The 57671-nt window shown below is 35.4% G+C and carries 53 protein-coding genes, 3 tRNA genes and 2 pseudogenes (1 of these 58 only partly in view); 24 read left to right on the top strand and 34 right to left on the bottom strand.

The annotated features are described in order from the left end of the window. Window positions 1–13: 13 nt before the first annotated feature. Window positions 14–87: transfer RNA gene (locus tag HF196_RS04210), tRNA-Asp, on the bottom strand. A gap of 180 nt (window positions 88–267) precedes the next feature. Between HF196_RS04210 and rpsB the strand changes: the two genes are divergently transcribed. The 6 genes from rpsB (at window position 268) to HF196_RS04180 (ending at window position 4960) form a co-directional block, all read left to right on the top strand. Next, window positions 268–1116: a 30S ribosomal protein S2 gene (rpsB, locus tag HF196_RS04205; RefSeq protein ID WP_168456292.1), complete on the top strand. Its 849-nt coding sequence runs from the start codon at window positions 268–270 to the stop codon at window positions 1114–1116. Continuing rightward, window positions 1097–1960, top strand: a complete 864-nt coding sequence (tsf, locus tag HF196_RS04200; RefSeq protein ID WP_168455952.1) for a translation elongation factor Ts — start codon at window positions 1097–1099, stop codon at window positions 1958–1960. Before rpsB ends, tsf begins: the two co-directional genes overlap by 20 nt. 17 nt (window positions 1961–1977) lie before the next feature. Further along, on the top strand, window positions 1978–2718 hold the full coding sequence (gene pyrH / locus HF196_RS04195; RefSeq protein WP_168455951.1) for a UMP kinase: 741 nt from the start codon (window positions 1978–1980) through the stop codon (window positions 2716–2718). A gap of 10 nt (window positions 2719–2728) precedes the next feature. Next, window positions 2729–3286, top strand: coding sequence for a ribosome recycling factor (gene frr / locus HF196_RS04190; protein WP_168455950.1), 558 nt, complete (start codon window positions 2729–2731; stop codon window positions 3284–3286). A gap of 362 nt (window positions 3287–3648) precedes the next feature. After that, entirely contained in the window at window positions 3649–4344 is a 696-nt protein-coding gene (uppS, locus tag HF196_RS04185; protein ID WP_168455949.1) for a polyprenyl diphosphate synthase, read from the top strand. Next, complete coding sequence (locus HF196_RS04180) at window positions 4334–4960, top strand: phosphatidate cytidylyltransferase (protein ID WP_168455948.1); 627 nt, start codon at window positions 4334–4336, stop codon at window positions 4958–4960. The genes uppS and HF196_RS04180 overlap by 11 nt, the downstream gene beginning before the upstream one ends. A gap of 21 nt (window positions 4961–4981) precedes the next feature. Here HF196_RS04180 and HF196_RS04175 read toward each other — a convergent pair whose 3' ends face one another. Next, a complete protein-coding gene (locus tag HF196_RS04175) occupies window positions 4982–5179 on the bottom strand; it encodes a zinc-finger domain-containing protein (protein ID WP_168455947.1) in 198 nt (65 codons plus the stop codon). A 64-nt stretch (window positions 5180–5243) separates the two neighbouring features. Beyond that, complete coding sequence (coaD, locus tag HF196_RS04170) at window positions 5244–5756, bottom strand: pantetheine-phosphate adenylyltransferase (RefSeq protein ID WP_168455946.1); 513 nt, start codon at window positions 5754–5756, stop codon at window positions 5244–5246. An 81-nt stretch (window positions 5757–5837) separates the two neighbouring features. Here coaD and HF196_RS04165 point away from each other — a divergent pair. Continuing rightward, window positions 5838–5910: transfer RNA gene (locus HF196_RS04165), tRNA-Phe, on the top strand. 82 nt (window positions 5911–5992) lie between these two features. Further along, the gene (locus HF196_RS04160; RefSeq protein ID WP_168455945.1) at window positions 5993–6985 is read left to right on the top strand and encodes a gamma-glutamyl-gamma-aminobutyrate hydrolase family protein; all 993 of its coding nucleotides are present in this window, start codon (window positions 5993–5995) and stop codon (window positions 6983–6985) included. A 255-nt stretch (window positions 6986–7240) separates the two neighbouring features. On the opposite strand, the gene HF196_RS06025 is transcribed toward HF196_RS04160, so the two are convergent. From HF196_RS06025 to clpB, 7 genes are all read right to left on the bottom strand, one after another. Continuing rightward, entirely contained in the window at window positions 7241–7375 is a 135-nt protein-coding gene (locus HF196_RS06025; RefSeq protein ID WP_256359371.1) for a hypothetical protein, read from the bottom strand. A gap of 271 nt (window positions 7376–7646) precedes the next feature. Continuing rightward, window positions 7647–9779, bottom strand: a complete 2133-nt coding sequence (locus HF196_RS04155; RefSeq protein WP_168455944.1) for a hypothetical protein — start codon at window positions 9777–9779, stop codon at window positions 7647–7649. 456 nt (window positions 9780–10235) lie between these two features. Next, the gene (locus HF196_RS04150; protein ID WP_168455943.1) at window positions 10236–10877 is read right to left on the bottom strand and encodes a hypothetical protein; all 642 of its coding nucleotides are present in this window, start codon (window positions 10875–10877) and stop codon (window positions 10236–10238) included. 202 nt (window positions 10878–11079) lie between these two features. Continuing rightward, window positions 11080–12456, bottom strand: coding sequence for a PleD family two-component system response regulator (locus HF196_RS04145; protein WP_168455942.1), 1377 nt, complete (start codon window positions 12454–12456; stop codon window positions 11080–11082). Next, window positions 12428–12724, bottom strand: a complete 297-nt coding sequence (tatB, locus tag HF196_RS04140) for a Sec-independent protein translocase subunit TatB (RefSeq protein ID WP_168455941.1) — start codon at window positions 12722–12724, stop codon at window positions 12428–12430. Before tatB ends, HF196_RS04145 begins: the two co-directional genes overlap by 29 nt. 6 nt (window positions 12725–12730) lie before the next feature. Then, complete coding sequence (locus HF196_RS04135) at window positions 12731–17491, bottom strand: NAD-glutamate dehydrogenase (protein WP_168455940.1); 4761 nt, start codon at window positions 17489–17491, stop codon at window positions 12731–12733. Between the two features lie 26 nt (window positions 17492–17517). Next, window positions 17518–20079 (bottom strand): ATP-dependent chaperone ClpB, encoded by a 2562-nt coding sequence (gene clpB / locus HF196_RS04130; protein ID WP_168455939.1) that lies wholly within the window; start codon window positions 20077–20079, stop codon window positions 17518–17520. 237 nt (window positions 20080–20316) lie between these two features. On the opposite strand from clpB, the gene HF196_RS04125 reads away from it, so the two are divergent. After that, entirely contained in the window at window positions 20317–20763 is a 447-nt protein-coding gene (locus HF196_RS04125; RefSeq protein ID WP_246198528.1) for a hypothetical protein, read from the top strand. Between the two features lie 190 nt (window positions 20764–20953). Here HF196_RS04125 and lipA read toward each other — a convergent pair whose 3' ends face one another. From lipA to iscX, 5 genes are all read right to left on the bottom strand, one after another. After that, window positions 20954–21817 carry a lipoyl synthase gene (lipA, locus tag HF196_RS04120; RefSeq protein WP_168455938.1) on the bottom strand — a complete coding sequence of 288 codons (864 nt, stop codon included), beginning with the start codon at window positions 21815–21817 and terminating at the stop codon, window positions 20954–20956. Then, window positions 21810–22124 (bottom strand): 50S ribosomal protein L28, encoded by a 315-nt coding sequence (gene rpmB, locus HF196_RS04115; protein WP_168455937.1) that lies wholly within the window; start codon window positions 22122–22124, stop codon window positions 21810–21812. The genes lipA and rpmB overlap by 8 nt, the downstream gene beginning before the upstream one ends. Window positions 22125–22161: 37 nt before the next feature. Beyond that, window positions 22162–22503 (bottom strand): DciA family protein, encoded by a 342-nt coding sequence (locus HF196_RS04110; protein ID WP_168455936.1) that lies wholly within the window; start codon window positions 22501–22503, stop codon window positions 22162–22164. A 7-nt stretch (window positions 22504–22510) separates the two neighbouring features. After that, the gene (locus HF196_RS04105; protein ID WP_168455935.1) at window positions 22511–22939 is read right to left on the bottom strand and encodes a hypothetical protein; all 429 of its coding nucleotides are present in this window, start codon (window positions 22937–22939) and stop codon (window positions 22511–22513) included. A 218-nt stretch (window positions 22940–23157) separates the two neighbouring features. Then, window positions 23158–23349, bottom strand: a complete 192-nt coding sequence (gene iscX, locus HF196_RS04100; RefSeq protein ID WP_168455934.1) for a Fe-S cluster assembly protein IscX — start codon at window positions 23347–23349, stop codon at window positions 23158–23160. 592 nt (window positions 23350–23941) lie between these two features. Between iscX and HF196_RS04095 the strand changes: the two genes are divergently transcribed. The 4 genes and pseudogenes from HF196_RS04095 to HF196_RS04080 form a co-directional block, all read left to right on the top strand. Next, the gene (locus HF196_RS04095) at window positions 23942–24331 is read left to right on the top strand and encodes a hypothetical protein (protein ID WP_168455933.1); all 390 of its coding nucleotides are present in this window, start codon (window positions 23942–23944) and stop codon (window positions 24329–24331) included. Between the two features lie 311 nt (window positions 24332–24642). Beyond that, window positions 24643–25221 carry a hypothetical protein gene (locus HF196_RS04090; protein WP_168455932.1) on the top strand — a complete coding sequence of 193 codons (579 nt, stop codon included), beginning with the start codon at window positions 24643–24645 and terminating at the stop codon, window positions 25219–25221. Window positions 25222–25708: 487 nt separating this feature from the next. Then, the gene (locus HF196_RS05910; RefSeq protein WP_246198527.1) at window positions 25709–26743 is read left to right on the top strand and encodes an alpha/beta hydrolase; all 1035 of its coding nucleotides are present in this window, start codon (window positions 25709–25711) and stop codon (window positions 26741–26743) included. Window positions 26744–26797: 54 nt separating this feature from the next. Next, window positions 26798–27043 (top strand): annotated as a pseudogene (locus HF196_RS04080) (recombinase family protein); the annotation flags it as partial. A 114-nt stretch (window positions 27044–27157) separates the two neighbouring features. Here the strand turns inward: HF196_RS04080 and HF196_RS04075 are convergent. The 10 genes and pseudogenes from HF196_RS04075 to rpsD all read right to left on the bottom strand — a co-directional run bounded on the left by HF196_RS04075 (window position 27158) and on the right by rpsD (window position 38069). Continuing rightward, window positions 27158–28423 (bottom strand): ankyrin repeat domain-containing protein, encoded by a 1266-nt coding sequence (locus HF196_RS04075; protein WP_168455930.1) that lies wholly within the window; start codon window positions 28421–28423, stop codon window positions 27158–27160. Window positions 28424–28711: 288 nt separating this feature from the next. Next, window positions 28712–29302, bottom strand: coding sequence for an RDD family protein (locus tag HF196_RS04070; protein ID WP_246198526.1), 591 nt, complete (start codon window positions 29300–29302; stop codon window positions 28712–28714). A gap of 457 nt (window positions 29303–29759) precedes the next feature. Continuing rightward, window positions 29760–31382 (bottom strand): ankyrin repeat domain-containing protein, encoded by a 1623-nt coding sequence (locus HF196_RS04065; RefSeq protein WP_168455929.1) that lies wholly within the window; start codon window positions 31380–31382, stop codon window positions 29760–29762. 238 nt (window positions 31383–31620) lie between these two features. Continuing rightward, on the bottom strand, window positions 31621–33189 hold the full coding sequence (locus HF196_RS04060; protein ID WP_168455928.1) for an ankyrin repeat domain-containing protein: 1569 nt from the start codon (window positions 33187–33189) through the stop codon (window positions 31621–31623). A gap of 428 nt (window positions 33190–33617) precedes the next feature. Beyond that, the gene (locus HF196_RS04055) at window positions 33618–34649 is read right to left on the bottom strand and encodes an ankyrin repeat domain-containing protein (RefSeq protein WP_168455927.1); all 1032 of its coding nucleotides are present in this window, start codon (window positions 34647–34649) and stop codon (window positions 33618–33620) included. A gap of 336 nt (window positions 34650–34985) precedes the next feature. Beyond that, the gene (locus HF196_RS04050; protein WP_168455926.1) at window positions 34986–35360 is read right to left on the bottom strand and encodes an Hsp20/alpha crystallin family protein; all 375 of its coding nucleotides are present in this window, start codon (window positions 35358–35360) and stop codon (window positions 34986–34988) included. A gap of 102 nt (window positions 35361–35462) precedes the next feature. Further along, a complete protein-coding gene (locus tag HF196_RS04045) occupies window positions 35463–36467 on the bottom strand; it encodes an RDD family protein (protein WP_168455925.1) in 1005 nt (334 codons plus the stop codon). Between the two features lie 424 nt (window positions 36468–36891). Further along, window positions 36892–37017 (bottom strand): annotated as a pseudogene (locus HF196_RS04040) (PD-(D/E)XK nuclease family transposase); the annotation flags it as partial. 340 nt (window positions 37018–37357) lie between these two features. Further along, window positions 37358–37444 (bottom strand) — tRNA-Leu (locus tag HF196_RS04035). A gap of 10 nt (window positions 37445–37454) precedes the next feature. Continuing rightward, window positions 37455–38069, bottom strand: a complete 615-nt coding sequence (rpsD, locus tag HF196_RS04030) for a 30S ribosomal protein S4 (RefSeq protein ID WP_168455924.1) — start codon at window positions 38067–38069, stop codon at window positions 37455–37457. 113 nt (window positions 38070–38182) lie between these two features. On the opposite strand from rpsD, the gene HF196_RS04025 reads away from it, so the two are divergent. The 4 genes from HF196_RS04025 (at window position 38183) to HF196_RS04010 (ending at window position 42565) form a co-directional block, all read left to right on the top strand. Next, window positions 38183–40312 carry a transketolase family protein gene (locus HF196_RS04025; RefSeq protein ID WP_168455923.1) on the top strand — a complete coding sequence of 710 codons (2130 nt, stop codon included), beginning with the start codon at window positions 38183–38185 and terminating at the stop codon, window positions 40310–40312. Window positions 40313–40317: 5 nt separating this feature from the next. Next, complete coding sequence (locus HF196_RS04020) at window positions 40318–40464, top strand: hypothetical protein (protein WP_168455922.1); 147 nt, start codon at window positions 40318–40320, stop codon at window positions 40462–40464. Window positions 40465–40629: 165 nt separating this feature from the next. Then, on the top strand, window positions 40630–41952 hold the full coding sequence (miaB, locus tag HF196_RS04015) for a tRNA (N6-isopentenyl adenosine(37)-C2)-methylthiotransferase MiaB (RefSeq protein WP_168456290.1): 1323 nt from the start codon (window positions 40630–40632) through the stop codon (window positions 41950–41952). 214 nt (window positions 41953–42166) lie between these two features. Continuing rightward, window positions 42167–42565: a GFA family protein gene (locus tag HF196_RS04010; protein WP_168455921.1), complete on the top strand. Its 399-nt coding sequence runs from the start codon at window positions 42167–42169 to the stop codon at window positions 42563–42565. 67 nt (window positions 42566–42632) lie between these two features. Here the strand turns inward: HF196_RS04010 and HF196_RS04005 are convergent, their stop codons facing one another. The 6 genes from HF196_RS04005 to HF196_RS03985 all read right to left on the bottom strand — a co-directional run bounded on the left by HF196_RS04005 (window position 42633) and on the right by HF196_RS03985 (window position 48232). Further along, window positions 42633–43145: a pyrimidine dimer DNA glycosylase/endonuclease V gene (locus HF196_RS04005; RefSeq protein ID WP_168455920.1), complete on the bottom strand. Its 513-nt coding sequence runs from the start codon at window positions 43143–43145 to the stop codon at window positions 42633–42635. A gap of 54 nt (window positions 43146–43199) precedes the next feature. Then, window positions 43200–43385: a hypothetical protein gene (locus HF196_RS04000; RefSeq protein WP_168455919.1), complete on the bottom strand. Its 186-nt coding sequence runs from the start codon at window positions 43383–43385 to the stop codon at window positions 43200–43202. Continuing rightward, the gene (locus HF196_RS06020) at window positions 43382–43492 is read right to left on the bottom strand and encodes a WPE palindromic element domain-containing protein (RefSeq protein WP_256359370.1); all 111 of its coding nucleotides are present in this window, start codon (window positions 43490–43492) and stop codon (window positions 43382–43384) included. The genes HF196_RS04000 and HF196_RS06020 overlap by 4 nt, the downstream gene beginning before the upstream one ends. Before the next feature lie 357 nt (window positions 43493–43849). Then, window positions 43850–45682: a hypothetical protein gene (locus tag HF196_RS03995; protein ID WP_168455918.1), complete on the bottom strand. Its 1833-nt coding sequence runs from the start codon at window positions 45680–45682 to the stop codon at window positions 43850–43852. A gap of 756 nt (window positions 45683–46438) precedes the next feature. Next, window positions 46439–47044: an orotate phosphoribosyltransferase gene (gene pyrE, locus HF196_RS03990; protein WP_168455917.1), complete on the bottom strand. Its 606-nt coding sequence runs from the start codon at window positions 47042–47044 to the stop codon at window positions 46439–46441. A 3-nt stretch (window positions 47045–47047) separates the two neighbouring features. Beyond that, the gene (locus HF196_RS03985) at window positions 47048–48232 is read right to left on the bottom strand and encodes a dicarboxylate/amino acid:cation symporter (protein WP_168455916.1); all 1185 of its coding nucleotides are present in this window, start codon (window positions 48230–48232) and stop codon (window positions 47048–47050) included. Window positions 48233–48363: 131 nt separating this feature from the next. Between HF196_RS03985 and HF196_RS03980 the strand changes: the two genes are divergently transcribed. Further along, complete coding sequence (locus HF196_RS03980; protein WP_168455915.1) at window positions 48364–48918, top strand: hypothetical protein; 555 nt, start codon at window positions 48364–48366, stop codon at window positions 48916–48918. Here the strand turns inward: HF196_RS03980 and secD are convergent. The 3 genes from secD to surE all read right to left on the bottom strand — a co-directional run bounded on the left by secD (window position 48915) and on the right by surE (window position 51698). Continuing rightward, window positions 48915–50429: a protein translocase subunit SecD gene (gene secD, locus HF196_RS03975; protein ID WP_168455914.1), complete on the bottom strand. Its 1515-nt coding sequence runs from the start codon at window positions 50427–50429 to the stop codon at window positions 48915–48917. The two genes, HF196_RS03980 and secD, sit on opposite strands and share 4 nt — an antisense overlap. A 54-nt stretch (window positions 50430–50483) precedes the next feature. After that, entirely contained in the window at window positions 50484–50624 is a 141-nt protein-coding gene (locus HF196_RS03970; RefSeq protein ID WP_168456289.1) for a GH25 family lysozyme, read from the bottom strand. A gap of 327 nt (window positions 50625–50951) precedes the next feature. Beyond that, the gene (gene surE / locus HF196_RS03965; RefSeq protein ID WP_168455913.1) at window positions 50952–51698 is read right to left on the bottom strand and encodes a 5'/3'-nucleotidase SurE; all 747 of its coding nucleotides are present in this window, start codon (window positions 51696–51698) and stop codon (window positions 50952–50954) included. 206 nt (window positions 51699–51904) lie between these two features. On the opposite strand from surE, the gene ligA reads away from it, so the two are divergent. The 6 genes from ligA to HF196_RS03935 form a co-directional block, all read left to right on the top strand. Next, window positions 51905–53935, top strand: coding sequence for an NAD-dependent DNA ligase LigA (gene ligA, locus HF196_RS03960; protein ID WP_168455912.1), 2031 nt, complete (start codon window positions 51905–51907; stop codon window positions 53933–53935). A 119-nt stretch (window positions 53936–54054) separates the two neighbouring features. Then, on the top strand, window positions 54055–54714 hold the full coding sequence (locus HF196_RS03955) for a CADD family putative folate metabolism protein (protein WP_168456288.1): 660 nt from the start codon (window positions 54055–54057) through the stop codon (window positions 54712–54714). A 94-nt stretch (window positions 54715–54808) separates the two neighbouring features. Continuing rightward, on the top strand, window positions 54809–55222 hold the full coding sequence (locus HF196_RS03950) for a dihydroneopterin aldolase (RefSeq protein WP_168455911.1): 414 nt from the start codon (window positions 54809–54811) through the stop codon (window positions 55220–55222). Further along, window positions 55222–56520: a dihydropteroate synthase gene (folP, locus tag HF196_RS03945; protein ID WP_168455910.1), complete on the top strand. Its 1299-nt coding sequence runs from the start codon at window positions 55222–55224 to the stop codon at window positions 56518–56520. Before HF196_RS03950 ends, folP begins: the two co-directional genes overlap by 1 nt. Next, window positions 56517–57005, top strand: a complete 489-nt coding sequence (locus tag HF196_RS03940; RefSeq protein WP_168455909.1) for a dihydrofolate reductase — start codon at window positions 56517–56519, stop codon at window positions 57003–57005. The genes folP and HF196_RS03940 overlap by 4 nt, the downstream gene beginning before the upstream one ends. A 2-nt stretch (window positions 57006–57007) precedes the next feature. Continuing rightward, window positions 57008–57671, top strand: partial view of a putative folate metabolism gamma-glutamate ligase gene (locus HF196_RS03935; protein WP_168455908.1) — the 5' portion only. Its footprint extends 80 nt past the window's final position; only the first 664 of its 744 coding nucleotides appear in the window; the start codon lies at window positions 57008–57010; its stop codon lies off the right edge, out of view.

Below are 57671 nucleotides of genomic sequence, written 5' to 3'. Positions count from 1 at the left end.
GAAAAGTTATATGCGGGAGTGATGAGACTTGAACTCACGACCTCATGCGTGACAGGCATGCGCTCTAACCAACTGAGCTACACCCCCCATTGCTTTTATTATCTTAACTTTAAAACTAATGGATGTGCTCTCTTTTGTCAATATTTTTTGTTTGCATTTTGTTGCCTTTTATATTACTATGTAAATAATTTAATTTCACACATGGCTTATACAAGTAGTCCTATTTAAGGTAATGCCATGGAGGGTAAACTATTTGGAGGAATTAATATGGTAAACTTGCCTGAGGTCACTATACGTGATTTAGCTGGATCTGGTGTGCATTTTGGTCATAAGATTAGCCGATGGAATGCAAAAATGGCTCCATACATATATGGGGTACATCAAGAGAATCGCATACATATAATTGATTTGCGAAAGACATTACCGCTGCTGCAGGTAGCAATGAAAGCTTTATGTGACGTTGCATCTCAAGGTGGTCGTATTTTGTTTGTTGGCACGAAATTCCAGGCTATGGATATTGTTGCAAGTGAGGCAGTTCGTTGTGGTCAATATTACGTAAATTATCGATGGCTCGGTGGTATGCTCACTAACTGGGGAACTGTTTCTTCTTCGATAAAAACTCTAATCCAATATGAGAAAGTTCTGAGTGATGAAAATAGCGCTTTAACGAAGAAAGAATTAGGAAATATTGAAAAGAAAAGGCAAAACCTTGATAAGGTACTAGGTGGCATTAGAGAAATGGGAGCAGTTCCGGATATTTTATTCGTCATTGATACTAATAAAGAGCACATTGCAGTTAAAGAAGCTAAAAAGCTGGGAATTCCAATAGTTGCAGTACTTGATACTAACTCTGACCCAGATGATATTACTTACCCTATACCAGGGAATGATGACTCAAGAAAATCAATAGAGCTTTATTGCAGGTTAGCTGCTGACTTTATATTAGCTGGAGTAGAATCTAGTTTGGCAAAATCTGGAGTTAAGGTTGGTGATATAAAGGGCGATGAATTTATTCAAGAAAAAGGAGATGGCATTGTGCAAACCAAAAGGGGGCATAATAGGGTTCATAAAGAAGACGAAAAGGAGGTAGTAACGAATGAAGATGAATCTAGATAGTGTAAGAGAACTACGTGATAGGACAGGACTTGGTTTGAGTGATTGTAAGAAAGCGTTAGAAGAGTGTAATGGTGATATTAAAAAAGCCATTGACAAGTTACGCACGATAGGGCTTGCTAAAGCTGATAAAAAGGTTGACAGGGTAACTTCAGATGGGCTAATTGCTATGCATTTGAATGAAAATTGTGGTATATTGGTTGAGCTCAATTGTGAAACTGACTTTGTTGCAAGAAATGAAAGATTTATAGAATTAATCTCAAATTTAGTATCAGTTGCTTATCGAGAACGCTGTACTAGTATTGATGAATTAAAAAATGCTAAGTATGAAGATGTTGGTACAGTGCAGGAAGCTATTATGAATGGTACATCGGTCCTTGGTGAAAAATTAGAGCTAAGCAAGCTTTGTTGCCTAGAAGCTAAAGATGGAGTTGTTGCTGGCTATGTGCATGGTGATATGTGTAACTTAGGTAAAATTGGAGCTTTAGTTGCGTTGCAATCATCAGGTGATAAGTCAAAGTTACAGGAGATCGGTAAGCAAATAGCAATGCACATAGTTGCTATGAAGCCTGAAGCTCTCTCTATAGATGACTTAGATCAAGCAAAACTAAGCAATGAACGTTCTATAATTGAAGAACAGGTAAAAAGCTTAAATAAACCCGAAGAAGTCACAAGAAAAATAGTAGATGGCCGAATGACCAAGTATTATGAAGAAGTTGTTTTACTGGAGCAGAAATTTATCAGAGATGATAAGATGAAAGTTTCTGATTTCATAAAGTTAAGTGAGTCGAGTGTAAATTCTCCTATTAAATTGTCTGATTATAAGTTACTTATTTTGGGTAATTAAAAATTAAGTAGTTAGAAATGACTGCCGCAGCAGATGAAGAAAGTAAAGTAAAATACTCCAGAGTGTTGTTTAAAATCTCTGGTGAAGCCCTGATGGGGTCACGACCTTGTGGTCATGATATGGAAACTATAGATCAACTATGCAAAGGCATAGCAGATGTTCACAAGCTCGGGGTTCAGGTATGTATTGTTGTTGGTGGTGGTAACATCTTTCGTGGTGCATCTGCATCTTTAAGTGGCTGTGAAAGGGCGGGCAGTGATTATATTGGCATGCTTGCAACTATAATCAATGCTTTAATTTTGCAAAACTTTTTAGAAAAAAATTTAGTAGACTCTAGGGTGCTTTCCGCAATACCTATGGCCACTGTATGCGAGCCTTATATAAGGAGGAAAGCTATTCGTCATTTAGAAAAAGGTAGAGTGGTAATCTTTGCAGCGGGTACGGGTAATCCATTTTTTACTACAGATACAGCAGCAGCTCTACGTGCTGTTGAAACGAATTGTGATGTTATTCTGAAAGGTACACAAGTAAATGGTGTATATTCCGCTGATCCGGAAAAAAATGAAGATGCTGTAATGTATGATAGGCTCTCTTATATGGATCTGTTAACGCGTGATTTAAAAGTTATGGATGCGTCAGCCGTCTCTCTTGCACGTGAGAACTCTATTCCGATCATAGTTTTTTCTTTGAAAGGGGAAAAAATAGTCAATATTATTAAGGGTCTCGGTACTTATACTATAGTTTCAGATTGTAAATGATAGGTAATTTATGTTGAATGAAGTAAAAACTAAAACGAAAGAAAGGATGCTAAAAACTATTCAGTCCTTTCATAATGATATTAAAGGTATACGTACCGGTAGAGCCAGTGCGTCATTACTCGACGGCATAGTTGTAAACATCTATGGTGGACATCAAAAGTTAAATCAGGTTGCAGGTGTTTCAGTCACGGACAATAAAACCTTATCAATCAAGGTTTGGGACATTAGTGTTGTAGGTGAAGTAAAAAATGCTATACTGAATGCTAATCTAAATTTAAATCCTGCTGTCGAGGGTAACACTATACGTATCACTCTTCCAGATCTAACACAGGAAACCCGTGAAAGATTAGTGAAATTGTTGCACCAGTTCGCTGAAAATGCGCGGGTCGCTGTTAGAAATATACGCAGAGATATTATGGAAGAGATAGAGAAAATGCAGGAAAACAAAGAAATCTCAGAAGATGATTTTCATAGTGCTAAAAAGGAGATACAAAGCATTACTGATGATAATATCAAAAAGATTGATAGCGAGTTATCTATTAAAGAGAAAGATATACTGAATCACTAAGTTGATATGGAAGAAGCCTTCAATAGTAAAAAAGAACGAATTACATGCAAAGATATCATCCGAGTAGCTGACACGCAACTGTACGAACATTTACCCGTGGAGGCAGTGTGTTAGCCGTTTTTGCCTCAGAAACAAAGGTGTCATCCCAGCGCTTGACACTAGGATTCAGCTTTTCATACAATCTCGTCAAGGACGTTTGTTTTAGCATAAGACAGTTATTTTTATGCTTATCAGCTCAGCGTGCTTACTTGCAACCACATTTCTGGATTCCAGTGTCGGAGCACTGGAATGACACCTTCCTGGTAGTACAATGTTCGTATAGCTGTGTATCAGTTACTTTTATGGCATCGGGTGAACTCTAAATGTTAAATTTTGAGTCTCTTCCAAAACATTTAGCAATTATAATGGATGGTAATGGTAGGTGGGCAAGCAAGCAAGGAAAGATAAAGATCGATGGGTATAGAAAGGGTAGTGAAGTTGCATATGACATTGCTAGGTATTGCATAACTTTAACCATACCATATTTAACTTTGTATGCATTTTCCATGGAGAATTGGCTTAGACCTAGAGAAGAAACCGATCATCTATTTGATTTATTTTACTCTGTTCTCACTGATGAAGACAAAGTTAATTTTATTTGCAACTATAATATTAAATTGAACTTTATTGGAAATTTAAGTTTATTGCCCCAAAAAGTACTTGATCAAATAAAAAAAGCAGAAGAGATGACGCACAAGAATGATGGCTTATTGCTTACTGTAGCAGTCAGCTATGGAGCAAAACAAGAAATTGTACATGCTATAAGTAGCATTTTAAAAGAAAATATTGATTGTGTGTCGGAAGACGAATTTGAAAAATTTCTATATACTAAAGATTTGCCAAAATTGGATTTATTGATTCGTACTGGTGGTGAAAAAAGGTTGAGTAACTTTTTATTATGGCAGGCAGCTTATGCCGAATTGTATTTTTGTGATACTTTGTGGCCTGATTTCTCTTGCCAAGACTTGAGTAGAGCATTAGAAGATTATATAAAAAGAGAGAAAAAGTATGGTAGATAATAATTTTATAATTAGAGTACTGTCTTCAATAGTAATATTGCTTATATTCTCTCTTGCTACATATTTCAGTGATTTGTCATTTTACCTATTAATTTTTTCGATAGCAGTTCTATCTTCCTTTGAATGGTACAACCTAACTCAGGGGAACAGAATCTTATATGTTTTTGCGTTGTTATTGATTGCGCTACCGAATGCTTCATTGATATACCTATATAATCTACCACAGGGAAAGTACACATTAGTATGGCTCATCTTAACCATTTGGAGTATCGATATTACTGCTTACCTGTTCGGCAAGAGTTTTGGCGGAGCTAGAATTTGCCCAATTATTAGTCCTGGCAAAACCTGGTCAGGACTTTTTGGTGCAATTTTAGCTGGAACAGTATGTACGATTTTTGGATCGGTATTTTTAGGCCTATTTCCAATTTTTTATTCTCCGATAATTGGCTTTGCAATTGCTGTTCTAGCGCAACTTGGCGATTTTACTGAATCACTCATCAAGAGAGTTTATAATGTTAAAGATAGTGGAGGTATAATACCTGGCCATGGAGGAATACTCGACCGTATGGACAGCTTCATTTTTACTGCTCCCCTTATTGCTATTTATATAAGTTAACTAACTTATTATAAAGTATCATTAAAGCTCATCCTTAGACATTACTTCCTCTTTAACTGCTTCTACAGTACAGTCATGGATAAACGTCTTTTCACAATAGGGACAGGCTATTTCCTCTTCTTCCCCCATGTCTAAGTATATTAGTGGGTGACCAGAACCATCATTGCCTCCATCCCCATGACAACAAACTTTTCTTTTATTAACCCTCACTTCTTGCATGTTGCTCCTTTAGTTCATAAATTTTATGTATTAAATATACATGTTTAGGAATAGAAAATAAACATTATTCTTCATTTCTTACCATGTTCATATTTAGGCTAATCAATTCTTTCTGAACGCCCTCTGGCGCGAATTTGCTCACATCTTCTCCTAATCTTGCTATTTCTTTCACGAAGCTTGATGAGATAAATTGAGTGTCTTCAGAGGCAGGAAGAAATATGGTCTCAATTTCAGGAAGAAGTTTATAATTTACCCAACTCATTTGAAACTCATAATCAAAATCTGACACTGCTCTGAGTCCTCTAATAATAACAGAAGCATTTTGCTCTTTGGCAAATTTCATCAACAATCCATTAAAAGACACAACATCTGCACCGATTCCTAATCTTGTAATTTCGTTTTTGGCCATGCTTGTGCGTAGCTTTGCATCAAAAGTAGTACACTTATTAGTATTTTCTGCAACGCCAATTATTAGCTTATCAACTAGCTTACATGCTCTCTTTATTATGTCAATATGTCCAAAGGTTATAGGGTCAAATGTGCCAGGATAAATACCTATTCTATTATTAATGCTCACTATTTATTTTTATATAAATTACTTTAAAAACTTTTGATAGACATGATAACATTTTTTATCTAAAAATGGAAGCATATGGTTGGCCTGATAGCTCAGTTGGTAGAGCAAAGGACTGAAAATCCTTGTGTCGCTGGTTCGATTCCTGCTCAGGCCACTTCTATTTCTTAATAAATTTACTCTTCTATTGTAAAATATTCTACTATATGTTATGATATTAATATTTAGTGAGGTAAATTATGTTATATAAATGCTATAGTAAAATATTTAATATCTTATTAAGTGCAGTACTGTTGTTTAGTAGTATTACTTATGCAGGCACTAGTGAAAATTTGCGTTCAATAAATAGTGACGTAGTTGTTGGTTTATTGAAAACAGAAGAAGAAACATATCCACATGAGGTTGGCTTATCTCAAAATATCTATGAGATGTTTAATAATTGGGGAGTCAAAACTGTACTCATTGATTATAATAAGATAATTAGCCTTAAAAAAATTCAGGAAGAGTCACTTAATCTTGCAAAACAAGACGAAATATTGGCAAGAAAGTTGACATTAGACAGAATAAAAGTTGAAGTTGCAAGGTTTATCAAAGAGCACAAAATAAATAGAATATTCATTCCAGGGAATTACTATAATTTACACTCAGAACCTTTTCCTCCTACTCCTTGTCGTCAGCTTGTTACTGAAGCAATTGTGAAAATAGTGGATGATAATCCTGCAATTCATTTACTTGGCATATGCGGCGGTTTACAAGGCATCATGAATGCAAAAGGAATTGAAGTAGTGAGTGTAGCGAATCTCGTAAGCGATGAAGAGAAACAAAGATCCCATTTAAAATCAGCACCTAATCCACAGCAAGAGGGTATACCTCTCCAGCAGATAAAGATAGTTCCAAGCAGTCGTTTAGCAGAAGTGGTGGCTAAATTTTTACCACCTGATGAAAATGGGTGGTTTTCAACATGCTTTCCAGATGCTCATTCAGGAGCAGTAAGTAATATGCCAGAAAACAGAAAGAAATTGGAGTTGCTTGGATACAAAGTTGCAGCATTTTCCAATGATGGGGTAATAGAGGCCATTGAAGATAGGCACGGTAATATTTACTTTCAAAGTCATCCAGAAGCGCTTGCTGTAAAATCGGATAAAAATCTCTATTTATCCAATCACAAAGCACGTCAGATTTCAACGTTGGTTGCTATAGCTATTATAAATGATTTTCTCTATCGTACTTAGCGGATGTTTTTTGTATAACCAAAGAAAAAGGCAATCACGTCATACCGCTTCGGTACAGGGCTAACAAGGAAGCTGCAATCTGACACTAGGATCCGGCTTTCCTATAAATAGTACATTAAAAATTACTAGATTCCAGCGTCACGCACTGGAATGACACCGTCAGAAAGTGAACCAACGTCACGCGCTGGAATGACACCCTTCGATGAACATAAGAAATCTCTTATTTTCGATTCTATATAAAAATGAAAATAAGGCTTATCTATTTGCGTGGATGAACATATAGAGACCTCTTATTTTCGATTTTGCGTAAAAATGAAAATAAGGCTGGATTCCAGCGTCACGCGCTGGAATGACACCCTTCGATGAACATAAGAAATCTCTTATTTTCAATTCTGTATAAAAATGAAAATAAGGCTTACCTTATTTGCATGGATAAATATAAGAGACCCCTTATTTTCGATTTTGCGTAAAAGTGAAAAAAAGAATGGATCCCAGTGTCGAGCACTGGGATGACAAGAAGACATATGGGAATGACATTCACAACCCTGTCATTAAAGTAGCTGACACTGGAATCTAGGAAAGTTTGCTTGCTAAACTAATTTTGTAATAACAAAAGTTGGTATCAGTTGTACGAGCCTCTATAAATCATACAATTCATATGTTATAACTCCGGAATGGCGTGAACAGCTATGTTGCCGTATTCTGCCAGATAAAACTCACTATCTGCATCCGTTACCTGATATTTTTCATCAATTTTAGCAGGAGTAGGAGTATAAGAGCGACATTTCGTTTCTTCATGGTAATTGCAATGCATAAACTCACCATTTTGATTGAAATAGCCAAATTCATCGATTAATGTAGCCATTTTTTTGCCTTTTCCATTACGCGTTAATTCAAACACAGCAGCTTCATATTTATCTGAACCTTGTTCAGCAAGCTCTCCTGCAATCAAGAATAATGGCCGATGGCTAATTAACTCACTAAGATTTGGATTATATTCTTTTTTCGCATGACTTAAACTTATGAATTTATACTCATCTGGAACTCTTGAATACTCTGGGTCATATTTTTTATACTCAAAAAACTCATTACCCATTGTATTACAAAAGGTTAATTTATAGTTGTCATTACCAAAACCGCTGCCCAACCTCACAACTTTTAAGTAATGGAACTCTTCAGGAATAACCACTTTCTCTTGTGTGGCATAATTATGCATAACTAATTGATCATCAAGCATGTAGTAACCTATCTTTGGCAGAGTAGCTATAACCTTATCGTCCAAAATAACCTTTGCCTCATAGATACCTTGCGATAATTCTTTTCCTTCTTGCAAGGTAAACTTTGGCTTTAAGCTATCTACTATTTTTGATACATCAACACCTCCATCATTTTTCAAATTACCCGCTACAGACTTTTGTAGATTTTCATTATTTGCAAGATCCATTGCTAATGCAGGTTCACCATCTTTTTTTATATCCAAAATGGCTTGACTTAACTCATTTGCTTTTTTAGTTATTAATTCTTGAGCTATAGAATTAACATCTGGGCTAATCCCATCTTCACCTTTTGCCTTTCCTGGATTTGCTCTTAGCTCTTCTGCTACTCCTTCTTGTAAATTTCTATTACTAGCTATAGAAGCTTGAAATTCGCTGTTATTTGCAAGATCCGTTTCTAATGCAGGCTTTTCAGCACCACCAACTGTTTTTTTTACATTTAAAATTGCTTGACCCAATTGATCTGCTTTGGTAGTAACTAATTTTTCAATGATTTCATCACTAAGAAACCTGTTAACAATATCTTCGACTGCCATTCTTGCTTTATTTTCATCAACTATATAACTCCCATCTCTCTGTCTTGTTTGAAATTTAGCAAGCTCAAGTAAATACTCAGCCAGCTTTTCTCTATTGACTTTTTCTTCTACTAACTGATTAGCGTCGTCAGGTTGATTATAACGACTACGTAAAAGAAGGTACTTTGCTAATCCCCAGTCACTCGCTTTCTTGTGTACAAGTTCATCAGCATCATTTTGATTTATTTCACTTCTGTTAACAAGCAACTCAGCAAGTTTTCCTTCAAATACCGAGTATTTCTTAAAGGCTTCAGGGTCTGGATTATTTGCTTGCATAGCCTTGCTCGTTATCGTATCTATAGTCGATTGTAAAATGTCTTTTAAGTCACCTTTAGTAAGTTTGTTAGCTATCTCTGCAGCAAGATTTTCTACATTCACATCTACAAAGTTCTGAAGCCCCACTTTACTAGCAACCTGAGTAGCAAGATTTTGACCACTACTATCAGTTGCATCAAGTACCGTTTGCCCTAATTCTTCTTTTTTTTCAGTAATTAATTCGTTTGCAATTTTTTTTATAGTACTTTCTTTATTAACCCAACACTTTAGTTGCTTTGTATCTATTAAACTTACGTCGTAATCGTCAATCTCCAATTCAGGTAAAACTTCCTTTATGTTTGAATTTTTAAGCAGTGCCAGTTCTAAAGAGTCTTTAAGATAGTTGAGGGCTGGTACAACATTTCCTCGTTGATCAGATAAATAGATCGAAAGCTTATTGTCTTCATCTTTTTCAATAACTAATCTGTGATTGGAAGGATCAAATTCATATCTTCCTTGAATATCATCTTTGAGAGCAAATATATCAATTATATTAGTATTACTCTTATTCTTCAAACAAACTGGAAGACTTGCTTGCATTAATCGACAAACTGTTTGTTCATTATGCTTAATATAAATATTCCCACTTTCACCTGATAAATTAAGATTTTTACCGTAGTATCCCCTCAAATTATCGTTATTGGCACCATACAATGATGACCTAGGTAAAATAATCCACTCATTATTATTGAGAGACAGGGCAATTCTATATTCACATTGGTTATCAAGTATTACTTTTACTTTAACTTCTTCAGGATCGATAGAATCAGATAGGTAAGCTTCTTCATCTGAGCTATCTTTTATCCGGTGTACAAAAAGTCGAAACTTTACTGTATCTTCCCCATCCGGTTGAAAGATATTATAAGCCCCAAAGTAGCAACCATGAAATTTTATTTCTTTACCATTGTCTTCAGTTACGAGCTTTACCTTGTTTACTCCTTTATACTCATTACTTTGACCACTAAACTGTAATTCTTCGCCACATTCAAATTTGAAGATGTACTTACTATTTCCTATGACTAAGACACAAAGATACTTGGAGTTCTAGCACACAGTACTTAAAAAAGAGCTAAACTGCTTTGCTAATCAAGAAGCTTGCTCTCTCGACAAAGAAAGAATTTTTTTCACATCACCCTCTAAGTTTACCCCCATACCATAATGAATATTGATTTTGTAGTCGTCGTAATTAAAACTCCAAAGAGGTCCTTGAACATCCAAGTTTCCTATTATATTAGAGTTTTTGTCTAGTATTTCCCCTTTTACTTTATACCATATTGCTCCTTTTGTTTCCCATTCTCCTTGATCAACAGAATACTCTGTAATATTGAATCTATCGCTAAGGCTAAGCATTTTCTGCTTCCAATTAAAAGACTGGTTAACTTCTAAGTCTATCTCTATGTCATATGTGATATCGATCTTTCTATCATCGTAACTTAAATAACAAAGATGGCCTTGTATATCTAAATTTCCCACTACATTAAAATTTTCATCTAGTATTTCTCCCTTCATTTTATAACGATTACCATCATTTAGTGCTTCTCCAATCTTTTTATAATCAAAAGAACACTCTGTAACCTTGACATACCCGTCGCCAAAGTGAAATATTTCTTGCTCTAGAAAAGAACACCCTTTAATGCTGATACATCCATCACCAAAAGGGAAAACTGCTCCTTCCCATTCTGGATCAGACAAATATTGATCTATGCTGATAAAATCTATTTCATTCATAATACACCTCACTAAAAAATTAAATTATAGTTTACATGACATGTAAAGTCAAGTTATTTAACTATTTAATAATTTTTGTCTAAGAACTAAAGAACGCTAATTTCACCTTGTGAGAGCAGCACAATAGTTATCAGTTGATTCTTGTAGTTTGAAAAAAAGTATCTCTGGGGCTATACAAGTTTAAAAATTAATATCTCTAGAGCTAGTCAGTAACCACCCTATTTCTGCCACTATTTTTTGCTTGATATAAATATCTATCAGCACGCACTATGAATTTTTTGATATTCTCAAGATCTGATTTTTGCATTTCTGCAACTCCAATGCTCACAGTTACATTATGGGTTATGTTCCTATCCGAGAGTGTGAAAGGTTCTATAGCAATAATTTCGCGTATCCTCTCTGCAACAGTGTACGCATCTGATATATTTGTATCTGGCATTACAATAACGAATTCCTCACCACCAAACCTAGCCAATAAATCCGTCACTCTGATATTTTCAGAAATTCTCTTCTGTATTTGCTTTAAAAGTTCATCCCCAGCACTATGTCCAAAATCGTCATTTACTACCTTAAAATAGTCTATGTCAAGTATCATAAGGGATAGTCTTCTATCCTTTTCTACAGAGTCCTTAACAATGTTTCTTAAGTGTGCATCAAAATATCTTCTGTTATAACAGTTAGTTAGTGGATCTTTTATAGACATCTCCACATTATTAAATAAATTCATTCTCAAAGCATCTTGATACCTTTTGCGTTTCACTTGTAAATTAACCCTTGCTATTAACTCACTCTCATCCAAAGGCACTGTTAAGTAATCGTTAGCACCTACATCCAGTGCTTTTACTAAATTGTTTTTGTCATAATCTTCAGAAAGGATCAGAATTGGTGTATAACGTGTTTCTACTTTACTACGAAATTCAGAACACAAACGTAGGCCATCGGTTTTTGAGAATTGCATGTCAGAAATAATCAGATCGTAATTATTCTCAATACCAACCTTCAACGCCTCCATCGGATCATTCAGTATTTTAATTGACTTAAAGCGCTGCTTTAGTACATTATATATCTGCTCTGCTTGAAAGATGTCCTCATCAATAACAAGTATGTTAGCACCAAAAATCTGATTAGAATAATCCATGATACTGCTTCCTGCTACCCCACCAATCTCAGCATTAGTTTCTCCTCTCAAACGCAACTCATCTATTACCATTTTTAAGCGCGTAAGAGACTTAATTCTCGCAGACAAAGCAGTTTCATCTATTGGTTTAGTTAGGAAGTCATCTGCACCAGCATTGATGCCCTGTACTCTATCGTGGGTGTCATGCAATGCAGTTACCATAATTATTGGAATATGGGTTGTCAAGGGATCACTTTTTAGGTTCTTACAAACCTCAAAGCCATTTATTTTGGGCATCATAATATCAAGCAATATGATATCGGGCTGTTGCTTTGCCACTAAATCTATGGCTTCTTGACCATCATGAGCTACAACAACTGTATAGTACTCTGCTTTTAGTCGAGCTTCTAAAAGCTTAACATTCGATAGCACATCATCTACTACTAGAATCCTTGCTGTCATTGCTTTCAGATGTATTATTTATATTGTAACTAGGATAAAACTTACCATCTTTCCCAACTATATAATTTACCTTTTCAGTGTTATACTCCTTGTATAAATCTTCAATTCCAGCGTCTTTCAATAATTTCCTAGTTTTTAACTTTACAATCATTAAATACCTATATATATTTCGAATAAGATCAATAAATACAGGTACCTTATTTTTATCAAGCACAACGATACTCACTAGAACCACAACTAAAATCTCCGAAAGACCTATACTAAACATTTTTTCCTATGAAGAGAGCACTTTAATTCTTCTAATTATAAATATTAATTTGCTTAAATCAAGCTTAGAAGCAACCATGTCATCTAAGAAGCTATTATAACGTTCTACACAATCCTTATCATTAAAAGCCCAAGTTTGAACCTTATCTTCACGGTTATCAGTGGATTTTATGACTTTGACAGTTAGCTTATAATGATAACTGCTTAAATCATCCAATAAATCATTAATTAAGCTGCGATCCCAATAGGAAGAATGACCTTTCATTTTGATAGCAATTGTTCTGATTAGATCGAATCTTAGTAGAGATTTTAATTCGAAGTATATTTTACCAGCGTCAAGAATAGGCAAAGATGTTTGTTCAGCAATGGACACAACGTCCAGTGCATAGGCTAAAATACACAGGTTAGCAACTTCTTTTGCTAGATCTTTATTCACATTAAGCTCGACCAAAGAAGTGGATCGATGGTAGTAGACTTTTAATAGGTGTTCATCTAAGACATCAGTTAAGTTCTGGCCCAAAGTCTCAATTGCATCCTTAAACCTGGTCACATCATCCAAATCTACAAAGCTAAGTTTGCCCAGATTTTTTACTAGCCAAAATGATACCCTACCAATGAACTTTTGTACACTTCTCACTACCTGCAAGTACGCATTAACATCTATCTTTCCATCCAGTTCATCAATTTTCTGCCACAGGCTATTTAAATTATATAGGTGGTTAACAGCAATATACACATTGACTGCTTCGTATACTTTAATTCCGGTGTTTTCAACCAGATTATTAATAAATATACACCCCATCCTATTCACTACATCATTTGCAATACAAGTAGAGACAATTTCTCTGCGAAGTTGATGTTTCAATATGAAATTCTTGAACTCTGTTACCATCTTTTGCGGAAAGTAATTTAGTAAATAATCATGGCACAAGGAATCTTTTTCAGGTAAGTCAGAGTGTATAATTTCATTTTTTATTGCTGTCCTAGTATAGGACATTAGAACAGCAAGCTGAGGAGAACTAAAGCCTTCTACTCCAGTCAACATTCTCGCTATTTCCTCGTCAGTTGGAAGAAACTCTCCACTTCGATTTAGCAATCCAGATTTCTCTAAACTGAGTAATAATCTATGGTGCTGTTCCAACCTTTCTTTAGCTTGCAGACACTCAAGTAGTAATGCTTTTGTTTCAATCCTGTTATGGTCTTCAAGCACCTTAGATGCAACCTCATCTACCATGCTAGCCAGTATTACATTCCTTTTCTCTAAGGAAATTCCCCCCTCTTTCATGATTGAAACAAATGCAATTTTGATGTTAACTTCAAGGTCGGAACATATTACTCCTGCTGAATTATCAACAAAATCTGCATTAATATATCCGCCCTTCTCTGCATACTCTATTCTTCCGAGCTGCGTACAACCAAGATTGCCTCCCTCGACAAACACAGAAGCTCTAATATCTTCGCCATTTACTCTCAATTCATTGTTTGCTTTGTCACCGACCATACCATGACTTTCATTTTTCGCTTTAACGAATGTGCCAATTCCTCCGTTCCATATAAAATCTACTTTTGCTTTCAACAGACACCTGATCAAGTCATTAGGAGATAACACATCTTCGGTTATATCAAAGCATTTTTTCATTTCTTGAGAAATATTGATTTGCTTGCTGCTACGCTCAAACACCCCTCCACCTGGCGAAATTAAATCTTTATCATAATCCATCCAGGTTGAAAATGGTAATTCAAAAAGGCGCTTACGCTCTGTAAAACTCCTCTCTGCATCAGGATTTGGATCGATAAAAATATGTATATGGTTAAACGCCCCAATTAGACGTATATTTCTCGAAAGCAGCATACCGTTTCCAAACAGGTCACCTGCCATATCCCCAATCCCAACTACAGTTACATCTTGGTAAATATCCTTATTCATTCGCCAAAAATGCCTTTGTGCTGCAATCCATGCACCTCTTGCTGTAATACCTATCTTTTTGTGGTCATAACCTGCCGATCCACCAGATGCAAATGCATCGCCAAGCCAAAAATTATACTCAGAGGCTACTTGATTAGCATAATCAGAAAATGAAGCAGTACCTTTATCTGCTGCAACTACTAAATACGGATCGTCTTCGTCATATCTAATTACATTCTGCGGTGGAACTATTTTACCATCAACTACATTATCAGTAATATCAAGCATTCCTCTGATAAAGTCCTTATAGCACTCAACACCTTTTTCTCTTAAAATATTTTTATCTCTATAAACTTTCTTTATTACGAATCCACCCTTTGCGCCAACGGGAACAATAACTGCATTTTTCGTCATCTGAGCTTTCATGAGACCCAAAACTTCAGTGCGGTAGTCTTCCGTCCTATCTGACCATCTTAAACCACCACGCGCTAGTTTTCCTCCTCTTAAATGTATTCCTTCAAAAAGGTTTGAATAAACATATAATTCACGATATGGACGCGGATCAGGCAAACCATTTATCTTACTTGAATCAAATTTTGTAGATAAGTAAGGTTTATCATCTTGATAATAACTGGTCCTTAAAATGGCCATTATTAAATTAAACATTGAACGTAAAACGTAATCATGTGAAACATTGCTAACTTCCTTTAGGAGTTCCTCAATTTTTTCTCTAAAGATGTCAGTGGTCTCTCCTCTATCGATATCTATATGGGGATTAAACCTCACATGAAACAGCTTTATCAAATACTTTACTATTTTGGGATAATCTGAGGTTACTTTTTGTATATATTCTGGGTTGTAGTTAAATGACGTTTGCTTTAGATAAGCACTTAGCGCTCTAATCAAAAGCACTTCTCTCCACTCGAGCCCAGCAATAATGATTAAACTGTTGAAATAATCATTTTTAATTTCTCTACCGAATACTTTCGTAAGCGTTATCTCAAATTGTTCCTTAAGAGTAATATTGTTTATTAATTCATCTACTCTTGATAATACAAAATGGTGTATCCATATTCCGCCGTTAATTTCTATATAATAACCATTATGAGATAGGATCTTTGCTCCCAAATTTTTAATAATTTTCAATATTTTCGATAATTCAAGTCCCCCATTGCTTGGAGTGTAAACTTTTAATTGATAATTAAGATTGTCACGAGTAAGCCTTAAATCAACCTCGCTAACCCTTTTCTTCCTCACTATCTCCAATTTTTTCATATCATAATATGCATCGTAAGGGTCAAAACTCTCTTGATAGCTTATTGGAAATGCCTTGCAATAGCGGATAAATACATCTTCAACAGTACTGAAAGTGTTATATAGATTGTCTATAAAACGATCTTCCCACTTTTCTGTAATGTTCCTTAATTTGTTTTCGATACGCAAAACTTCATCATCGAAAACATCGGTACTTTTAGTCTTTAGCACCACATGTAACTTCATCAAATTATATTCATTAATAATGTGATTGTTATAAATATCTGAACTTTCTGCATCTGTTTCATCTTTCAGTATATCACGTATCTTGAACATTAGCCTAGCACTAGCGTAACGCATCGGTATCAGTACTATGCAACTAACAAAATCTCCTACTTTTCTTAAAAATAATTTGACTCTTGGCCTGATCGCAAGAGACATAATCGAAGTACAAATCTTAAACAACTCGTCTTCATTTGATTGGAATAATTCATCACAAGAAAATGCTTGTAGAATAGAAACTAAAGCTTTATTGTTGTGGCCACCAGGCACAAATCCTGCTCTTTTCTCTATTATTTTAACTTTATCCTTTATTAACGGAATAGTGCGAATATCCTGTACTTCTGCTACAGAAGTGAATAATCCAAAAAAACGTCTTTCTTTTATTAATTCTCCTTGATTATCAAACTCATTTATTCCTATACAATTCATATATGTACGGCGGTGAACTATTGAGACCAGATCTGACCTCAATATGTACAAATGATCAAGGTCCTCACAAGGAATCAATACGTTTTGATACTCTTCACTTGCTCTTATCAAACCAAGATTTTCCTCACCGCTTGGAACAAGCTTTCCATTTTTATCAGGAGTGCATTCTTGATAACCTAAAAATACGAAGTTATTATTCTTTAACCAAGCTAGAAAATCTTTTTGCTCTTGATTTCGGTCTGGTGTCGTTCCAGTACTTGACACTGGAATCCACGTGTCCTTTTCCTGGATTCCAGTGTCAAGTACTGGGATGACAGAAAGACTTGCTTCATCAAGCTTCTTGAGCATTAATGGCCAGTCTTTCACAACGCAATTAACCGCTTTTAGTGTTTTTCGTAAAGATTCTTCTAGTGTATCAACAAAATTATCACTTATGCCTTTAATAATTAAATATATTACTGACTCCTTGACACAACTATCCTCTTTTAAACAACCAATCTCATCAATCAGACCATTTTTTCTCTTAACATTAATTACACTATTGCTATAATAGCATACAGTTAAACCGTGTGATTTAATAGTTGCAATAACAGAGTCAACCAGAAAAGGCATGTCGTCATTCGTTATCTTAATTATAGTAAAACTGCCTTCTATCCCTGGTATGTTGTGCACATTGTTTATTTTTAATTTACTTTCTTTTTTTTCCTTTTTGAGAATGAAGTTGTATGCATCTTCTGCAATGTACAGAAGGAATTTATCATTGACCTTTAAATCACTGTTATAAATAAAATTATAAAAGTATTTTATAAACTCTTTAATTTTTTCCTTTTCTTTCTGATCTTCTCGATTAACTAACTTAAATAAAGACTCAGTGTCAACATTATAATCTACACACATTTTTTTTACGCAAACACACAGTGAATTTAAACCTTTTTAACTAAGATTTCATTATTAAGAGTGTACACTATTAGCTCATCGCCTTCTGTGACTTCTCCCGATAACACTAATTTAGCTAGATTATTTTGAATACATTCTTGTATTACCCTTTTCAGGGGTCTTGCTCCATATTCAGAATCATAGCCAGCTTGTGCTATCAGCTCTTTAGCCTCTTGTGATAAACTTATCCTTAGTTTACGCTTAGCAAGCGTTTTTTGTAAATAAGAAAATTGAACATCTACAATTTTATAGATATCGTCCTTGGTTAAATTGTGGAATATAATAATTTCATCCAGTCTATTTAAAAATTCTGGACGAAATGCTGATTTAACTATTTGCATCACTTCGCTTTTTACAGAGTCTATAGTTCCTTTAAGCATTATCTCAGCACCAAGGTTAGAAGTTAAAATTAATATGGTATTGCGGAAATCAATTAATTTACCGTGGCTATCAGTAAGTCTGCCTTCATCCAAAATCTGCAGTAACAGATTGAATATATCTGGATTTGCTTTTTCTATCTCATCAAATAAAATTACCTGATAGGGTCTTCTTCTTACTGCCTCAGTCAACCTGCCGCCTTGCTCATAGCCAACATACCCAGGAGGAGCACCAATTAGCTTTGAAACAGAGTGTTTTTCCATGTACTCTGACATATCAAAGCGCAGAAGTGCTGATTGATCGTCGAACAGGAATTCAGCAAGAGCTTTTACAAGTTCGGTTTTTCCAACTCCAGTTGGTCCCAAGAATAAAAATGAACCGAAAGGTCGATTAGCATCTTGCACACCAGAGCGAGAGCGCCTAACTGCATTACTTACTGCCTCTATTGCATTCTTCTGCCCTATTACTCTTTTTCCTATTTCATTTTCCATGTTAAGAAGTTTTTCTCTTTCGCTGTGCATCATACTATCAACTGGAATTCCCGTCCACTTTGAAACAATATTTGCAATGTCGTTCTCAGTAACTTCTTTCTTTAGAAAACTGTCAGTAACTTTCTCCTGGTTTTTCAACTCATTTTCAAGTTGAGGAATCACACCATACATCAATTCCCCTGCTTTTCCTAAATCTCCATTGCGTTGAGCAAGTTCCAGATCTTTTCTAGCACTATCTAATTTCTCAGCTGTCTCTTGTATTCTAGCTATTTTGTTTTTCTCCATCTGCCACTTGCTGTTTAAGTCAGCAAATTTACTATTGAGGCTTTCAATTTCCTCATTTATCTTTTGTAAACGTTGCTTGGAGTTTTCATCACGTTCTTTTTTTAGAGCCTCTGACTCAATTTTCAGCTGTATAATTTTTCTCTCAAGCTCGTCAATGACTTCAGGTTTGCTATCCATTTCAATCCTTACCCTGCTTGCCGCTTCATCAATCAAGTCAATTGCTTTATCAGGTAAAAACCTATCTGTTATATACCTATTCGATAACGTTGCAGCAGCAATTATTGCACCATCTGTAATTCTTATACCATGATGCACTTCATACCTCTCCTTTAAACCCCTGAGTATCGAAATAGTATCAGTTTCAGTTGGTTGAGAGATAAACACAGGCTGAAACCGTCTTGCGAGTGCAGGATCTTCTTCTATGTGTTCTCGATACTCATCTAACGTTGTCGCTCCTATACAGCGAATTTCTCCACGCGCAAGAGCAGGCTTTAGCAAATTTGAAGCATCCATTGCACCGCTTGTTGCTCCTGCTCCAACTAAAGTATGAAGTTCATCTATAAACAAGATAACTTTCCCCTCTGCCTTTGAAAGCTCGTTAATAACCGCTTTTAGCCTTTCTTCAAACTCCCCTCTAAATTTCGTTCCAGCAATTAAGCCACCTAAATCCAAAGCTAAAACTTTTGCATCGTGCAAACCAAGCGGCACATCATTTGCAACGATTCTGTTTGCTAGCCCTTCAACTATTGCAGTTTTTCCAACACCCGGCTCACCTATCAGTACTGGATTGTTCTTTGTTCGCCTTAGTGATACCTGCATAGTTCTCCTGATCTCTTCATCACGACCAATTACAGGATCAAGCTTCCCTTGCATAGCAAGCTCTGTAATATCTTTTGTATATTTCTTAGCAGCATTTAAATTTTCCTCGCTATTTGGTGAGTCTGCGTTTCTACCTTTTCTCATTTCTGCAATAACCGAGTTCAATTTTTGCGGTGTGACACCATTTTCCACCAGAATTTTGCCCACAGTCACATCTTTTTGTGCAGCCAGGCCCTGTAGTAAACGTTCAAAAGTGACAAATGTATCTTTATTTCTTTTGGCAATACCAATTGAATCCTCAAAGATTTTTGCTACTTCTCTTGAAAGCTGGAGGCCACCACTTCCTGGACCTTCAACTACTGGAAATTTCTTTATCTCACCATCCACAGCATCGGAAATATTTTGTACATCTCCTCCACAAGCACATATCAAATCCTGAACTAAACCTGATTCATCTTCGAGCATTACTTTGAGTAAATGCTCAGGCGTAAAAATCTGATGCCCAGCTCCCAATGCTCTCATTTGAGCACTCTGAACTAGGCTTTTCGCTTTTTCGGTAAATTTATTTAAGTCCATGATATAAGTTTAACTCGTATTTATTGGTATATATAGCAACTACTTTCTCAATTTAAAACCTAAAATTTATCGATTGACAAAGGTTATAAACGAAAATTTCCTGGACTCGCCAAAAATCAAGAGAAACTAGTTCTCAATAAAAAATAAAATTCATTAAAATATTAACAACATTACTTGCCTGCAAATTAAGTTTGTGTTAAGTTATTGATAATATAGTTTAACTTTTTAGGAATAATAATGACAATCTATCACCATACTATAGAGCACTTAGAAGTGCCTGATGTGCAGAACATAACACAATCAGTAATGTCTATAGTGCAAGAAGTAAGGAATAAAATGAGTCTTGTCTCAGACATAATAAAACCTGGAATACAGGGTATATTCTATACTACAGGAGGAGCATTATTTACATACGCTTATAGGTTTTTCACACAACAAAAAAGTTACGAAGATGGTTATATGAAGGGTCAAATAGATGGTTATAACAAAGGCTACAGAGAAGGCTTTAACCAAGGCTATAATGAGGGCTTTAATCAAGTTGCCTTAATTGCTGGAGCTGCCTGCGTTGGAGCCGCTGTTGGAACTGCAGCTACTATGTGTTATGCTCAGCATAAACAGCAGAATACCCAAATGACTGATGCTCAAGTATGTGAGATACGTAGTCTGCCATCTCGAGCAATGTAATAACTCATTGGCTTTAAATGAGGCTAGAGACTTATTTTTTCAGTAAACTTCTCTGAATCATAAATGTCACTGGTTCATACTCGATCCTATAGCTTAAGCATAAATTCAACACTCGGTGTCAACTATTTAGAATCTTCTGCCCCAAATGGTTTACGTTATTATGCCTTGGAATTTTGAAGACGATCTAATATCAACGACAAGCTCTGAGCCTGTTAAAATCTTCTTCAGCGTGGTATGATGATCTCGTTAGTGGACTTGATGCGACCACTAAAAATCCCTTAGAGTAAGCAACGTATTTATAATGCTCGAATTCTTCTGGGGTAACATACCTATCAATTTTTGCATGCTTTGGAGTCGGTTGCAGGTATTGACCGATTGTCATAAAATCAACTTCAGCACTTCGTAAATCGTCCATAACCTGAAGTACTTCTTCTTTTGTTTCTCCAAGGCCAACCATAAGCCCTGACTTAGTAAAAAGCTTAGGATTAATTTGTTTTACCATCTTCAGCAAATATAGTGAATGAAAATAACGAGCCCTTGGCCTTATTTTTGCGTATAGTCTTGGTACTGTTTCGATATTGTGATTATAGACATCAGGTGATGCAACAGCAATCGCTTCAAATGCTCCTTTCTTATTTAAAAAGTCAGGAGTTAAAATCTCTATTGTTGTTTCCGGAGCAATTTTTCTAATTTCTTCTATACACTTTATAAATTGACCTGCACCACCATCTGGTAAATCATCACGGTCAACAGAGGTAATAACAACATGTTTTAAGTTTAACTTTTTTATTGCCTTTGCTAAATTTTCCGGCTCGTGAGGATCCAATTTATCAGGAATACCAGTTGCAACGTTGCAAAATGCGCAAGCACGAGTGCAAACAGAACCGAGAATCATCACAGTAGCGTGACGTTTGTTCCAGCATTCGCCAATATTTGGACACGCAGCTTCTTCGCACACTGTATGCAGATTATGCAGCTTAACGGTATTTAAAGTTTCATTAAATATTTCACCAGTTGGAGCTTTTGCTCTGAGCCATGGAGGCTTACTATGCATCTGAAACGGCTAATTCTACCTTTTGCTTTGCCAAAACTTTTCTTAACCTTCTTTTTATCTTTTGTGCCTTCTCGCTTAGTTTGACTGTCCTAGTGTTGAGCAGAAAAGCATCGAGATCACCTTTATAGTCTATAGTCCTCAAGGTCCTAGCTGCCACGCGAAATTTAAATTTTTTGTTCAATATGTTACTCATCAACGTAACATTATGTAAATTTAAGAAAAAGGTACGTTTAGTTTTACGGTTTGAATGTGATACCTTATTACCAAAAGATTTCTTTCTATTTGTTAGCTCGCAAACTCTACTCACTTTAACATACCAAGTTATTCTATGTAATTAGATTATCCTATACAGCAAAATAGTCAATACTTTCCTGCTTAATTTTTATACCATATACTGCCTTATAACCAAAAAATATTGTGATCCTTTCTACTATAAGAGAGATCATATGCTGAATTTCCAGTGCTTTACTGCCATTTGTCACTATCAGATGCAAAACACCCGAATTTATATTTTGTGCATATGAGATCTTCCTTGGCTTTGTACACTTTGCTATTTCTTCCCCTACTATATTTCGCCAGTTTAAAACAAGACGTATTTCGTTTTTGCTCATCCTGCTCTTCATACACTTTAACGCATAATTTTCTACTATAGATTTTAATTTTTTTGGTCCGCTGTGTTTAAGCATTTTCCTCCTATGAATCAGATTTTTCCATGGTTACAACATAGTGTGATGGATACTGTTTATAAGCTCCGGTAGCTGTATCAATAACAAAACCAGGCCACCACAATAAGTTTAACAAAGCAACCTTATTAAAACTCTCACCTACCATCACATTTAATTGCCTGTAACCTGCTTTTGTACAATCAATAGATAATGGCCCTGACCCTCGTTGAATAAGCACTACTCTAGGATTAGATGTAAGAGAATGGCTCATTCCTGATGGATCATATATAGTACATTTAACTTTTTCTATCAAGTTACCTTCATCATCTACTACCTTAATTCGAATTGTCTGCGTAAGACCAGAAAATATTGTTGCAAAACAACCGGTTAGTAATACAGTCATAAACAATATTAAACAAGTATTTAGTAAATTAGAAAGTATATACCTCTTAAACATAATAATCCCAAATTTTATAATATAAATTTAGCATAAATGCGATTGTTTGTCAATCCCAGCATGGGGATCTGAGGGTTTCTTGTCGTTTAATCTGCACAGATGAAGGTAACCGAATACCTCCGGTACCGTGACAAGAGAACTTGCTAGGGTTGTCAAGTAACTTTTTTCGTTCAGCTTTTATGACTAAAAGAGCCTGTTTGATTTATTGTAGTTCCGAGCTATGTTAACTCAATCCAAGCTGTTTGTATGGCTTCAAGTATTTTTTCATTACAATGCTTTTCATCGTCATCAAACCCCTCTAAGCTCAGGACTTTTTTTTTAAGCTCAATAAACCTGATATTAATTACATCCTCATCTGGAAATTTTTCCTCTAAGGCTTCTGCGATGTCTTCTATATCAAGCCATTTCATATCTTGCACCTTCTCAATAAACTAAATTGGTGCCCCAGTAATATCAAAAACGAACTCCTCTCACAACCTTTATTTTAAATAGGTAAAATTAGCCATATTTCATACTTTTTTATTAACTTTTGGTTACTTAAAGGAACCCACCTAGTTGAGAACTAACAAAAAAATTAAGGTAAATTGATGCGACAAAATAGAATTGAAATTTTAACCGAGTCAATAAAAGATTTTTTGTCGTCATTAACTTCAACCAAGTTTCTACGGTCTGCTATTCTAACTAATACCAATACACAGGACAGTTAATGGCATCAACTTAAGAGCCTCCATCAGCAACTTTCCTAAAGGCACGATGGCGCTTGGACTTATCTACCTTATTGCAACTATAGAGAGAACACAGTCACTGACGTTTTTCCTTAAGTTGATATCATTGGCTGAACAGATACAGATAATTATGAAATGCAGATTATTGCTGGAGGGTTTTCTTGTACGCTGTAGTAACTATAGTTTAGTTTTTAGATATTAATAATTTAACTTATTTGACTTATAAATGGATATTAGTTATTATATTAATAGTTTATTAATATAATAGGTTAACATTATGACAGATTTTATCAATGATTATACAAATTTTTTTGAGGATGGCGCTTATTATGAGGTGTCTAAGTTTAACGCAGATAATTCAGAATCCTCAGAACTTGAACTTTTATCTTTAACCCGTAATGCATGTGGATATGGAGAGGTTCAATTTGCAAATTGGCATAACAAATTTGGAATGGTAGAAACATTTAAGCCACACTCTATATTATTATATCCAGAATTACTAGAAGAATGGGAATGCTCTAACGACTGGACAAGCTGTTCTATCAACAAATACACATTAGATAAAGGAGCTTTATCTTTAGATGGAAAAGAATTAAAATTTAATATAACTCTGAAAGAAGGCAGGCCTTCAAAAGAGTTCAATGTAATTAGCATTAGAAAGTTTTAATGTTAGAAGCTTTGAACCTGTTGGTAGGAGTAGCTTAATTACTTCTATTTCAACTATATCTGTTCAGGCAATGGTATCAACTTAAGAGGCTCAATCAGCAAACTCTCCTAAAGAGATGATGTACCTTATCGCAACTATAGAGAGAACACAATCACTGACACTTTTCCTTAAGTTGACGCCATTGACAGAACAGTAATGTGGCATATCCGATCTCTGTGTGGTGGAAATTTGTAATAACGAAGTTTGGCATTAGCTGCTTTGCTATTTCAACTGCCATAACTAAATCAACATATTTTTATATAAGGAGAACTATGAAAAATACCGAAGAAAAAACTTATGAGTTTAAAATAAACGGTTTACCTCTAGTAAAAGCTGTAGAGCTCACACCTAAACTTGTGGTTAAAAACAGAGTTCAAAACCCTTCAATAACAACTATTATAGAACCTATCTATATACCACAACCTTTAGCTGAAGACAAGGAAGAAAGCCAAAATGATTCAATAGAGACTATTATAGAGCCACCTTCCGTTGATAGTGAAACTAATGAGCAAGAGCAAAACATTCCTGATAGTTCTTCTGCTAATGAAATAGAAATATGTTTTGATAGTACAGACAGTTCTGAAGGTGAAACATCATCAAAAAAGTTATCTCAATCAATTATAGCCGGTATCGTCGGTATAGTGGTATTGGTCAATTGTATTGCATTATATATCATGAAGATGCCTGTAGCGGCAGCAACTCTAGGAATAGCTGGATTAGTAGCTAGTATAGGTTTTGTGTTGTATAACCTTTTAAAGCCTAGTACTGCACTTGCAGAAATTAAAAATGTGAACCAACCAATCCTTCTTGAATCCAGTAATACATACAATAATCATCAAAATCTTCAGTAAGCAATTAATAATCTGTATGGTCCCAGAGTGTGATGGTATGGGCTTAGCTGAATTTCATGCACAATTACCTTGAGAAGAGAGAACTTTTCGAGAAAAAGCTAGAAAACCCATTTTGAAGCTAGGTAGGATTTTTAGGAAACCGTACCTCTAAGGTCAAAGAGTACTTGTAATGTTCCTTGGAATGCTAAGAAAGATATCTTTAATGATCTTGCTGTCACGGGGTAAAACTACACTTAAGTTTAATAGCTTTTTGATCTCTTCAAAAGAAAGGTTTACACCACAATTAGCAAGCCAGCTAGTTCCAATAAACCTTAAGATAAGTGCGTAAATAATTGATTTCTTAATAAAAATTGATTTTTTTAAAATTTTGTGTATTATTAAATTAATACAGTGAGGACTATAGCATGAAGTAACAGAAGAAAATACTATAAAAACTAGGGAAGAGTTCATAAACACTCAAAATGGAATGCGAATTCAAAAGATAGTGATGTCAAGCTCAAAGATTAATATAGATAATAAAGAAAAGAAGCATATAGTTTACTTCCCGGGGCTTACATATACTTTTGAAAAGGAACCAGATGAAGACAAAGGAGAATGGAACTGGGCTGCTGAAGCAGGTATGGATGTTCACTTTATTAATTTTCCTGGCTCTGGAAAAAGCAAAGGTAATTCTTTAAATGGTCAGAATCGAGTAAATGCAGGTATTGAAGTCATTTCAGATCTTTTAAAGCAAGGTATTCGCCCTAACAACATAGTGTTATATGGTAGTTGCGCTGGAGGGCTAATAGCTGCCGAAACTTACAAGAGATTTAAGGATGACAATGTCCATTTAAGGTGTATCATCAATAAGTCTTTCAGCTCGTTCAAAAAACTTATAGTCAAATTACTACACGTATCAAAACCAAAATGGCTATTTCCTCCTATAATAAAATTTATACTCAAATGCTTTGGATGGCATTTTAAACCACACACAATAATTAACGATATTACTCCATATACAATCTGTTTCAATTTAGAGAATGATGGTTTTATTAATAAAAAGGCAACTATAGGTGCTAAAATTGCTGATATAGAAACAAGCGATAGGAAAAAAGACTATCAAAAAAAAGAAATCTTTGAAGGTTTTGAGGAATACAAAGAATTTTTTATAGAGCATACTAATTTAACTAAAATACCAAAAACAAAAAATCCTGAACCCAAGGTTGGAGTAATAAAAAAATGTTGGAATAAGTTTTTATCGTTGCTACCTATCAAAGCAGATGATATTCATTTTTCTCCGATTACAGAGTTATGCTCATCAAATGAACATAATTATACTCTTCCTGAATTGATTTCACTCTTTTTAGAACTCACAGATAATTATTTTGAAAAGAAAGTATCTCTTAAGCAAGAACATGAAGAAAAACCATCTGCACAAGAACAAGGACATAAAGTTTGTTCTGAACAGGAAACCTTAATCTCAGAAGTAGGTATTACAAAAGCAAATCCACCTACAATAAATAGTATGATTTGCAAAACCTGAATAATGGAGACGTAAAACAAGAAATATAAATCTTTGTCTCTGAATGCACTACCCAAAGCCTATTTATGGAGACGTAAGCTAGAAGAAGGGAAATACGCCAGTGTAAAGGAAATGAGCGTAAAATTTAAGATGAGTATGAGAAGAATACATCAAATTTTAAGGTTAAATTATTTAGCTCAAAAGATCAAAGAAGATATAATAAACAGGAGACAACCAAATAACTTAAGACTAGCTGATTTAATAGAGATTCCAACGTTGTGGAGTGAGCAGCTAGAAAAGTTTTATGGACTCGCTGCTTAATTTATACAGGAGAAAAACATTATGAAAACACCAAAAAAAGCATGGAAAGATATTGCCAAAAAGTTAAAAAATAGGAAAAGTACTTCTTCTGCAAAAGGGACTGCTATAGAGAAATCAAGAGCTATGCCAACAGATGTTGAAATTGCCTGTGCTGTGTTTATTAAACAGGCCAGCAGCTAGAATGCCTAGCATTATTGTGTTGTTTACTACAGTAGTGTTTATTTCTGGTAAAGCTGTAGCAGTAGTATTACCATGTCCTCTAAAAGTAAGTAGAGCTGGAGATTCTGTGGGTGATATTAAACCCTTGACCCAATTAACAATACTATTGTTTGTCCATGAATTGCTTGATACTACATCACGGCGATTACGATTTCCATGCTGATAAGACGACAGAAATTCAACAATTTGTGAATAGCCTTTACTTTTTGCAACATCTAATGGCGTCTGACCAACCCTATCTCTAGCTTTGACATTGACTCCTAGCTCTATAAGATATTTTACTGTATCTAACTGATCATCATTAGCAGCAATGTGAAGAGGAGTATACCCATCATTGGTCTTAGCATTAATATCAGCGCCTTTCTCTACAAGGTATTCTGCTACATCTAATGTACTATCATGAGCAGCAATATGAAGAGGAGTAAGCCCACCACTGGTCTTAGCATTAACATCAACACCTTTCTCTACAAGGTATTTTACTACATCTAATTTACCATTAAAAGCAGCATAATGTAAAGGAGTAGACCTATCATCGATCTCAGCGCCTTTCTCCACAAGGTATTTTACTATATCCAAATTGCCTTGCTTAGCAGCCAAATGCAGAGGTGTGTAGCCCATTTCATCTTGAGCACTAATATCACCACTTTTTTCCACAAGATATTTCACTGCATTTAGGTCACCTTGTTCAGTAGCTAAGTGTAAAGATGTATCGCTATATTCCTCTGTAACCTGTTCTTCACCTGTTTCAGTAGACAAAATTTGTTTGAGATCATCTATAAAATTTTTTAAATTTTCTATATCTTCTACATCGCCTAAAAGTTCCCTAACTGTTTCTAGAGCTTGCTCCTGTCCACGTTTTGTACCTAAGTACCGATTGGCTACCTGTAAACCATGCTCCCAACCCAGTTTATCTACCAGCTGATATACATGATACATAAAGATTACTGAGTAATATATACCTTTTCCTGCACTTCGCTTTGAACGACGAAGCTCACCCGTATTATCTTCGCTTGAGCTTATAATATCGTTTATTAATCTGCTTACTTCTGCCTGACTAATTTTGCCACTAAAATTACTTTGCTTTAAAATGCCAGACTGTAGTAGCTGAATAACAATATCTTTTTTAATTGTATTACTTGATTGTTGCTGATTCACATGCATTTTAGCCCCCTAAGTATAACTAAAAATTACCTACACTAAAACTAAATGGCTATAAACAATTTATGTAAATCTCAAATATAGCCTTACTTGTAACACGAATATTTTTAGTGTCAATAACTTTTTTAGTAAAGTTCATATAGATTAAAAATCAAAGAAGTTGTGCCAAAGCAAGCAATGTCATCGTAAGCAGTTACGCAGTTTATTTGAAAATATAGTCTAGAGCTGGAGTGAGAGGAACTATGTTAATTACAATCAGCATAATCAACTTGCAGCAGAGAAAAATTAGCTTCAAGGTTTATAATCTATTGCCACTGTATTTACAATTTTATCATGAAGAAACTGCTTTCGTCGGTCAAATATTGCACATATGAAAATTAGTATTATGCCCACAAAGATTAAGCCTGATGAAGGGTCAAGCCACCATTCGGAGGTATAATTATTAAAAATTTCCCTTCTCGTGATGAGTATAGGGAAGTGAATAACTTCAAAAGGGGCATGCCTAATTATCGCTTGCATTAGAGTAATATTGTTAAGTGTATCTGCACCTTTTATATGAATGCCGCATAACAATTGTCCTGGAGTGCCACCAAATCTTCTTATCATGAATACTTCAAATATTATTGATAGCAAGCAAAATAAACAAATATAACTATACACAATTAATGGTTTAAATTCAGCAAGACCCAAAGTCATTTTTGCAAAAGAAAGAAAGGCTAAGAGAGTTCCCATAATAATAAAATGGTCAATAACATATGCTATAGTACGCCTAGTTATTCCTACATAATTTAGATTCAAGTAGCATTTTTCAGACCTGTAACTAATTACTACTGTTTTTGCAATTTTATCATAAAAAGTCTGCTTGTGTTGATCAAATATCAATAGCTAAGCACTGATAAAAGTCCCTTAACAGTACTTCTTATCATTACTTGCTTTAAAGCACCATTTTCAAGTGTATTTGCATCTTTTTGGATGTAAAAGTCTTCTAGGAATTGTTCTCTTAAACTCCAAGATATTTTGTTCAACATTGAAACAGGATTCAGTATACTCAATCTAAAACTAGCATGTAATTATTCATAATTCAACCGCTTTATTTTCAATGCTTTAGTAAAAATGCTATATCAATTAGCGCCACAAGCATTTTAAATATTGACTTTTACCAAAACCGCAATAAAGCATGTATCTTTGAGAGAGCTTGTTTGGTAAAAATAAGGTTGCGAAAATAGAGGCTTGAAATTGTGGTAGCGAAGTTGGACAAATCAGTTCATATCTAGATCTGGCAGAAGTAAGGTAATCAAGATAATTGACGTATCCTTTTGCGTGTAGACTTCTTAAATTGCTAATAATGCCTACCTTGTTTTTTCGCTGCAGACTCTACACGCACATTACTTCTTAGGGACTGAGATACATTTTCTTCATCTATAGTTTGTATTGCCGCTTTTCTCAAATTTTTTAAGTCCTCATTACTTAAGTACTCAGCTATCTGTAAATGAGCAGGACCTCCCTTACTCAAACCATCAAAGTGTTTAATGACTATTTCACCTATATTTAAAGCTTCTACTCTTTGTTTCGCTTTCTTGAATAAATAGTCTAGATCGTTGCCATATATAGAAAATTTATTTTGATAGTTACTTCTTTCTAATACTTTTGTGAATTGTTCATTCCACATATAGCATACTAGCTTATCAATACTCTTGCTTACCAAAATACTATAAAACGTAATATCTACACCGACCTTTTCTTCTTTCATTTTTTTTATTTCATCTAGACATTTATCCCAATATTCGGACATTTCTCTATGTTCTACTAAGTAATCTGGCTTTCGTATTCTAGAACCCTTTAACTTAATTGTGTGTGCTATCAGAGACTTTGCTACCTCTACATGAAAACATTCTACAGCTTCGTGTAAAGGAGTATACCTATATATGTTCTGCAAATTAACCTTAGCCCCTTTTTCTATCAAAGTATCCACTACATCCTTATGGCCATTACTAGCAGCCGAATGTAACGCAGTATTCCAAAAATAACCTCTTACATTAACATCTATCCCTTTTTCTATCAAAGTATCTACTACATCTTTATGGCCATTACTAGCGGCTAAATGTAAAGGAGTACCTTCATCCCTGTTATGTAAATTAATCACAGCCCCTTTTTCTATCAAAGTATCCACTACGTCCTTGTTACCATTACTGGCAGCTAAATGTAAAGGGGTATTCAAAAGGCAACACTTTACATTAATCACAGCCCCTTTTTCTATCAAAGTATCCACTACGTCCTTGTTACCATTCCGAGCAGCATTATGTAAGGGAGTAAATCTTTTATTATCTCTTTCATCAATCTTAGCTCCTGTATTTAATAGAGTCTCTACTATGTCTTTGGAGCCAAGGCCAGCAGCCAAATGTAAAGGCGTAGTTCCATAATTATCTTTTTCGTCAATCTTAGCTCCTGCGTTTAACAAAATTTCTACCACATCTTTATAGCTGCTAAGAGCAGCCCTACGTATAGGACGATTACTGAGAGCAACACAATGTAGAGGAGTAAATCCACAATTATCTTTTTCATCAGCCTTAGCCCCTGTGTCTAATAGGGTTTCTACTATATCCTTGAAACCAAGCCCAGCAGCCAAGTGTAAAGGAGTAGTTCCATAATCATCTTTTGCATCGATCTTAGCTCCTGCGTTTAATAGAGTTTCTACTATATCTCTATACCCATTAAGAATGGCTAAATGTAAAGGTGTAAATCCATAGTCATCTTTTTCATCAATTTTAGCCCCTATGTTCAATAGAGTCTCTACTATATTTTTATGACCACATCCAACAGCTAGGTGTAATGGTGTAGATCCATGATAATTTTTTGCGTTAACATCAACTCCATGTGATGCTAGATGTTGAACTATTTCTAAGTGGCCACTTTGAGCTGCTGAATGTATGTTATACGGTTTGCTTGCTGATCCAGATTGCATAAACCCTCCTTAACATAATAAGTGTATTTAATCTAAAATTAGCATGGAATTATCCATAGCTCAACCACTTTATTTTTATTTTAGCAAAAATGCTATATCGGATAGAAGCTTGAAATTGTTTCAAAAAAGCTAAGCAAATTAGTTCGTATCTAGACTTGGTAGAAATAAGCTAATATAGATGGTTTTGCGTTGTATTAAATTACTACAAATAAAAGTTCAAACAGGTTATGCAAGAAATCTAACACTTAGTTCTCGTAGACAAAAGCTCTGTCATCTCTTTATAACCATGATAAATAGCATAATGTAGAGGAGTTAACCCTTCTTTATCTACAATATTAGCATCAGCTCCCTCCTTCAGTAAGAGCTCTGCTATTACTTTATCATTAATCTGCACAGCAAAATGTAAAGGAGTACATCTATTCTCATCCAGTGCATTAATATTTATTTCTTTTGTAAGTAAAAACTTCACTATTTCTTCATGACCTTTCGAAGCCGCTGAATGTAAAAGAGTAAATCCTTCTTTATCTACTGTACAAATATCTGCCCCCTCCTGGAGTAAAAATTCTACCATTTCTCTTTTGCCTTGGTGAACAGCATGGCGTAAAGGAGTCCAACCATGCTGATCTTCTGCATTGATGTCTCCTCCTTTTTTAAGGAAAAATTTTACTAACCCTTTGTCGTTATTTCCAATAGCAAAATGTAGCAGAGTATATCCTTGCTGATATTTTGCATTAATGTTTGCTCCTTTTTCAAGTAAAAACTCTACCATCTCCCTATAATCTTCCGAAATAGCATAATGTAAAAGAGTAAATCCTTCTTTATCTACTGTACAAATATTTGCCCCCTCCTGGAGTAAAAATTCTGCCATTTCTCTATTGCCTTGGTGAACAACATGATGTAAAGGAGTCCAACCACGATGATCTTCTGCATCAATGTTCACTCCTTTTTTAAGTAAAAACTTCACTAACCCTTTCTTATTATTCCAAGCAGCAAAATGTAATAGAGTCCCACCTTGATGATCTGCTACATTAATGTTTGCTCCTTTTTTAAGTAAAAACTTCACCATTTCCTCATGACCTTCCGAAATAGCATAATGTAACGGAGTACATTGCTCTCTATCTACTGCATTAACATTTGCCCCTTTTTCAAATAAGAACTCCACTATCTCTTTTTTATTATTAAAAGCAGCAAGATGAACAAGAGTACATCCATCCTCATCTGCTAAATTAACATTCACCCCCTCTTCTATTAGTCTTTGAACTTGCTTTATATCTCCTTCCGTAATAGCAGCAAAAAGTTGTTCATTTGACTTCACAGGTGGTATATCTACATGCGCATTCCAAAACTCAAAGCCCTTAGTATGACTTTGGGCTCCCTCATAAGCGTGATTTAAAAAGGTATCTATATCCGATAAATTTGCTGTTTTTATTAATACAGGTTGGTAAATAGCTAGACCTTCTTTACTTTGTGCTGAACGGTAAGGTATCGCAAAAACAAGAGTTATTTCTTCTGGATCTCTGATATCATATGCCTCAAAAAAGAGCGATTCATCACGCTTATCATTCTGCGTCAAAAAACCATCATAGGCAAATAGAACATAATCATTGCATGGAGAAGAAAGCATAGACTGCAGTCGTTCTCGAGCTGTGGCTACTGCTCGTTCGTATGAGGTATCATCTGGCACTCGTTCAAACTGACGTTTGCCTGCATTTTGTATAGCAATTAGTGGTACAACATTTTCACCAGACTCTAACTGCCAAACCATATGAGCTGTGAAAAAACCAACAAATTGTGCAAAATCATTCATATGTAAAATTTATCACTGTATGCAACTGTTTATACAAAATTTGAATGTTCGTAAAACAAACAAGCTCTTTTGCCTACTAATGTCTACAAACCAGCGTCGTAAAGTTTTTAATTTTCTACTTTTACCAAAACCGCAATAAAGTATGTATCTTTGTGAGGGCTTGTTTGGTGAAAATAGGGTTGCGAAAATAGAGGCTTGAAATTGTTGCAACAAAGTTAGGCAAATTGGTTCGTATGTAAATTTAGTGAAAATAGGATAATATAGCTGATTTCAGCGCATAGCAAAGTCACTATAAACAAAAGTTCGTAAGGAACGAGCGATAACCCATTCCAAATAAACTTTCTCTAACAGAGTTACCCTTTTGGTACTGGAAAGTGGATATAAATCTCGAGATGTCAAGAATATATATTATTAAATTAAGCAGCGTCTTAAAAAAGATGCAAATCATTTTGGCTATCATAATCATAAATATTAAGCTTAACTAGTGGGATATAAGACTGGTGTACATTTTCTCCCGTTCTTCCTGTGTCAGACCAAAATGACCACAATATAAAACCACTAGTAGACGGGGCTAGTTGTTCATTGCTTGAGGCTTTAATAGCGTGTTTCATTGGATGCTGACTTTCTTTACTACTATCTTGTTGTAACTGAATATCGTCATTGTCTATTGATTGGGTTAGTCGTTTGTTGGTTAAATTATTGTCGACATCTCTTTTACTTCGTAATAGAACTTTTATTTCTTCGTCAGTAGCCAAATTTAAAGGGGTTTGTCTATCTTTATTCCTAGCATTTATATAAATATCTTGTTTAATAAGATCGTTCACTTCAGTAGAATTACCTTCTTTTACTGCGACAAATAACTGTTTTATCTTTGATAAGAAATCATAAACTGCTTGATATTCAGTACTAAGGTCTAAAGGTGTATCACCATCTTCATTCTCAATATCAAAATAAGCACCTTTTTTTATGAGCTTTTTTACTATTTCTAGGTAACCTCTATTAGCAGCTAAATGTAACGGTGTGTATCCGAAAATGTTTTTCGTATTGACGCAGATTTCTTTTACTTCTAATAGTTCTTTTACTATATTTTCGTAACCCTCTCGAGTAGCAAAATGTAAAGGGGTATCTTGATGCATGTCCTCTATGTTAACATTTGCTCCTTTATCTAATAGAGCTTTCACTAACTCTAAGGCTTTTGTTGCATCCAAATTCTTAGCAGCCCAGTGTAAAGGGGTTTGTCTACCATTATCTTGAACATTAACATCAATTTCTGGACTTGCTAATAGAATATCTACTACTTTTTTATTGCCGTTTTGAACAGCTAAAATTAAAGGGACATTCCCAGCAATGTCTCGAAAATTAACATCAGCTCCTTCACGTATTAGACGTTGTATTAGCTCAATATCACCTGTATTATTGTGAATAGCATTTAATAATGCAATACTCTTTTCATTGCTCATTGCAAATTTCCTTCATAAAATTGTGACTCTATCGTGAAATCACTAATAATCTGTAAACCAAAACACAAGTGCAAGAAACCGTAATTATAAAAAGGAATTTATATCATGCTTGCTGGTTTCAGTTGCTGGAAATGGCACTTTATCAAATTATTAGCAATATATATCAAAGAGCTAGCTGATTCGTTTGGGAATAATTAACAAACTCATGGTAATTTTATACTTCAAACAGTAATGAGATTCTCATTTATTAGATTGTCCTTTTTGTAAACAACATTCCTAACTTGCTCGCCACTTTTTCTAGATAAGGCCAGTTAGAAGCCTGCCATTTCTTGTTGGTTACTTTATATCAATTTTTTTTATTTGCTTTTCAGATTTAGGTATGCTTATATTAAGAACCCCATCTGAAAAATTAGCAGATATTTTATCTTGGTCTACGTTCGCTGGAAGTTGAACAGACCTATAGAAAGAGCCATAATACCTTTCACGATGGTAGTGTTGCTCACTCTCTGACTCATTATTATGCTTTTTTTCACCTTTCACTATTAGATTATTACCAGATAGACTGATATTTACGTCTTCTTTAGAGATACCTGGCAATTTTAAAGACAGACAATAGTTCTCTTCTGTCTCATAAAAGCCACAAGCTGGTAATTTACCACTACCTTTTGTGAAAAGTTCTGTACCCAATCCCATAAAGGAATCACCAAACATATCATCAACGCCTTTTTGTAGACCACTTAAGCTAAAATTATCGCAGTTATTATTTTTATTTGGATGGACTTCATTACTAACATCATCAGGGGGATTTGGAGATTAGTGGCGTATTGCTACTGTATTCACGATTATATCGTAAAAAAGCCGCTTATGTCTATCGAACACTGCTGATATGAAAATTAGTATTATTACTACAAATGGTAAGATTGGGAAAGGTTCAGATAACCATTCAGAAATAGGCTTATCAAAAAATTCTTTTAGAGTAACTATACAACTTGCTACAAACATCAAGCAAAAAATATGTCTTACTATCGCTTGTAACAGAGTAATATTTTCAAGTGTACTTGCATCTTTTATGCGAATATCCCACAACAATTGTCCTGGAGTGCCGCCATATCTTCTTACCATGAATACTCCAAATATTATTGATAGCAGAACCCATGGCAGAAACCATAGGCAACTGAATGGTTTAATGTCATTAAGACCAAAAGTAATTTTTACAAAAAGGTAAAAAAGTCTAGAAATCAACCTAATAATTGCTAAATCACTAGACCATACATACGCACGTTTAATTATTCCCGTACAGTTTAGATTTAAGTGAAGTTTTCCGGGTTTGCAGTCAATTACTGCTGTTCTTGTAATTTTATCATAAAAAGTCCGTTTATGTTTATCAAATCTTGCAAATACTAAAACTAGAATCGGTAGAATCAAAAACCAATCAGAAATAAAGCTAGGTAACAATAAAAGTACCTTAAGAGTACTTCTTATCACTATCTCTGTTAAAGCGGCGCTGTCAAATGTAACTGCATTTTTTATGCGTATACCAATTAGCAATTTTCCTGGAGTCGAACCAAACATTATTATCATTAATGTCTCTAATACTATCATTAGTGCCATACACAACAATGATCCTAGTACTTCTTCTTGCAATGGCACAGAAGTTGTATCAGAAGAGATATAATCAAAAAATTCAATAAGGGGTTTACCTGATAATATAAATAGAATAGAAAAAACAAGTAAATAAAAGGATAGATATATTATTTGATCAACTACACCTGCTGCAACACGTTTAGTGATCTCTACATAGCTTGCCTTAACATTCACTTTCTTACCTAACACCATTATCTAATATTAGCAATTAATTGAATAATAGTAAAGTTAATCATTTTGATTAATCTATTTACCAATATGGCAAATCTACTAAATTAATATTAGTCAGGTAACAGACTTATTTACAATCGAACACTTGTACCAAGTCTTATTGGTAATAGAACAAATAGAAAAGAGCTGTTTTTGCCTATAGTTGGGGAGTTAAGCGAATTTACAAGATGTCTCATTTGTTTTCCCAATAACGAATGTTGGTATTAGTTAATAACTTAATAATATAGATTACTGAACTAACATCGCTAAACTTGGAAATAACAGGAAAATTTATGCTGATTTCATACTTTAAATAGAATGAAATTTTTTGTTCTCATTTATAGAAAACATTTCTCAACTTTTTCACCGCTTTTTCTGGGTAAGGTCAATTAATACCGGTAAAGCCTAAGACATCATTTAAAAAGTGGACAAGAATATTTTTATTTTTTTCAGTGCCAAATATTTTTTTAAATGTTAGGTCGCATTTTGGATCTAGAAACTTAGAAAAAGCCATAAGAAGTCAAGTGAAAAACCATTAATAATTATACACGATTCTGAGAAAATATTCAAGTTCAATATCGAATTTAGCGTTCAGCTATATTTACACAAAAAACAGATTCTCTTCAGCGTCATAAAAAATTTAATTATTTACTTGTTTACTTTTCTCAAAATTGCAAAAAAGTACCCACCTTTCTGAGAAAAATAGCTAAAAGTTAACGGATTATGGAAAGAAAACAAGAATTTTTGGCAAATAACTAGATAAAAAAGCCATACTTATAGATGGTTAAAACAGGCTACTGTGGCGGATTTTGTGTCACAGCAAATTACTTTGAGAAAAGTTCGTAAAATACAAATGGTGCCCATGGGGAGACTTGAACTCCCAAGGTCGCAAAACCCACGGATTTTAAGTCCGCTGCGTCTACCGATTCCGCCACACGGGCTCTTTTTATTTTACCTAGAATAGAACTCTACCACCAAATTAACTTCCATGTCTGCTGAGTAAGGAACTTCAGAATACTGAGGTACTCTTAAATATTTCACTGAATGCTCTTTGTTGTTCGTTTCCAGATAATCCGGAATCTTGCGTTCTTGTTTTTCTGCAGCCTCTATCACTACAGGAATTTTTGTTGCCCTCTCTCTTATTTTTACTATATCACCAGGTTTGACTCGATAACTTGATATGTTTACCACCTTATCATTAACTGTGACATGCTTATGAGATATAAGCTGTTTCGCTGAATAAATTGTTGGTGCAAGACCAGAATGATATAAAACAGAGCTTAACCTTGATTCTAAGATACCAATAAAATTATCAGCCGTGTAACCTTTTCTGTTATAAGCATCCAAAAATATACGCCTGAGCTGCTTACTTGAAATTGCATAATAAAACTTAAATTTCTTATGTGCAGCGAACTGCTTACCAAAATCAGATAACCTTTTAAACCCAAGAATACCGTGCTGACCTGGAGGATATTTTCTCTTATTTACTGGATCTTTTGCCCTACCCCACAAATTTATACCGAGCCTACGGCTGATCCTATACTTTCTATTGATAACAGTTGTCATATAAAAACTCTCACAATTTAACTCTAGATTATTAAGGATTTTAGCATTAAGTGTCAACTTGTTTTTGCTAGTATGATACATTATACTTCATTTTTAAGTTTTTCTGCTAGTATATGGATCATCTACCTTTGGAATCTATGGCAAACGCCATCCGCTTTTTATCAATCGATGCAGTGAAAAAAGCGAACTCTGGACATCCAGGTATGCCACTTGGCATGGCAGATGTTGCAACTGTTTTGTTTGCTAAGTATATAAATCATAACCCTGATGATTCCAAATGGTTCAATAGAGACCGTTTCGTTCTATCAAACGGCCATGGTTCAATGCTGCTATACTCCATATTATACCTGACAGGTTATATTAATATAGATGAGTTAAAAAACTTTAGGCAACTCACATCCAAAACTCCAGGTCATCCAGAATTTGGCCTGACTCCTGGAGTGGAGGCAACAACAGGCCCGCTCGGTCAGGGATTTGCCAATGCTGTTGGCATGGCACTTGCTGAATCGATTCTTGAAAAACAATTTGGAATTAGTCACTACACTTATGTAGTGTTAGGAGATGGTTGCCTTATGGAGGGAATAAGTCACGAAGCAGCATCACTTGCTGGACATCTTAAATTGAACAAACTAATAGCCCTTTTTGACGATAACGACATTTCTATAGACGGTGCTACTAGCCTTTCTTGTTCTGATGACGTAGAAAAGCGTTTTTCAGCTTATGGGTGGAATGTTAACAAAATTGATGGTCATGATTTTAACTCCATATCGCTTGCAATAGAGCAAGCGCAAAAATCTGACAAGCCGTCGCTTATTTGCTGCAAAACCATCATCGGAAAGTTTTCAAGCCTTGCTGGCACATCTTCCGCTCATAGTGGAGCTTTTACAGAGGAAGATATAAAAACAATGAGAGAGAAACTAAATTGGAATTACGAGCCGTTTCACGTACCAGAAGATGTGAAAAATGCCTGGATGAAAACAGTTGAGCGAGCAAAACAAAATTACAGTTCGGTGTCCTTGACTAGTGAGAATAAAGAACTTCACAGAAGACTTGATGAGAGTGCACCAGATTCGGTGTCATTCCAGTGCTTGACACTGGAATCTAGGAAAGAAGGAAAAGAATGGATCCCAGTGTCCGCTACTCGGATGACAAGAGAAAGTATTGTGATGACAAAGAGTGAGACTGGGATAACAGAGGAGTTTCAAAGAAAACTTAATAAGCGTTTGCCGGATAATATCGCTGGTGTTTTAGCTGACCTGAAGAAACAAATATGTGAGCTAATGCCAAACGAAGCTACACGTTCTTCTTTCGGCATGGTAATGGAACTTTTAACACAACATGTGCCAGAACTAATCGGCGGATCTGCTGATCTTACTGGGTCAAACTGCACTAAATATAAGCATATGAAGATAATAAATAGAGACTATTATAATGGTTCTTATATGCACTATGGAGTAAGAGAGCATGCTATGGCAGCTTGTATGAATGGCATGGCTCTTCATGGTGGAATTCTTCCTTATGGCGGCACTTTTTTGGTATTCTCTGACTATTGCCGTCCTGCCATACGCCTTTCAGCTTTAATGAAACAGCAGGTTATATATGTAATGACCCACGACTCAATTGGAGTAGGAGAAGATGGTCCAACTCATCAACCGATAGAGCATTTAGCCTCTTTGCGTGCTATACCAAATCTATATGTTTTTAGACCAGCCGATGCGGCTGAAACTTTAGAATGTGTTAGCGTTGCACTGGAAAAAAAAGAGGCACCTGCACTATTTGCACTCTCAAGGCAAAATGTCAATTACATGCGCAAATTCCACTTTGATGCTCACCAATCTGCCAACCTATCGAAGTTTGGTGCATACATTTTATGTGAATGCTCAGAGAAATTAGAAGTGACGATATTTGCTACCGGATCTGAAGTTGAAATTGCCATTGAAGCAAGGGAAAAACTGCAGGAAAAAGGTATAGGCACAAGGGTTGTCTCTATGCCATGCTGGAGGCTTTTTGATGAGCAAAGCGATGAGTATAAAGCATCAATATTAAATAATGACAGCATTAAAGTTGCAATTGAAGCTGGAAGTGAAATGGGTTGGCATAAATATATAGGCTTAAATGGTATATTCATTGGCATGAAAAGCTTTGGAGAATCAGCACCTTATAAAACACTTTATGAGCATTTTAATATCAACGCCGACCATGTAGTAAAATGCGTGTGCGAGAAATTAATTTGTGCTCAGTAGATTTCTTGCATAACAAACTAATTGTTGGCAGCACACCAGGCATGTATTTAACAGAAATGAAAAAACTACTTGGTAAGCTTTGGCAGTTTCATTACCGCAGTAATAAGGTTATTTCTGACTCAAAACTTGTTTTTGATCTGCAGGCTCAATGACAAAATTCAGTAAAAAACTCGGAGTATTTTTTGAATGTCATTCCGGTGCTTGACACTAGAATCCAGTTTTTCGTATAATTTTATTAAAATATGTTGTGCTTACTTGCTATGCGCTGGAGTGTTTATGCGCTTATGTGAAAGATTTTGAAACCAAATGATAAAGGTATGAAAGGCCTATACATCAAAACTTATGGCTGCCAGATGAACGTTTATGACTCCATTTTAATGGAAAATATAATCAAACCGCTGGGGTTTAGTGTGGTTGGCGATGCAGAAAAAGCCGATTTGGTGATACTAAATACTTGTCACATTCGAGAGAAGGCTGCAGAAAAACTTTATTCGGAGCTCGGAAAGATTCATTCATCACAAAAAAATAAAGACACTACTATAGTAGTAGCTGGATGTGTAGCGCAAGCAGAAGGAGAAGAAGTGTTCAGGAGAGCTCCATTTGTAGATATTGTTGTTGGCCCACAGAGTATCGCTACTTTGCCGGAACTAATAGTCAAAGCAAGCAGAAGCAAAGGTCATGCAATAAACACCGATTTTCCTGAGGTTGCAAAGTTTGATAAATTGCCAGATGAATGTTATGGTAACAGTCAAGGATCTTCCGCATTTCTTTCCATACAAGAGGGCTGTGACAAGTTTTGTACATTTTGTGTAGTGCCTTACACTCGTGGAGCTGAGTATTCACGGCCAGTAAATGAAATATTTCGTGAAGCGCTAAAATTAGTTGAAAACGGAGCAAAGGAAATTAATTTACTTGGCCAAAATGTTAATGCTTATCATGGAGAATGTGAAGGGGAAGTTTGGGATTTAGGAAAATTGATTAGTCATATTGCTAAAATTGAAAAATTAGAGAGAATCCGCTATACAACTTCTCATCCAAGAGATATGCATGAATCTCTCTACTTAGCACATGCAGAAGAGCCAAAACTTATGCCATTTATTCACCTACCTGTGCAGTCGGGTTCGAATAAAATATTGCGCGCGATGAACAGGAAACATACTGCAGAGGAGTATTTGGAAATAATAGCAAGATTGCGTAATTTGAAGCCTGAAATTGAATTTTCTTCTGACTTTATTGTTGGTTTTCCTGGGGAAACTGAAAAAGATTTTGAAGAAACTGTGAAATTAGTGGAACAAGTAAGGTACGCTCAGGCTTATAGTTTTAAATATAGCCCAAGACCGGGTACACCAGGAGCAGAAAGAAAGGATCAAATACCGGAAGAGGTGAAAACAGAACGTCTTCTCCGTTTACAGAAAGTAATTAGTACGCAACAACTTGAGTTCAATCAGAATATGGTAGGTAAAACTATACCTGTTTTGTTTGGCGCTAAAAAAGGTAAACACCAAAACCAAATTATTGGTAAAAGCCCATATATGCAATCAGTTTGCATTAATGATCATGAAGGTAAATATAGAAACAAAATAGTGAATGTGAAAGTATTGGAAGCTTGGCAAAATAGCTTGCTTGGGTGTAGTGCGTAGCAGTATCTCTGGAACCATACATCAACTATATAGGTATGCAATAAACTATCAATTTTAAGTTTGATTGAGCATAGCTTAAACAGTGAAGATTTTTAATAGCTTGCCAAATAGAATTAGCATCTTCTGCACCTATCTTTACTTATATTTTTTTTTGTGTAGGCTATTGTTGACCTCTCTATCAGATGTTTCTAGTATGAATTAATAGGAGTAGCTTATGAAAAACGAAGAAAAAAAACAAATACAAGAATATGAAGGTGGCTGTCTCTGTGATAACACTACTTTTATAGCCAGAGGTGAGCCTAGTAACCCACATCTATGTTCATGTACTATATGTCGAAAATCGTCTGGTGCACCAACTATTGCTTGGGTTGAATTTCCCTCAAAAAACTTTGAATGGACTAAAAGTCAACCTAGTTTGTACCGATCTTCAGAAAGAGCGCAGCGTTACTTTTGCAAACAATGCGGTAGCCTTCTTGGTGTTATTGCTGAGGGATACGAAAATATTATAATAACTATAGCATCTTTGAAAGATCCTAATGTAATAGTGCCAAATGAAAACCATAGTTACAAGGAAAGTGCACCTTCGTGGTGGGGAGTTCATATTAAAAGGTAGGAAAAAAAGATATTAATAAGGTTTTTGCCAAATGCTTTAATACGATACCTTGTGATGATAAGGTTGTTTATACTATTGCCCAATCTGGTGCTTTTCTGCCCTTTTCCCATTTGGCAAACCTCATTTTTTCCTGTAGGTAATATTCTCTATAGGCTTTTATGGGGTTGCTACATTTGTATCGATCAGGCAGCGCCTGTACAAAGGGTTGCATATCAGCTGATTGAAAAATGAGCAAGTCCTTATTACTGTCACACCAATCTATCACTTCCTCTGATTTATGTTTTCTTTTATATCGCCAAGTATACTCTTTGCACAATTCTTTTCCGTACTCTATCAGCCAATAAAAATTCCCTTTCGACTTTCTGGCCCATAAAGAACAAGGATGACTATTATGAGTAAGTTTATATGGAACTGTTATATTCTGATCTGTGATACTGACAAAAAGATTTGGTACTTTTAATGCTGTTGAAAAAACATTACTCAATAATTGAGCGGTCTCGAGTGGCATTTTTACTATATGCTTATCACATAACATTTGTGCTGCAATGACTGGGTTTTCATCTAATACAAAGATATTCATCTAGGCATTCAAAGATAAAATCAGCTTAAGTTTTTGATTTAATCAGCTGTAAAGTCAGTATACATAATCCCTCCTTCGTATCAAACAAATATTAGTGTATGTTTGTATCTGTTTAGGAACGTGGCTAATGTGCGAATATTGAAGCAAAAGTGGTGTCATCCAAGTAGCCTCTACGATGTCATCCCAGTGCCCTTTTTTTGTCATCCCAGTACTTGATACTGGGATCCACTCTTTTTTCACTGGATTCCAGCGTCACGCGCTGGAATGACAGGGTTGTGGATGTCATCTGAATGGTCCAGCGATGTCATCCCAGTACTTGATACCGGGATCCATTCTTTTTTTTTCACTAGATTCCAGCGTCATGCGCTGGAATGACACCCTTTGATGAACATACGAAACCTCTTATTTTCGATTTTGCGTAGAAATGAAAATAAGCCTGGATTCCAGCGTCACGCGCTGGAATGACACCCTTCGATGAACATACTAAACCTCTTATTTTCGATTCTGCGTAAAAATGAAAATAAGGCTTATCTTAGCTTCCACTAATTAGGCGAACATAATTTCTTTCTGATATGCAAGAATGATTTGCATCTTTCTAAAATAAAAATTCACAAAACTCTATCATAGCTTGTGAGAGTTGGAGTTTACAGATAATCAAAGATAAAAGTGTTCTTAAAGAAAAGATATTTTTGGCCGTTTTTCTGCTACAATCTTACACAATTAGATACTTCATCAAGTTCTGCTGTCAACTTTTCAATACTGACTTGATTGAGTTTACTTAATGCTTTACCAGAACTTATATCAGACCTAACTGTTGTTAACACATCTATTGCTGTTGCAATGCTTAATATTTTTACATCTCCTGTAGATTCGAACATTATCAATGGAATGACGGCTGCTGCCATTCTTGCCGTATCATTATAGAAAAAATCTTGAAAATACTTATTGTTATCTAGTTTATTGCCTGTCAAATACTCAGTAATTTTATTACCAAAATACTTGGATGCCAGTAGAGAACCAAGACGCATAAACTTTACTATAGTAGCAAAGTAAAACACTGGATCTTCATACCAACCTATATCCTGCTTTCTATAATTAAAACACATATACTCAGCAATAAGCGTAGAAGATGCAAAAAAGTAAGTTGCCCTCTCCCAAATTTGAAGTTTTGATATTTGTCTTTTTTCTTTATTGGAAACAATACTTTCAAAGTTCGCGATTTCTGTGCCAGTAAGCGTTTCGTATATTCTTTTAAGATCACACTTTTTATTTTCCTCAATTCTTTTATACAGTAAGTAAAAAATACGATTAACATGTTGATTATTTATTGCACTATCACCTGTAAGTATTCTGTCATACACGAAGTTTCTTAATTCACAGTTCACAAAACTTGCAACCTTGCTTTGTTCTTCTACTATACCAGTAGGGGTAAACCAACGCATTGCACTCCACCTTAATATTAGATCTTTAGTGTCATCTTGAACTAGGTCAATAGGTTGTAATAAAAGGTTACCAATCCATCTAAACATGCCAGCACATACGTATACCATCCCATTAGAAAAGGTAGGAATGTTTTTATCCAAAAGTTGAACATCAGCAACTCTACTGGTTGTAATGTTGTAGGCACCATTTGCTTTTTTACCCTCAAAGACATAATTGCGGATATCTCTTGCCTTTTTCGCTGAGAATATGATTTGTGGGCAAGACACAACAATTTGCAACATAGCAAGAATAGTGCTAGGTAAAGCAACTAACTTATACCATGCTTCGTTATGCTCATCGTCTTTTGCATATCTTGCACATGTTATAGCAGCTATATAAGCAACATAGGTAGCTGCTATTTTCCCAGAATGTTTACTTACTTTATCTGATATTTGTAATAATTTATCAATATATCTGTGTTCAGAACTGAACTTTTTGCTTGCATCCTGTATATTTGAAGGTCCTGTAAAATTCTTAAGTTCGCGAGAAAAAATTAAGCAACGACTTTTTTCCTCTTGATAATTGTTTTGCGCAGATAAACTCGAGTCCTTTGCACAGACTATTGCTTTAGCCAGATAACGAAACAAAAAATATTTCTCAGTCAGAGGATATGCTATATCTTCTAATGTCTTTGCTTTTTCTATAATGTGCTCTTTCTCTTCATCATCATGCCCTTCGAGTAATTTCTCGGCTACAGACTGAAATTCACTAAATTCTGTTGCTTTCTCAAGCTCTAAATTATTCTGAGTAGCATTAAATGATTGAAAATATCCTCCTAATTTTTCTTTTAGTTTTTGTTCCAAAAATTCATCTACATAGTTAGGTACTCTTCCGTCATTATCATTGCTGTTGACTATCTCTTTTAACCCTTGTGCTAATAAGATGTTCTTTTCCTCTATGGGTACTGTATTACGTACAAAGCACTCCTTTAGTGCACCACCGAAGTTAATAGTCACTAAACATTTAAAAACATTCCAAAGCCTATGCGTTACAGTCTGTTTGTTATTATATAAGTTAAATAACTTTCTTATTGACTCCACATCTTTATCATGCACAAGGGCGACCTATATATTACACTAAATTCCTCTACAATAGTCCACTTCCTAGCCTAAGAAGATTTCATTCTATAATCTAAACTAGCTTAAACTACATTAAACTGGCGTAATCTTGAACCCAATTTCTTAAAACTTTTTGAACTAATTGAGAATGGATTACGCATATCTTATATAAGATCTTTTGGGCAAAAAACAAGCGAATCTTGCATATGTATTATAGACTCTTATAAAATTACACCCTCCACGGACTTTTGAATTGCTTTAGCTATAAGCATTAAGAAATTTACTAAGCGAGAAAAAAGGCAAAAGAAGCCCTGGTCAATATTTATTTTCAGTATTGGCGTTTTTATGCCTTAAACGCTGCAATTTAGCTGCTTTTGAAAGCAACTAGTTTAAGCTATAATATTTAAGAAATTTACCAGACAGAGAAAAAAGACAATAAAACCCCGAGGTAGCTAGTTATTCCACTCTCTATTTTAAAATCCGGCGTTGGGTGCTGTCTTAAACGACTTATAAGCGTGTTTCAGCTTGTATAGGGAAAAAACTAGAAGTCTAGGTAAAATTAATAAAGACATAAGGTGCACATAGTGCAAAAAATTAAACATAAGACGCCAACCGTGATACTTTCGTCGTTTAATCTGCACAGATTGAAGCTAAATGAATAGCTCCAATGTAATAAAGGTAACAGCGAAGGTTGTCAAGTAAATTTTGTATTTAATCCGTTTCTATTCTACTTGGATGACATTGAAAATAGGGTTACTTCGTACAATTACCTAGATATTCCCTGCTCCCTGGCTTAGTTATAGGCAGTTGTTTCAGTTCCTCAGGAAGCTCTTCTTCGCTATAATTTTTAATGTTAAGCTCAAGCAAAGATATAATAGGAAAAGGCAATTTTGCTTCACTATTCCTCTTGATTAGAGCAGCTTCAGCAACGACTTTACCCCCCTTCCCTTCTGCACATTCTACTGCTTCTAGTGAGGATTTACCCGTGGTTATCACATCTTCAATCAGTAATATTTTCTCACCCTTTTTGATCTCAAATCCGCGGCGCAGTTCAAACTCGCCATTAACGCGCTCGCAAAACATCGTCCTGATTCCAAGCTGCCTGCCAATCTCGTAACCCACGATTATTCCACCAATTGCGGGAGATAGTATTAAATCTATTGGGCTACTTATTTCCTTTTTTATCTTGTGTGCCAGTAGTTTACAAACTTTCATGGCTCTGCTTGGATTCTCAAAAATCTTAGCGCATTGTATATATGTATCGCTATGTAGCCCAGAGGATAAAACAAAATGCCCGTGCAAAATCGCTCCTGCCTCCTCAAATTCCTTTATTATTGGGTTACCTTTATCTAATGTCATTTTTTAAATTTCATCCTTATATTCTTTGTTAATAATTTGAGTTACGCAAACATCAGACCATACGTTTATCGCAGTTTCACACATGTCAATGATCGTGTAAATAGGCAAAATCAGTCCCATAATATACAAAGGAACGTTCATCGATACAAGATAACTAGTTGCCATAAAATAGCACCCCATCGGCACTCCAGCGTTACCAATTGCAGCTCCTGTAGCTAAAAAAATCCATATAAACATTTCGCTTAAGGAAAATGTGTGTCCATTCATCTCTGCAACAAACATTACTGTGATCAGAATAAACGCAGCACATGCGTTCATATTGATCGTTGTGCATATCGGTAAGATAAAAGACGATAATTTTTTTGGCACCTTCAGCTTATTTTGCACGCAGTTTATAGTTGTTGGCAGTGTTGCACTGGATGATTTAGAAAAAAACGCAAGCGTGAGTGCTGGCATTACTCCCTTCAGTGTTTGAATTGGCGATATGCCTTTATACCACATAAGTAGCGGTAAAACCAGAAACGCTTGCACGAAATTTGCAGACATTATGCAGGTAAAATACCACAATAGGCTATAAAATTCGCTACCACTTTTTAATTCGTGCAGAAAACATGTAATAAAAGACCATACAGCAAGTGGAATGAACTTTAGTAACCCTTGGGCGATTTTAAGTAACGTGTCGAAAAGTGCAGAAAACACCTGATGTAATATATCCTGTTTTTCTTTTGAAAGTGAAATGACAGCTCCACCCATTAAAAAAGCGATCAATACGCTACCAATAACGTTATTTTCAAGAAAGACTTGTACAAAATTTGAAGGAATGAGTGATTTCAAGTATGCAAAGTAATTATGGTTGCCGTCATTCACACTTTCTATCGCATTACTTATGAAGTTTTTTCTTACTGGATCTATTAGCAGATAAAACGATAATGCAACAAATGCAGCTATAATGGTTGTAAGCAGCGTATAAAATAATGTTTTCTTAACTAAGGTTTTAATTGCAATTGAGTCTTTAAGCCCTGAAATTGTGGACACTATAGATAGGAAAACCAAAGGTAAACTGATTAGTTTGAGCAAACTGATGAATATATCACTAAATAGCTTTGCTACTTCAAATATCACTTCATTGTTTAAATAGTAAGCACCTATTGCAAGCAGTATAGAAAAAAGTATCGCAAGCTTATGCATTAGAAATAAAACCTCAAAATGATATTATACAGCAATTTTGCTATTTTGGAACCAGGTTGATAGGCAAAATAACTTGACAAACAATTAATAATAAAATATTATTTTATTATTAAACATCTTAAAGGAGAATCATGAGTAGGGAAACACTTGAAGTAATAACATTTTTTGCGGGAGTAACATTAGCAGTAGGTGGGACAATAGGGTGTATTACAGGTCTTATTGGTTCTGCTCTAGGTTTTACAGCTTTTTTGCCCATTGTTTTAGGCAGCGCCATTATCGCCTCTGCAGCATTATCCTCTACATTAATTTTTTGGTTACTTTTCACGTTATATCAAGCAGGTCACGAAGAGCTACTTGGGTCATGGAGCTTATCACATATTTCTAGCATAGCAATTGGAGTTGGCCTTGCTGCATCTGTGAATACAGTTTCCCTTGGTGCGATGTCAACAATTGGAATAGGTATAATAATAGGAATTGGTATACCACTTTTAGCTTGTGTTGCAGGAGAATTTATAAAGGCTACAGTTGAAGTAGTAAAAGAACACTTTTCTTCGCAGGAAAAGAATGACAATTGCACTACAAGTGACCCTAATGTCAATGGACGACAACCTAGTAATACTCTTGAATCGGTTGATCCTTCAGAAATTAAAGGTGAAGATAAGAATTTAGTGGCTGCTAAAACTTAAAGCACCAACTTCTTCGGATCCACACACAACTCTATTAGAAGTTTTGTGACTGTAATTGCAGAGAACATTGAGCATAAGATGCCTATTGACAAAGTAACAGAGAAGCCTCTGATTGCTCCGCTGCCAATGGCAAACATTATCCCAGCAGCAATTAGTGTGGTGAGATTTGAATCAAGGATTGTCTTTATTGCGTTTTTAAAACCCTCTTCAATGGCACGGACTGTTCTTTTTCCTAACTTCATTTCCTCACGAATGCGTTCAAATATCAAAACGTTTGCATCAACCGACATACCAACAGTCAGCGCAATACCAGCAATTCCCGGTAGAGTAAGAGTTGCTTCAAGTAGAGTGAGGATTAACAATATGGAAATTACATTAAAAAGCAGTGCAACAGAGGCTAATATGCCTAACTTGCCGTAAGTAACAATTATAAATAAAGCAACAGCTACGATAGAGATCATCGCTGCTATTTCTCCTGCTTTTATTGACTCTTCTCCCAGACTTGGGCCAATATTTTTCTCTTCTATTATTTTAAGTGGTGCTGGCAGTGCCCCAGATTTTAAAAGTATTGCAAGCTCACTTGCTTGTTTTTCAGTGAAATTGCCACTAATTTCTCCCTCTCCATTTAAAATTGGTTCACGTATTGTTGGTACAGTTAAAACTGTGTTATCGAGAATAATTGCAAAGGGTTTTCCCACGTTTTCTTTAGTAATTTTTGCAAATCTTTTACTCGCTATGCTGTCAAATTTAAAATGTACTGAGGGTTTTCCTAGTTGACCAAATCTAACTGATGCATTAACTAACGAATCACCGCCTATTTCAGTTTTGCGGAATATTGGATAAGAGTTACCTAAAGAATCCTTGAGTATGACGGTAGTTTCGTGGTCTATATCCTGCATTTTAGCGACATTAGTGTTTGCCAAATGGAAAGCTAGCTTAGCAGTTTTACCAAGCAGAGATTTTATTTGTTCAGTGTCTTCTACTCCAGGCACTTGGACTAATATCTTATCCTGTCCTTGTTTTTGCACACTTACTTCCTTTGTGCCAAGCTTATCCAAACGCCTTTGGACATTACTTATCGACTCTGAAACTACTTCATTGATTAGGGAACTTTTATAATGAGGCTTATATGAAATGAAAATCGAAGCATCTTTCCTATTTAGCTCTAAATTTGGGTTTATTTTATGGACTAACGTTGAAACTTTCTTATGGTCATCGATATTATTCAAAGTTACAACCACTTGTTTGTTACCTTCTACGCTAGATTGAATGTTTTTTGTTGGCAGACTTTCTCTTATCTCGTCAGCTAACATACTCAGTTTTTCTTTAAAGTAAGAATCCAAATCTACGTTAAGAAGCAGAGATGACCCACCTTTCAGGTCAAGCCCCAAGTTTATTCGCTTTTTTGAAACAAGAAGCTTATTATCGAAGAAATTCGGTAATATTATATATAAAGCAAGTAAAAGGATGGACAGCACCGAAAAAGATTTGATTATAAGCCTATTACGCATAAGTTGTAGGTTTAAAGTTATAGTGTAAGTTAAAAATGGATTTTTGTAAATTTCCTATTGCCTACCGTCTTCCCTGGTGCCAAAATGGTATGCTTCCCACATTAACCCCCCTTCTTCAGAAGCTTTTCGCCTCTTTGCATACTCAGGATCTATGTAATTTTTACCTTGCGTTGCTTTATGAATAATGCTTAAAATTCCATCTTCTTCGGATCAAAACAAATATTAACATATGTTTTTGTATTAATCAGGTTACAGTGAACTGAGGTAGCAAGTTTATATATAACATACACAAATCTTGACTTCTCATATTTAAAAAGTACAACTCTATTAATCTTTAATAGGAGGAGCTACACTTTTGCTTCAATATTCGCAAATTAACTACGTTCCTGAATAGACACCAAAGCTTTGAATCTAAACACAACCTCAACTCGCACCTAAAAAGGTGCGAAGTAGGAGGCTATTATGTCTAATAGCCACATATTATTTGGCTAATAAAAGATTTGCAAATGTTTTTTCAATTAACTATGGAAAAAATTTGTCTGCGTGAGAATTTTTCATAGCATTCAACGTATCATAATCTGTAAAATCTAATTTTATTGGTGTGATAGTGATAAATCCTTCTTTGATTTTGCCTACACTGCCACTACCTGAGTGCTCTCGCGACCAATTTAAACTTAAAGAGCCATCGAAATTTTCAGTGAAAGTTAAGTCTCCATCAATGTTATATTCGCCTTGCTCAGCAAATTCTACTCCTTTCACTTTCTCTGTAGCAGGAAAATTTACGCTCATTGCTATATTTTTAGGCCAGCCAATTTCAACTAGTTTAGCGATAATCTTGGGTGCAAAAACCTTTGTATTGTGCCAGTGTATCATACCATTATGATACACCTGACTTAGCGCAATAGAAGGTATAGATCTTGCAGCGCTTTCCATTACAGCACCAATTGTTCCTGAATAACAAACGTCATCTCCAACGTTTGAACCAATATTTACTCCAGATAGTACTAAATCTGGCTTTTTATTCATAATTTTATTCAGTGCAATAATAACACAATCTGCAGGGGTACCAGATACACTAAACTCCCTTTCACCACGTTGATTTACTCTAATAGATTGTCTTATTGGGTAATCAAGAGATCTTGCTGCCCCACTCCTGTCAGTATCTGGTGCCACTACCCATATTTCTGATGCAAAATTTTGCGCAACTTCTTTGAGTAATTTTATTCCTTCACTTTCAAAACCATCATCGTTTGTTATTAATATTATCATACAAAATTTATACAGCTCCAAAGTTATGATAAATAATTCTGGTCACTGGTTGCAAATAAATCTATCGCTTTTACCTACTTGCAATACTTCTCTTGATTTTTTAGTACTTTACCTCTACCATACATTGAATTTACAAAAATTCACGGCTTGACGGAAAAACTAATCTGACTTCATATTTATGCACTAGTTCCTATGTTCAAAGAGATATGACTAATTTAGAAGATTTGCGACGAGAACTTGCTGAATTGCAAATGAAGATGAGTTATCATGATGTCTTGTATCATCAAAAAAATAAGCCGGAAATTACCGATGCTGAATATGATGAGCTGAAGCGAAAGGCAGCTGAAATAGAAGCACAACTTCCAGAAACTGATGTAACACAAAATGGCGTTGGTGCTGCACCTGATGAAAGATTTTCCAAAGTGGAACATCAGGAACCTATGCTTTCCCTTGAGAACGCTTATGATGAGGAAGGTGTAGAGAGATTTTTATCTAAGATAAAGAGGTTTTTAATTGAGGATGAAATAGAGATATTATGTGAGCCAAAAATTGATGGGTTGTCGTTTTCTGCAATTTATGAGGATGGAAGATTCGTTAGAGCCGCAACTCGAGGTGACGGTTTCATAGGAGAAGATGTCACTCATAATGTTGCAACAATAAAAGGCTTTCCTAGAGTTTTGCCTGGTGTAAAAGGCAGATTAGAAGTAAGAGGTGAAATATATATCAGTAACAGCGACTTTTTAAAGTTAAATGAAAACAATGAGTTTGCCAATCCTAGAAATGCGGCTGCTGGTTCTCTGAAACAGTTGGATGCGAACGTTACGGCAAGTAGACCACTTAGATATTTTGCTTATTCTTTGATTGGCGGAACGGAAAAAAGCCAAAGTGAAGTACTAGAGAGGCTTGAGGAACTTGGCTTTTGCGTAAATGAGCATCGGTTCTTAACAAGCAGTTTGAATGGAATGCTGAAGTTCTATAACGAGATCTATGATTGTCGCTATAACTTGGATTATGATATTGATGGAATAGTCTACAAAGTCAATGATTTGGTGCTGCAAAATCGCCTAGGAAGTACCCATAAAGCACCGCGCTCAGCGCTTGCATACAAATTTTCTGCAGTTTATGCAAAGACAAAGTTAAATAAAATATTTATACAGGTGGGTAGAACGGGAGTTTTAACTCCAGTCGCAGATTTAGTTCCAGTCAATATTGGTGGAGTGCTAGTCAGTAGAGCAAGCCTGCATAACCAAGATGAGATAAAACGTAAAGACATAAGAGAAGGAGATGTTGTAACAATCAAAAGGGCAGGAGATGTGATTCCTCAGATTGTCAGAGTAGATAAAGGCTCTCGTCATACGGATGCACCTGAATTTGTATTTCCTGAAGTATGCCCTGAATGCGGTAGTAAAGTACAGATTGAGGGAGTAGCAATAAGGTGCCCTGAGGAATTTACCTGCAGAGCTCAAATAATAGAAAAACTGAAACATTTTGTATCGAAAGATGCATTTGACATTGTTGGCCTTGGTGAAAAGCAGATAAAGTTTTTTTATGACCTTGGTTTAGTAAAGCAAATCCCAGATATTTTTACCTTAGAAGAAAAATTAAATGAATTCAATCTGGAAGAACAGTCTGGCTGGGGCGAAAAATCAATAACTAATTTATTAAATGCTATACAAAGTAGAAAGGTAATAACTCTAGATAGGTTTATATTTTCCTTGGGTATTAGATTTATTGGCCAAGTTGCAGCAGCATTGCTTGTAAATTATTATGTCTCTTATGATAATTGGTATAGTTCGATGATCAAACTGTTATCAGATGATGCTGAGATAGATGGCGCAGAGAAGAAAGCAGCCAAATCTTTTAGTGATGAGCTAGTAGGTATAGATGGCATAGGAGACAAAGCGGCTAAATCTTTGGAATCATTTTTTTCTAAGGAACACAACACCAAAATGTTGAAGGATCTTACTGATTATCTTCAAATTCTGCCTGTCAGCTCCAACTCTAGCGATTCTATTTTGAATAATAAAGTTATAGTGTTTACCGGCAAACTACTTACTATGAGTAGAGGAGAGGCAAAAGTAAGAGCCAAAGCTCTAGGAGCAAAAGTTAGTTCAAATCTTTCTGCTAAAACTGACTACCTAGTTTCAGGAGAAAAACCAGGAACTAAATACAAAAAAGCAGTGGAATTAGGTGTAAAAATTTTGGATGAAGAGCAGTGGTATAGCATGATAAGTTAGGAAGTGCTGAATAATATATTATCCATGTCCTTTGGGCAGTACACAAATTCTTATATCTCTTGACATCTAACAAGTCTATGAATAGCCTAGAATAGTTTTGTGTTAACTTAGGAGTTATTATAACGTTCGTTCAATTGCTTAATAAAGAATTAGATGATTTACATTTATTGAAACATCAGTTTTATCAGTCCTGGAATGAAGGAAACTTGAGTCTTGAAGCTCTACAGGTTTACGCTAAGGAATATTATCATCATGTTGCCGCATTTCCTCGCTATATCAGTAGTATACATTCTTTGTGCCCAAATCTGAAAATGCGACAAGTTTTGCTTGGTAATTTAGTGGAGGAAGAGCAAGGTGATGAGAACCATCCAGAGCTATGGCAACGTTTTGCTGAAGGGCTTGGTGTCTCACGGTCCGATCTTCGTGAAGATGCGCAAATCAAGGAGACACAAGAATTGGTTGATGGTTACTTTGATATTGTACGGTCAGGCTTTGCAATGGGTCTTGGGGCTCTTCATGCTTATGAACGTCAAACCCCTGAGGTTTCTAAATCTAAAATTGATGGTCTCAAAAAACACTATTCAATAAATGATGAGCGCTCCCTCCAATTCTTTACTGTTCACATGCATGCTGATGAGTGGCATTCTGAGGAATGCGCAAACCTTATTGCGGATTTAAATGAAGAAGAACAAGGGAAAGTTATGCAAGGTGCTAAAAAAGGAGCAAAGCTTTTATGGGGTTTTCTTGATGGAATGATGAACGCATATGCACATTGCTGAGGGGGTTTTCATCAATAAAGGGGGAAAATTTCTCTTGAGTAATTCGGTAAACTTCGGAAACATGTGGGTTTTTGTAAGCTAGATAAGTATAAAGATGGGACTAGGTACAAAACCGTTATGTAACCTCCTTATCCAGGATTTACGGCTTTGGGTTCATTTAGGCTGTAGTACGGAAGAGAAGTTTCATTCCCAATTAGTGAGTATTAATGTTGATTTTATCTTTAAGTCTCCTCCTGTAGGATTTATAACTGATCGGCTTGAGGATACTGTTTGCTATCTGGAAGTAGTGCAGAGTATAAAATCGCTTGCTCAAAGCAAGCAATTCAATTTAATCGAGCATTTCACTCATGATGTATATATAACCATTAGTAACCTTTTAATGCAGAAAAGGCATATTATTTCTTCTATAAGAGTGACTGCTCACAAAGTTGCACCACCCGTTCCCGATGTGCATGGGGGTGTTCTCTTTACCTATAGCAATGCACTGCAAGAGCAGGAAGATACCTAATGATTTATATTTCTATTGGCTCAAATATAGGAAATCGCCTTTCTAATTTACAAAAAGCTGCTCAACTACTAAAGGAGCATTATTTTAAAGACCTAAAATTTTCGATTGTCTTAGAAACTAAAGCTATTTTACCAAATGGTGCCCCAACTGAGTGGAACAAGCCATTTCTTAATATGGTTGTGTATGGAAGCTGTCTTGCTTCTCCCGAAGAGCTATTAAAAGGTCTAAAACAAATCGAATGTGACATTGGTCGTCCACAGATTCATGAAAAGTGGGCACCTCGTATTATCGACTTGGATATTTTATTATGGGATGATCTAACGCTCGATGCACCCTACCTTAAAATTCCTCACCCAGAATTGTTGAACAGACCATTTTTGCTTCACTTGATGGCAATGCTCAACCCCATGGGTAATATTCCAACAACCAACAAGACGTTTGGTACTGTTGTTCACAACACTCCTAGCGTTCAAGACTGCTTTTTAAAAAGTTTTATGCTTTCACCAGAGCTTGTGGGAATTGTCAACGTCACTCCTGATTCATTTTCAGATGGTGGTCTTTATTATGATGTAGACCAAGCAACTAAGCAGGCATTGCAACTGGTATCAGATGGTGCAAGCGTAGTTGATCTTGGTGCTCAATCAACAAGGCCTGGGTCTTCGATGCAGACCCCAGAGGAAGAATATGCACGGTTAAAACCAGTACTTGATAATCTCAGTCATTATATGAAAGCTGGCGATATTAAAGTCAGTATTGATAGTTTCTGGCCGGATGTTATTTTAAAAGCTTTGGAATATTATAACATTGCTTGGATAAACGATGTTAAAGGAGATCTAGATGATAATACCCTAAAAGCAATTGCTAGCGCTGGGTGTAGCATCGTTATTATGCATTCACTCTCTATACCACCACATAAGGACAACATTATTCCAGGTAACACTGACCCCATCAATACCATAAATCACTGGGCAGAGAAAAGTATTGATAGATTACTAGCTCTAGGTTTTTATAAAAGCTCAATAATTATTGATCCTGGTATAGGTTTTGGAAAATCCCTATATCAGAATATCTGGATTTTGCGCAATATAGAAGCATTGCAAAGTTTCGGCTGCAAGGTTCTAGTTGGTCATTCTAGAAAGTCATTCATTTCTTCTTTTTCTTTAGAACCTGCCTTTAACCGAGATTTAGAAACAATTTCTACGTCGTCTGTATTACACAATAAGGTTGATTTCCTTCGAGTGCATAATGTGCGCGATCACATGAGATTTTTTGTAGCCCAAGCTACTTTACAGGGATGATGATTATCGGAGTTATGGCTGTTGATCCTCATGGGGTGATTGGAATAAATAATGGATTGCCCTGGTACTACCCAAGTGAGCTGGAGCATTTTCGCCAGGTGACCGACAAACAAGTTATTGTTATGGGAAGAAAGACATTCGAAGCAATACCTCAAAACATATTGAAGGATCGTGTTCCTGTTGTTTTTTCTCGTAACAAGCTAAGTTCTTGTTTTAATAGAGGTATAAAATGCACTATTGTTTCTTCTATGCAAGAGTTTCTATCAATTCAAAATAGTTGGAATTACTCCAAAATCTTCATGATTGGTGGAGCGCAGATAGCGCACCTTTTTTTAGAACATGATCTAATCTCAGAATTTATCATAACAGAAATTCACAAACCTTATAAAGGTGATGTATATTTCAACTTAGCACTTCTTGATAGGTGGAATAAAACTATTCTCACAAAAACGCAAGATTACACTATATGTAGATTAATACGTTAAATATGCATGTCGAAGCAATTTACACCCACCGCGTTGAATGCGGTGAAGCATTAGAGAAGATTCTTGATCGCTATGTTTCGAAGTTGCTTACAGAGGAGGTTGTGCTTGCTATCACATCAAAAATCATTTCCATTTGCCAAAAGCAAGTAGTTCACAAAACTGCCTGCTCTAAAGAGGAGCTGATTAAAAAAGAAGCTGATGCGATTGTTGATACAGATTGTAATCTTTGCGGTATCTATTTGACAATTAAAGATAATATCTTAATTCCATCTGCCGGCATTGATGAATCAAATGGTGATAAAGTGTATATCCTGCACCCAAAAAATGTTCAAAAAACAGCTATATTAGTATGGAACCACCTCAGAACAAAACACCGCATAAAACATCTTGGTGTTTTGATTACAGATAGTAATATAACACCTATGCGCCTTGGAGTTACAGGAATTGCTCTTGGTTGGTGTGGATTTAAGCCGCTTTATTCTTATATAGGCAAGCCAGATCTTTATAGTAGGCCACTCCAGGCAACACAAATCAATCTTCTTGATGCGCTAGCAACATCTGCTGTTTTAGTCATGGGAGAAGGGGCAGAACAAACACCAATGGCAATTATTAGAAATGTACCAAGGATTCGCTTTCTTACCCGCTTGCCAACTATAGAAGAGGAAA

This window comes from Wolbachia endosymbiont of Ctenocephalides felis wCfeJ (genome assembly GCF_012277315.1).
Taxonomy (GTDB): domain Bacteria; phylum Pseudomonadota; class Alphaproteobacteria; order Rickettsiales; family Anaplasmataceae; genus Wolbachia.
This window is presented reverse-complemented; position numbering and strand designations above follow the sequence as displayed.

What these genes read in the sequence shown, in the direction of transcription:
- rpsB (WP_168456292.1), top strand. Translation starts at nt 268, where the DNA reads ATGGTAAACTTGCCTGAGGTCACTATACGTGATTTAGCTGGATCTGGT.
- tsf (WP_168455952.1), top strand. Translation starts at nt 1,097, where the DNA reads ATGAAGATGAATCTAGATAGTGTAAGAGAACTACGTGATAGGACAGGA.
- pyrH (WP_168455951.1), top strand. Translation starts at nt 1,978, where the DNA reads ATGACTGCCGCAGCAGATGAAGAAAGTAAAGTAAAATACTCCAGAGTG.
- frr (WP_168455950.1), top strand. Translation starts at nt 2,729, where the DNA reads ATGTTGAATGAAGTAAAAACTAAAACGAAAGAAAGGATGCTAAAAACT.
- uppS (WP_168455949.1), top strand. Translation starts at nt 3,649, where the DNA reads ATGTTAAATTTTGAGTCTCTTCCAAAACATTTAGCAATTATAATGGAT.
- HF196_RS04180 (WP_168455948.1), top strand. Translation starts at nt 4,334, where the DNA reads ATGGTAGATAATAATTTTATAATTAGAGTACTGTCTTCAATAGTAATA.
- HF196_RS04175 (WP_168455947.1), bottom strand. Translation starts at nt 5,179, where the DNA reads ATGCAAGAAGTGAGGGTTAATAAAAGAAAAGTTTGTTGTCATGGGGAT.
- HF196_RS04160 (WP_168455945.1), top strand. Translation starts at nt 5,993, where the DNA reads ATGTTATATAAATGCTATAGTAAAATATTTAATATCTTATTAAGTGCA.
- HF196_RS04150 (WP_168455943.1), bottom strand. Translation starts at nt 10,877, where the DNA reads ATGAATGAAATAGATTTTATCAGCATAGATCAATATTTGTCTGATCCA.
- HF196_RS04145 (WP_168455942.1), bottom strand. Translation starts at nt 12,456, where the DNA reads ATGACAGCAAGGATTCTAGTAGTAGATGATGTGCTATCGAATGTTAAG.
- tatB (WP_168455941.1), bottom strand. Translation starts at nt 12,724, where the DNA reads ATGTTTAGTATAGGTCTTTCGGAGATTTTAGTTGTGGTTCTAGTGAGT.
- HF196_RS04135 (WP_168455940.1), bottom strand. Translation starts at nt 17,491, where the DNA reads ATGTGTGTAGATTATAATGTTGACACTGAGTCTTTATTTAAGTTAGTT.
- clpB (WP_168455939.1), bottom strand. Translation starts at nt 20,079, where the DNA reads ATGGACTTAAATAAATTTACCGAAAAAGCGAAAAGCCTAGTTCAGAGT.
- HF196_RS04125 (WP_246198528.1), top strand. Translation starts at nt 20,317, where the DNA reads ATGACAATCTATCACCATACTATAGAGCACTTAGAAGTGCCTGATGTG.
- lipA (WP_168455938.1), bottom strand. Translation starts at nt 21,817, where the DNA reads ATGCATAGTAAGCCTCCATGGCTCAGAGCAAAAGCTCCAACTGGTGAA.
- HF196_RS04110 (WP_168455936.1), bottom strand. Translation starts at nt 22,503, where the DNA reads ATGCTTAAACACAGCGGACCAAAAAAATTAAAATCTATAGTAGAAAAT.
- HF196_RS04105 (WP_168455935.1), bottom strand. Translation starts at nt 22,939, where the DNA reads ATGTTTAAGAGGTATATACTTTCTAATTTACTAAATACTTGTTTAATA.
- iscX (WP_168455934.1), bottom strand. Translation starts at nt 23,349, where the DNA reads ATGAAATGGCTTGATATAGAAGACATCGCAGAAGCCTTAGAGGAAAAA.
- HF196_RS04095 (WP_168455933.1), top strand. Translation starts at nt 23,942, where the DNA reads ATGACAGATTTTATCAATGATTATACAAATTTTTTTGAGGATGGCGCT.
- HF196_RS04090 (WP_168455932.1), top strand. Translation starts at nt 24,643, where the DNA reads ATGAAAAATACCGAAGAAAAAACTTATGAGTTTAAAATAAACGGTTTA.
- HF196_RS05910 (WP_246198527.1), top strand. Translation starts at nt 25,709, where the DNA reads ATGTCAAGCTCAAAGATTAATATAGATAATAAAGAAAAGAAGCATATA.
- HF196_RS04075 (WP_168455930.1), bottom strand. Translation starts at nt 28,423, where the DNA reads ATGCATGTGAATCAGCAACAATCAAGTAATACAATTAAAAAAGATATT.
- HF196_RS04065 (WP_168455929.1), bottom strand. Translation starts at nt 31,382, where the DNA reads ATGCAATCTGGATCAGCAAGCAAACCGTATAACATACATTCAGCAGCT.
- HF196_RS04060 (WP_168455928.1), bottom strand. Translation starts at nt 33,189, where the DNA reads ATGAATGATTTTGCACAATTTGTTGGTTTTTTCACAGCTCATATGGTT.
- HF196_RS04055 (WP_168455927.1), bottom strand. Translation starts at nt 34,649, where the DNA reads ATGAGCAATGAAAAGAGTATTGCATTATTAAATGCTATTCACAATAAT.
- HF196_RS04050 (WP_168455926.1), bottom strand. Translation starts at nt 35,360, where the DNA reads ATGTTTGGTGATTCCTTTATGGGATTGGGTACAGAACTTTTCACAAAA.
- rpsD (WP_168455924.1), bottom strand. Translation starts at nt 38,069, where the DNA reads ATGACAACTGTTATCAATAGAAAGTATAGGATCAGCCGTAGGCTCGGT.
- HF196_RS04025 (WP_168455923.1), top strand. Translation starts at nt 38,183, where the DNA reads ATGGATCATCTACCTTTGGAATCTATGGCAAACGCCATCCGCTTTTTA.
- miaB (WP_168456290.1), top strand. Translation starts at nt 40,630, where the DNA reads ATGAAAGGCCTATACATCAAAACTTATGGCTGCCAGATGAACGTTTAT.
- HF196_RS04010 (WP_168455921.1), top strand. Translation starts at nt 42,167, where the DNA reads ATGAAAAACGAAGAAAAAAAACAAATACAAGAATATGAAGGTGGCTGT.
- HF196_RS04005 (WP_168455920.1), bottom strand. Translation starts at nt 43,145, where the DNA reads ATGAATATCTTTGTATTAGATGAAAACCCAGTCATTGCAGCACAAATG.
- pyrE (WP_168455917.1), bottom strand. Translation starts at nt 47,044, where the DNA reads ATGACATTAGATAAAGGTAACCCAATAATAAAGGAATTTGAGGAGGCA.
- HF196_RS03985 (WP_168455916.1), bottom strand. Translation starts at nt 48,232, where the DNA reads ATGCATAAGCTTGCGATACTTTTTTCTATACTGCTTGCAATAGGTGCT.
- HF196_RS03980 (WP_168455915.1), top strand. Translation starts at nt 48,364, where the DNA reads ATGAGTAGGGAAACACTTGAAGTAATAACATTTTTTGCGGGAGTAACA.
- secD (WP_168455914.1), bottom strand. Translation starts at nt 50,429, where the DNA reads ATGCGTAATAGGCTTATAATCAAATCTTTTTCGGTGCTGTCCATCCTT.
- surE (WP_168455913.1), bottom strand. Translation starts at nt 51,698, where the DNA reads ATGATAATATTAATAACAAACGATGATGGTTTTGAAAGTGAAGGAATA.
- ligA (WP_168455912.1), top strand. Translation starts at nt 51,905, where the DNA reads ATGACTAATTTAGAAGATTTGCGACGAGAACTTGCTGAATTGCAAATG.
- HF196_RS03950 (WP_168455911.1), top strand. Translation starts at nt 54,809, where the DNA reads ATGGGACTAGGTACAAAACCGTTATGTAACCTCCTTATCCAGGATTTA.
- folP (WP_168455910.1), top strand. Translation starts at nt 55,222, where the DNA reads ATGATTTATATTTCTATTGGCTCAAATATAGGAAATCGCCTTTCTAAT.
- HF196_RS03940 (WP_168455909.1), top strand. Translation starts at nt 56,517, where the DNA reads ATGATGATTATCGGAGTTATGGCTGTTGATCCTCATGGGGTGATTGGA.